Source organism: Paenibacillus humicus NBRC 102415 (assembly GCF_004000905.1).
GTDB lineage: Bacteria > Bacillota > Bacilli > Paenibacillales > Paenibacillaceae > Paenibacillus_O > Paenibacillus_O humicus.
The window spans coordinates 1-57,081 of the sequence record NZ_BIMD01000017.1; the positions used below are offsets into that span (position 1 = coordinate 1).

At 57.8% G+C, this 57,081-nt stretch carries 59 protein-coding genes (1 of these 59 only partly in view); all 59 read right to left on the reverse strand.

The features are described 5' to 3' along the window. Positions 1-705, reverse strand: a 705-nt coding sequence (locus PHU01S_RS12230; protein ID WP_174806363.1) for a translation initiation factor IF-2 N-terminal domain-containing protein, incomplete at its 3' end; no start/stop codon positions are given. Further along, complete coding sequence (locus PHU01S_RS12235; RefSeq protein ID WP_021879640.1) at positions 698-1,024, reverse strand: YlxQ family RNA-binding protein; 327 nt, start codon at positions 1,022-1,024, stop codon at positions 698-700. The genes PHU01S_RS12230 and PHU01S_RS12235, both read right to left, overlap by 8 nt. Next, positions 1,014-1,331: an RNase P modulator RnpM gene (gene rnpM, locus PHU01S_RS12240; RefSeq protein ID WP_021879641.1), complete on the reverse strand. Its 318-nt coding sequence runs from the start codon at positions 1,329-1,331 to the stop codon at positions 1,014-1,016. The genes PHU01S_RS12235 and rnpM overlap by 11 nt, the downstream gene beginning before the upstream one ends. Positions 1,332-1,396: 65 nt before the next feature. Next, a complete protein-coding gene (nusA, locus tag PHU01S_RS12245; protein WP_048747551.1) occupies positions 1,397-2,494 on the reverse strand; it encodes a transcription termination factor NusA in 1,098 nt (365 codons plus the stop codon). Between the two features lie 27 nt (positions 2,495-2,521). Next, positions 2,522-2,983, reverse strand: a complete 462-nt coding sequence (rimP, locus tag PHU01S_RS12250) for a ribosome maturation factor RimP (protein WP_048747549.1) — start codon at positions 2,981-2,983, stop codon at positions 2,522-2,524. Positions 2,984-3,169: 186 nt separating this feature from the next. Beyond that, entirely contained in the window at positions 3,170-7,471 is a 4,302-nt protein-coding gene (locus tag PHU01S_RS12255; protein ID WP_127507815.1) for a PolC-type DNA polymerase III, read from the reverse strand. Positions 7,472-7,835: 364 nt separating this feature from the next. Beyond that, positions 7,836-9,284: a proline--tRNA ligase gene (gene proS / locus PHU01S_RS12260; protein WP_021879646.1), complete on the reverse strand. Its 1,449-nt coding sequence runs from the start codon at positions 9,282-9,284 to the stop codon at positions 7,836-7,838. 12 nt (positions 9,285-9,296) lie between these two features. Beyond that, a complete protein-coding gene (gene rseP, locus PHU01S_RS12265) occupies positions 9,297-10,571 on the reverse strand; it encodes an RIP metalloprotease RseP (protein ID WP_127507817.1) in 1,275 nt (424 codons plus the stop codon). Positions 10,572-10,873: 302 nt separating this feature from the next. Then, positions 10,874-12,016: a 1-deoxy-D-xylulose-5-phosphate reductoisomerase gene (locus tag PHU01S_RS12270; RefSeq protein WP_021879648.1), complete on the reverse strand. Its 1,143-nt coding sequence runs from the start codon at positions 12,014-12,016 to the stop codon at positions 10,874-10,876. A 37-nt stretch (positions 12,017-12,053) separates the two neighbouring features. After that, the gene (locus PHU01S_RS12275; RefSeq protein WP_021879649.1) at positions 12,054-12,848 is read right to left on the reverse strand and encodes a phosphatidate cytidylyltransferase; all 795 of its coding nucleotides are present in this window, start codon (positions 12,846-12,848) and stop codon (positions 12,054-12,056) included. 29 nt (positions 12,849-12,877) lie between these two features. Continuing rightward, positions 12,878-13,642, reverse strand: coding sequence for an undecaprenyl pyrophosphate synthase (gene uppS / locus PHU01S_RS12280; RefSeq protein WP_049867534.1), 765 nt, complete (start codon positions 13,640-13,642; stop codon positions 12,878-12,880). Positions 13,643-13,760: 118 nt separating this feature from the next. Further along, positions 13,761-14,315 (reverse strand): ribosome recycling factor, encoded by a 555-nt coding sequence (gene frr, locus PHU01S_RS12285; protein ID WP_048747542.1) that lies wholly within the window; start codon positions 14,313-14,315, stop codon positions 13,761-13,763. Between the two features lies 1 nt (position 14,316). After that, a complete protein-coding gene (gene pyrH, locus PHU01S_RS12290) occupies positions 14,317-15,045 on the reverse strand; it encodes a UMP kinase (RefSeq protein WP_048747540.1) in 729 nt (242 codons plus the stop codon). Between the two features lie 146 nt (positions 15,046-15,191). Continuing rightward, positions 15,192-15,842, reverse strand: a complete 651-nt coding sequence (gene tsf / locus PHU01S_RS12295; RefSeq protein WP_048747537.1) for a translation elongation factor Ts — start codon at positions 15,840-15,842, stop codon at positions 15,192-15,194. 142 nt (positions 15,843-15,984) lie between these two features. Continuing rightward, the gene (rpsB, locus tag PHU01S_RS12300; protein WP_048747535.1) at positions 15,985-16,683 is read right to left on the reverse strand and encodes a 30S ribosomal protein S2; all 699 of its coding nucleotides are present in this window, start codon (positions 16,681-16,683) and stop codon (positions 15,985-15,987) included. A gap of 191 nt (positions 16,684-16,874) precedes the next feature. Beyond that, positions 16,875-17,540, reverse strand: coding sequence for an MltG/YceG/YrrL family protein (locus tag PHU01S_RS12305; RefSeq protein WP_127507819.1), 666 nt, complete (start codon positions 17,538-17,540; stop codon positions 16,875-16,877). After that, positions 17,530-18,069, reverse strand: coding sequence for a hypothetical protein (locus tag PHU01S_RS12310; RefSeq protein WP_048747531.1), 540 nt, complete (start codon positions 18,067-18,069; stop codon positions 17,530-17,532). Before PHU01S_RS12310 ends, PHU01S_RS12305 begins: the two co-directional genes overlap by 11 nt. Positions 18,070-18,102: 33 nt before the next feature. Further along, positions 18,103-18,420, reverse strand: coding sequence for a hypothetical protein (locus PHU01S_RS12315; RefSeq protein ID WP_021879147.1), 318 nt, complete (start codon positions 18,418-18,420; stop codon positions 18,103-18,105). A 9-nt stretch (positions 18,421-18,429) separates the two neighbouring features. Further along, positions 18,430-19,833 (reverse strand): flagellar assembly protein A, encoded by a 1,404-nt coding sequence (locus PHU01S_RS12320; RefSeq protein ID WP_048747529.1) that lies wholly within the window; start codon positions 19,831-19,833, stop codon positions 18,430-18,432. Positions 19,834-19,846: 13 nt separating this feature from the next. Continuing rightward, a complete protein-coding gene (locus tag PHU01S_RS12325) occupies positions 19,847-20,635 on the reverse strand; it encodes a FliA/WhiG family RNA polymerase sigma factor (protein ID WP_048747526.1) in 789 nt (262 codons plus the stop codon). A 72-nt stretch (positions 20,636-20,707) separates the two neighbouring features. Next, positions 20,708-21,172, reverse strand: a complete 465-nt coding sequence (locus PHU01S_RS12330) for a hypothetical protein (RefSeq protein WP_127507821.1) — start codon at positions 21,170-21,172, stop codon at positions 20,708-20,710. Between the two features lie 2 nt (positions 21,173-21,174). Next, positions 21,175-21,669, reverse strand: a complete 495-nt coding sequence (locus PHU01S_RS12335) for a chemotaxis protein CheD (RefSeq protein WP_048750056.1) — start codon at positions 21,667-21,669, stop codon at positions 21,175-21,177. Beyond that, positions 21,666-22,286 (reverse strand): chemotaxis protein CheC, encoded by a 621-nt coding sequence (locus PHU01S_RS12340; protein WP_048750058.1) that lies wholly within the window; start codon positions 22,284-22,286, stop codon positions 21,666-21,668. The genes PHU01S_RS12335 and PHU01S_RS12340 overlap by 4 nt, the downstream gene beginning before the upstream one ends. 5 nt (positions 22,287-22,291) lie before the next feature. Continuing rightward, positions 22,292-22,753 carry a chemotaxis protein CheW gene (locus PHU01S_RS12345; RefSeq protein WP_048750064.1) on the reverse strand — a complete coding sequence of 154 codons (462 nt, stop codon included), beginning with the start codon at positions 22,751-22,753 and terminating at the stop codon, positions 22,292-22,294. 23 nt (positions 22,754-22,776) lie between these two features. Beyond that, positions 22,777-24,831, reverse strand: a complete 2,055-nt coding sequence (locus PHU01S_RS12350) for a chemotaxis protein CheA (RefSeq protein WP_048750065.1) — start codon at positions 24,829-24,831, stop codon at positions 22,777-22,779. 38 nt (positions 24,832-24,869) lie between these two features. Beyond that, positions 24,870-26,192 (reverse strand): protein-glutamate methylesterase/protein-glutamine glutaminase, encoded by a 1,323-nt coding sequence (locus tag PHU01S_RS12355; RefSeq protein WP_127507823.1) that lies wholly within the window; start codon positions 26,190-26,192, stop codon positions 24,870-24,872. 29 nt (positions 26,193-26,221) lie between these two features. Continuing rightward, positions 26,222-27,091 (reverse strand): MinD/ParA family protein, encoded by an 870-nt coding sequence (locus tag PHU01S_RS12360; RefSeq protein WP_021879155.1) that lies wholly within the window; start codon positions 27,089-27,091, stop codon positions 26,222-26,224. Beyond that, positions 27,084-28,451, reverse strand: coding sequence for a flagellar biosynthesis GTPase FlhF (gene flhF, locus PHU01S_RS12365; RefSeq protein ID WP_127507825.1), 1,368 nt, complete (start codon positions 28,449-28,451; stop codon positions 27,084-27,086). Before flhF ends, PHU01S_RS12360 begins: the two co-directional genes overlap by 8 nt. Continuing rightward, positions 28,448-30,481: a flagellar biosynthesis protein FlhA gene (gene flhA, locus PHU01S_RS12370; protein WP_127507827.1), complete on the reverse strand. Its 2,034-nt coding sequence runs from the start codon at positions 30,479-30,481 to the stop codon at positions 28,448-28,450. Before flhA ends, flhF begins: the two co-directional genes overlap by 4 nt. Positions 30,482-30,504: 23 nt before the next feature. Then, positions 30,505-31,599, reverse strand: coding sequence for a flagellar biosynthesis protein FlhB (gene flhB, locus PHU01S_RS12375; RefSeq protein ID WP_048745244.1), 1,095 nt, complete (start codon positions 31,597-31,599; stop codon positions 30,505-30,507). A 14-nt stretch (positions 31,600-31,613) separates the two neighbouring features. Then, complete coding sequence (fliR, locus tag PHU01S_RS12380; RefSeq protein WP_048745245.1) at positions 31,614-32,411, reverse strand: flagellar biosynthetic protein FliR; 798 nt, start codon at positions 32,409-32,411, stop codon at positions 31,614-31,616. Between the two features lie 10 nt (positions 32,412-32,421). Beyond that, complete coding sequence (fliQ, locus tag PHU01S_RS12385; protein ID WP_021879160.1) at positions 32,422-32,691, reverse strand: flagellar biosynthesis protein FliQ; 270 nt, start codon at positions 32,689-32,691, stop codon at positions 32,422-32,424. A 24-nt stretch (positions 32,692-32,715) separates the two neighbouring features. After that, complete coding sequence (gene fliP / locus PHU01S_RS12390; RefSeq protein ID WP_373864538.1) at positions 32,716-33,441, reverse strand: flagellar type III secretion system pore protein FliP; 726 nt, start codon at positions 33,439-33,441, stop codon at positions 32,716-32,718. A 23-nt stretch (positions 33,442-33,464) separates the two neighbouring features. Beyond that, entirely contained in the window at positions 33,465-34,097 is a 633-nt protein-coding gene (locus PHU01S_RS12395) for a FliO/MopB family protein (protein ID WP_083436309.1), read from the reverse strand. 5 nt (positions 34,098-34,102) lie between these two features. Continuing rightward, complete coding sequence (locus PHU01S_RS12400) at positions 34,103-34,465, reverse strand: response regulator (RefSeq protein WP_021879164.1); 363 nt, start codon at positions 34,463-34,465, stop codon at positions 34,103-34,105. 24 nt (positions 34,466-34,489) lie between these two features. Then, entirely contained in the window at positions 34,490-35,755 is a 1,266-nt protein-coding gene (fliY, locus tag PHU01S_RS12405; protein WP_048745247.1) for a flagellar motor switch phosphatase FliY, read from the reverse strand. Then, positions 35,745-36,746 (reverse strand): flagellar motor switch protein FliM, encoded by a 1,002-nt coding sequence (fliM, locus tag PHU01S_RS12410; protein WP_048745248.1) that lies wholly within the window; start codon positions 36,744-36,746, stop codon positions 35,745-35,747. Before fliM ends, fliY begins: the two co-directional genes overlap by 11 nt. Positions 36,747-36,782: 36 nt before the next feature. Next, the gene (locus tag PHU01S_RS12415) at positions 36,783-37,265 is read right to left on the reverse strand and encodes a flagellar basal body-associated FliL family protein (RefSeq protein WP_021879167.1); all 483 of its coding nucleotides are present in this window, start codon (positions 37,263-37,265) and stop codon (positions 36,783-36,785) included. 5 nt (positions 37,266-37,270) lie between these two features. Beyond that, the gene (locus PHU01S_RS12420; protein WP_021879168.1) at positions 37,271-37,489 is read right to left on the reverse strand and encodes a flagellar FlbD family protein; all 219 of its coding nucleotides are present in this window, start codon (positions 37,487-37,489) and stop codon (positions 37,271-37,273) included. An 89-nt stretch (positions 37,490-37,578) separates the two neighbouring features. Continuing rightward, positions 37,579-38,394, reverse strand: a complete 816-nt coding sequence (flgG, locus tag PHU01S_RS12425; protein ID WP_048745249.1) for a flagellar basal body rod protein FlgG — start codon at positions 38,392-38,394, stop codon at positions 37,579-37,581. A 37-nt stretch (positions 38,395-38,431) separates the two neighbouring features. Continuing rightward, complete coding sequence (locus tag PHU01S_RS12430) at positions 38,432-38,929, reverse strand: flagellar hook capping FlgD N-terminal domain-containing protein (RefSeq protein ID WP_048745250.1); 498 nt, start codon at positions 38,927-38,929, stop codon at positions 38,432-38,434. Positions 38,930-38,952: 23 nt separating this feature from the next. Continuing rightward, a complete protein-coding gene (locus tag PHU01S_RS12435; protein ID WP_127507829.1) occupies positions 38,953-40,407 on the reverse strand; it encodes a flagellar hook-length control protein FliK in 1,455 nt (484 codons plus the stop codon). A gap of 15 nt (positions 40,408-40,422) precedes the next feature. Then, positions 40,423-41,322, reverse strand: coding sequence for a MotE family protein (locus PHU01S_RS12440; protein ID WP_048746475.1), 900 nt, complete (start codon positions 41,320-41,322; stop codon positions 40,423-40,425). Positions 41,323-41,375: 53 nt separating this feature from the next. Then, entirely contained in the window at positions 41,376-41,822 is a 447-nt protein-coding gene (gene fliJ / locus PHU01S_RS12445) for a flagellar export protein FliJ (protein ID WP_021882259.1), read from the reverse strand. Positions 41,823-41,830: 8 nt separating this feature from the next. Next, complete coding sequence (fliI, locus tag PHU01S_RS12450; RefSeq protein WP_127507831.1) at positions 41,831-43,156, reverse strand: flagellar protein export ATPase FliI; 1,326 nt, start codon at positions 43,154-43,156, stop codon at positions 41,831-41,833. Further along, positions 43,153-44,004: a FliH/SctL family protein gene (locus PHU01S_RS12455; protein ID WP_048746478.1), complete on the reverse strand. Its 852-nt coding sequence runs from the start codon at positions 44,002-44,004 to the stop codon at positions 43,153-43,155. The genes fliI and PHU01S_RS12455 overlap by 4 nt, the downstream gene beginning before the upstream one ends. Further along, entirely contained in the window at positions 43,997-45,010 is a 1,014-nt protein-coding gene (gene fliG / locus PHU01S_RS12460) for a flagellar motor switch protein FliG (protein WP_049867540.1), read from the reverse strand. The genes PHU01S_RS12455 and fliG overlap by 8 nt, the downstream gene beginning before the upstream one ends. 12 nt (positions 45,011-45,022) lie before the next feature. Next, positions 45,023-46,588 carry a flagellar basal-body MS-ring/collar protein FliF gene (gene fliF, locus PHU01S_RS12465; RefSeq protein WP_049867541.1) on the reverse strand — a complete coding sequence of 522 codons (1,566 nt, stop codon included), beginning with the start codon at positions 46,586-46,588 and terminating at the stop codon, positions 45,023-45,025. A 39-nt stretch (positions 46,589-46,627) separates the two neighbouring features. After that, the gene (fliE, locus tag PHU01S_RS12470; RefSeq protein ID WP_021881387.1) at positions 46,628-46,936 is read right to left on the reverse strand and encodes a flagellar hook-basal body complex protein FliE; all 309 of its coding nucleotides are present in this window, start codon (positions 46,934-46,936) and stop codon (positions 46,628-46,630) included. 21 nt (positions 46,937-46,957) lie between these two features. Then, the gene (gene flgC, locus PHU01S_RS12475; protein WP_021881388.1) at positions 46,958-47,404 is read right to left on the reverse strand and encodes a flagellar basal body rod protein FlgC; all 447 of its coding nucleotides are present in this window, start codon (positions 47,402-47,404) and stop codon (positions 46,958-46,960) included. 3 nt (positions 47,405-47,407) lie between these two features. After that, a complete protein-coding gene (gene flgB, locus PHU01S_RS12480) occupies positions 47,408-47,776 on the reverse strand; it encodes a flagellar basal body rod protein FlgB (RefSeq protein ID WP_127507871.1) in 369 nt (122 codons plus the stop codon). A gap of 262 nt (positions 47,777-48,038) precedes the next feature. After that, positions 48,039-48,812 (reverse strand): GTP-sensing pleiotropic transcriptional regulator CodY, encoded by a 774-nt coding sequence (gene codY / locus PHU01S_RS12485; RefSeq protein WP_127507833.1) that lies wholly within the window; start codon positions 48,810-48,812, stop codon positions 48,039-48,041. 25 nt (positions 48,813-48,837) lie between these two features. Next, the gene (gene hslU / locus PHU01S_RS12490; RefSeq protein WP_021881391.1) at positions 48,838-50,232 is read right to left on the reverse strand and encodes an ATP-dependent protease ATPase subunit HslU; all 1,395 of its coding nucleotides are present in this window, start codon (positions 50,230-50,232) and stop codon (positions 48,838-48,840) included. A 54-nt stretch (positions 50,233-50,286) separates the two neighbouring features. Beyond that, entirely contained in the window at positions 50,287-50,829 is a 543-nt protein-coding gene (gene hslV / locus PHU01S_RS12495; protein ID WP_048746485.1) for an ATP-dependent protease subunit HslV, read from the reverse strand. 27 nt (positions 50,830-50,856) lie between these two features. Continuing rightward, positions 50,857-52,191 carry an FADH(2)-oxidizing methylenetetrahydrofolate--tRNA-(uracil(54)-C(5))-methyltransferase TrmFO gene (gene trmFO / locus PHU01S_RS12500; RefSeq protein WP_021879145.1) on the reverse strand — a complete coding sequence of 445 codons (1,335 nt, stop codon included), beginning with the start codon at positions 52,189-52,191 and terminating at the stop codon, positions 50,857-50,859. Positions 52,192-52,287: 96 nt separating this feature from the next. Next, the gene (gene topA / locus PHU01S_RS12505) at positions 52,288-54,387 is read right to left on the reverse strand and encodes a type I DNA topoisomerase (protein WP_021879144.1); all 2,100 of its coding nucleotides are present in this window, start codon (positions 54,385-54,387) and stop codon (positions 52,288-52,290) included. 27 nt (positions 54,388-54,414) lie between these two features. Continuing rightward, on the reverse strand, positions 54,415-55,524 hold the full coding sequence (gene dprA / locus PHU01S_RS12510) for a DNA-processing protein DprA (RefSeq protein WP_127507835.1): 1,110 nt from the start codon (positions 55,522-55,524) through the stop codon (positions 54,415-54,417). A 176-nt stretch (positions 55,525-55,700) separates the two neighbouring features. Further along, complete coding sequence (sucD, locus tag PHU01S_RS12515; protein ID WP_048746489.1) at positions 55,701-56,630, reverse strand: succinate--CoA ligase subunit alpha; 930 nt, start codon at positions 56,628-56,630, stop codon at positions 55,701-55,703. Between the two features lie 49 nt (positions 56,631-56,679). Continuing rightward, on the reverse strand, positions 56,680-57,081 hold the 3' end of the coding sequence (gene sucC / locus PHU01S_RS12520) for an ADP-forming succinate--CoA ligase subunit beta (RefSeq protein WP_127507838.1). Its footprint extends 759 nt past the window's final position; the window shows 402 of its 1,161 coding nt (coding positions 760-1,161); the start codon falls outside the window, past its right edge — the gene reads right to left on this strand; it ends in the stop codon at positions 56,680-56,682.

The following is a 57,081-nucleotide window of genomic DNA, read 5'->3' on the forward strand; positions in this document are numbered from 1 at the left end:
CTGCGGCCTGCTGCCGCCGTAACCGCCGCCTTGACCCGGAGGCCGTCCTTGGCCGCCGCCTTGTCCTTGCGGACGTCCTTGGCCGCCTTGGCCCGGAGGCCGTCCCTGGCCGCCGCCCTGTCCTTGCGGACGTCCTTGGCCGCCTTGGCCCGAAGGCCGCCCTTGGCCGCCGCCCTGTCCTTGCGGACGTCCTTGGCCGCCTTGACCTGGAGGCCGCCCTTGGCCGCCGCCCTGTCCTTGCGGACGTCCTTGGCCCGGTCCGCGTCCTTGGCCGCCGCCTTGTCCTTGAGATGCCGGACGCTGCTGAGTTCCAGCGGACGAACCGCTGCCTTGTGTATTCGAAGTCGTATTCATAGTCACCTGTCGTTCCTGCTGATTTTGGTTTGTAGACTGCTCTTGACGTTGAATAGTATGCACTCCTTGTTGCTCCGGCCGCTTGTCGGCGGGGCGCTTGGAAGGGGCCGAGGCGGATACCTGCGGGTTGCCCTGCGCGCGCTTCGCTGCGGCGTTCGCTTTGATGTCGCGGAAGAAACCTTCCACTTTGTTGACCATGTCGTTTTCCATCACGCTCATGTGGTTGTTGACCGGCGTGTCCAGACGCTTAAGAATCGTTATGATTTCCTTGCTGCTCATGTTGAGGGACTTCGCGTATTCATATACGCGCAGCTTCTCTTTGGTGTCTTTGCCATCCTGTGGTTTAGTCAATATACTCCACCTCCGTATTCTGGCTCAGTTGCCCCCGAATCATGTTCGCGAACCCGGAATCGGTTATGGCCACGATGACCCGCTCTTCCTTGCCGAGAGCCTGCCCGAGGCTGTCCCGGGTGAATGCTTCGGCCAACGGCACGCCGTAGGACGAGCATTTATCGCGATATTTCTTCTTCGTATTATCGGAAGCGTCGGCAGCGACTAGCACAAGCCGGGCTTTGCCTTGGCGTACGGCTTTGAGAACCGTCTCGTCGCCGGTTATGACTTTGCCGGCACGCATCGCCATGCCCAGATTGGAAAGAGCTTTATTCGTCATCCTCATCCGCCTCCTGCTCTTTGGCGGCAAGAAACTGTTCTTCGACGGAGATGAATTCCCGCTCGAGCTGATCGTAGATCTCCGGAGGAACCGCCTGCTTGAGCGCGCGGTCGAGCGCGCGGCTCTTCTTGGCGAGGCGGAAGCATTCCGCTGTCCCCCGCAAGTAGGCGCCTCTTCCGGATTTTTTGCCCGTCAGGTCGATGACGATATTTCCTTCCGGAGTCCGGACGACCCGGATGAGCTCCTTCTTGGGCAGCATTTCCTGGCTTGCCACGCATTTGCGCATCGGTATCTTTCTAGGTTTCAAGCGTAGTCCCCCCTTGCGGCAGACAGCCGTGCTTCAAGCGAATCCAGACGTCGATCGGCTGGAACTCAGTCGATCGTTATGGAGTCCTGGTGCATCGCGGCGCCCTGTGTCCGTTCACGGCCGTATTCCTGCTCCGCCTGCGTCTCGCTCTTGATATCGATCTTCCAGCCGGTCAGCTTGGCGGCAAGGCGGGCGTTCTGGCCCTTGATGCCGATCGCCAGCGACAGCTGGTAATCCGGCACGATGACCCGAGCCATTTTCTCCTGCTCGAAGACGATGACTTCCAGCACCTTGGAAGGGCTGAGAGCATTCGCTACGTATTCCTCGACGCTGTCGGACCAGCGGACAATATCGATCTTCTCGCCCTTCAGCTCCGTCACGATCGTCTGCACGCGCATGCCCTTCTGGCCTACGCAGGAGCCGACGGGATCCACTTCCGCGTTGCGGGAATGGACGGCGATCTTGGAGCGGAAACCCGCTTCCCTCGCTACCGAACGGATCTCGACGACGCCGTCGTAGATTTCCGGAACCTCAAGCTCGAACAGCCGCTTCAGCAGCCCGGGATGGGTGCGGGAGAGGATGATCTGCGGCCCTTTGGTCGTATTCTCCACCTTGGTGATAAACGACTTCACGCGGTCGCCATGCCTGAATTTGTCCGTCGGCATCAGCTCGGTCAGCGGCAGCACCGCTTCGACTTTGCCGAGATCGATGAACAAATGGCGGGTATCCTGGCGCTGGACGATGCCGTTGACGATATCCTCTTCCTTGTCGATGTACGCATTATAAATGAGGCCGCGCTCCGCTTCGCGGATCCGCTGCGTAACGACCTGCTTGGCCGTCTGGGCGGCGATCCGTCCAAAGTCGCGAGGCGTGACTTCGATTTCGGCGACATCGTCGAGCTGGTAATGAGGATTGATCTCCCGTGATGCCTCTACCGATATCTCGAGGCGCGGATCAAGCACTTCCTCCACCACGTTCTTGCGCGCGTACACCTTGATGACGCCGGTATGGCGGTTGATGTCCACACGCACGTTCTGAGCGGTGTTGAAGTTGCGCTTGTAGCTGGAGATGAGAGCGGCCTCGATCGCTTCAAGGAGAATATCCTTGGCGATCCCCTTCTCTCTCTCTATCTCGTTTAAGGCTTCAATAAAATCCATGCTCATTGGAACCACGGATCCCCCTTTCAATGATTAGAAAACGATAGCCAGCCTGGCGCTGGCCACCTTCGCATATGGAATGGCATGACTCTTGCGCCCGGTGCTGACGACGACGGTCTCCCCGTCGAACGAGACCAGCGGTCCTTCGAACTCCTTGAGTCCGTCGATCGGCTCGTACGTCGTGACGAATACCTGCTTGCCGACCGCCTTGCTTACATCTTCCGGCTTCTTCAGCGGGCGCTCGGCGCCCGGCGACGAAACTTCCAGAAAGTAAGCGTCCGACACCGGATCGTTCTGATCCAGCTGCTCGCTCAGAAACTCGCTGATGCGTCCGCATTCGTCGATGTCAATACCGCCTTCTTTATCAACAAATACGCGAAGGAACCAGTTGCTGCCTTCCTTCACGTATTCGATGTCCACAAGCTCGAATCCGTTGTCGCTGAGAAATGGGCCGACCATCTCTTCCACGACGGCTTTGATTCTGGATGTGCTCAAATCCAATTGACCTCCCGATCAGTCCGAAAAAGTAGTGGACAAAACGTGAAGAGTGGGTTTCCCCACTCTTCAGAAGTACCTCTATCCTCATGATTACCAAAAAAATTATATCATAACCCGTGTACACTGACAAGATTTGTTTTCCCTAGCAGACTTTCCATAGACGGCTGCAAACCCTTGCGGGGCTTAGAAAAGCGAGAGCTGGTTGGACTCCGGCAGACCGCGGAAGCAGCCCATTCCGGTCAACACTTCGATAATCGTCTTGGTCGCCTTCGACCGCTGCTGGAAATCCTCGATCGAGAGAAACTCGCTGCCGTCCCTCGATGCTCCGATGTTGCGCGCCGCGTTTTCGCCGATGCCGGCGATCGCCGCGAACGGGGGAATCAGGCTGTCCCCTTCGATCGTCCACTTCGTCGCATCCGAGCGGTACAGATCGATCGGCTTGAACGAGAAGCCTCGTGCAGTCATCTCCAGAGCCATTTCCAGCATGGAGACGGAAGCCTTCTCCTTCGGAGTCGCCGCGAAGCCCTTCTGCTCGATTTCCACCAGCCTTTTCAGAATCGGCTCGTAGCCTTGGCACAGCAGCTCCAGATCGAAGTCTTCCGCCCGGACCGTAAAGTAGGTGGCATAGAATTCGATCGGATGATAGAGCTTGAAAAAGGCCGTGCGCACAGCGGAAATGACATAGGCCGCGGCATGCGCTTTCGGGAACATGTACTCGATGCGGAGGCAGGAATCGATATACCACTGCGGCACCTTGCAGCGCTTCATTTCCTCGATCCATTCCGGCGTCAGCCCTCTGCCTTTCCGGACGCTCTCGGTGATCTTGAAGGCAAGGCCCGCATCCATGCCCGCCTTGTAGATCAGATAGAGCATGATCTCGTCGCGGCAGCCGATGACGGTCTTGATCGAGCAGGTTCCGTTCTTGATCAGCTCCTGGGCATTGCCCAGCCATACCCCCGTGCCGTGCGACAAGCCGGAAATCTGAAGCAGATCGGCAAATGAAGTCGGCTGCGTCTCTTCGAGCATCTGCCGGACGAACTTGGTTCCCATCTCCGGAACGCCATAGGTGGCGACGCTGGAGCGGATCTTCTCCGGAGCTACTCCAAGCGCCGTCGTGGAGTTGAACATGCTCATCACCTTGGGATCGTTCATCGGAATCGTCGTGGGATCGACGCCCGTCAAATCCTGAAGCATCCGCATCATCGTCGGATCGTCATGGCCGAGAATATCAAGCTTGAGCAGGTTCATTTCGAAGGCGTGATAATCGAAATGGGTCGTTTTCCATTCGGCTCCCGTATCGTCGGCAGGATACTGGACCGGCGTGATGTCCTCGACGTCGATGTAGTCCGGGACGACGACAATGCCGCCCGGATGCTGGCCGGTGCTCCGCTTGACGCCGGTGCAGCCCGACGCCAGCCGGCTGAGCTCCGCTCCGCGCCATTTCCGGCCTTTTTCCTCTTCATATTTCTTCGCGAAGCCGTATGCCGTCTTTTCGGCCACCGTTCCGATCGTCCCGGCGCGGAACACGCATTTCTCGCCGAAGATCTCCTTCGTAAAATTATGCGCGATCGGCTGGTACTCGCCGGAGAAGTTGAGATCGATATCGGGAACCTTGTCGCCCTTGAAGCCGAGGAACGTCTCGAACGGAATGTCCTGGCCTTCGCCTTTCATTTTGTTGCCGCAATGCGGGCAGTCCTTGTCCGCCAGGTTGAAGCCGGAGGATACGCTGCCGTCCAGAATCCATTCGCTGTGCCGGCAGTCTGCATTCAGGCACAGATAATGCGGAGGAAGCGGGTTGACCTCGGATATGCCGAGGAACGTCGCGACGACGGAAGAGCCTACCGAGCCCCGCGATCCGACCAGATAGCCGTCTGCATTGGACTTCTTCACGAGACGCTCGGAGATGAGATAGTTGGCCGAGAAGCCGAACTTGATGATCGGCACGAGCTCCTTCTCCAGACGGTCGATGACGACCTGCGGCAGCTCTTCTCCGTACATGCTGCGGGCAGTGGAGTAACAGGTATCCCTGATCTCCTCGTCCGCCCCTTCCATGATCGGCGTGAACAGCTTGTCCGGAAACATCTCGAACGGCTCGAACCTTCCTGCCAGCTCCACCGTGTTCGTAACGACGACCTGATAGGCGAGCTCTTCGCCGAGGAAGCGGAATTCCTGCAGCATCTCGTCGGTCGTCCGCAGATGGGCATCGGGCAGACGCTGGCTCTTCAGCGGGCTGAAGCCCGTAATGCCCATGATCGTGATGTCGCGGTACATTTTGTCGCGGGGGTTCAAATAATGAACGTTGCCCGTGGCAATGACGGGTTTGCCGAGCTTCTCGCCGATCCGGCAAACCTTGCGCATCGCGTCCTCGATCTCGGCACGGCTGCCGACAAGCCCTTTGTCCACCAGATGCATGTAGAAGTCGACGGGCTGAATTTCCAGCACATCGTAGAAGTCGGCGACGTCCTCCGCCTCCTCCACCGTCTTGTTCAGGACGGCTTCGAAAAACTCGCCCTTCTCGCAGCCGGAAATGATGAGCAGCCCGTCCCTCATGTCCTTGAGCTTGCTCTTCGGAATGCAGGCGACACGCTTGAAATGCTCGGTATGCGAAAGCGAAATGAGCTTGAACAGATTTTTTTTGCCCGCCGCATTGAGAGCGTAGATCATGCAGTGGAACGGACGGCTGTTGGACAGGTCCATGCCTACATAATCGTTGAGCTGATGGAGTCCGGTCACGCTGCGCTGGGCGGCGTCCCCGATCAGGCCGTACAGCACGCCGGCCAGCGCAACGGAGTCGTCCACCGCGCGGTGATGGCTCTCGAGTCCGACCTTGTATTTGTCGGCCAGCGTGTTGAGCCGATGGTTCTTCATGGCCGGATGCAGGAAGCGGGCCAGCTCCAGCGTGTCGAGAACCGGGTTTTTCAGCTCCGGAATGCCGATCATCTTGCATGACGCTTGAATGAAGCCCATATCGAAACGCGCGTTATGGGCGACAAGCACGCAGTCCCCGACGAAATCAACGAATTCGCGAAGCTTGGGCTCCAGCTCGGGCGCTCCCCGCACCATATCGTCCGTAATGTTGGTCAGCTGCTCGATATGGTATGGAATGCGCTCATGTGGATTGATGAAGGTGGCGAAGCGGCCGATCTCCTGCCCATTTTTGTATTTGACCCCGGCAAGCTCGATGATCTTGCAGTTGGTGATGGAGAGGCCGGTGGTCTCGATGTCGAAAACGACATATTCAGCATCCTTCAGCGATTCCTGACGCGGATTCAATACCATCGGAACGGCGTCGTTCACGACGTTGGCCTCTACGCCGAACAGCACCTTGATGCCGTTTTTCTTTCCGTGCTTGAACGCTTCGGGATAACATTGCACGTTGCCGTGATCGGTGACCGCAATCGCTTCATGTCCCCATTTCGCCGCCGTCTTGATGTACGTATCCACCGAGGTGACGGCGTCCATCGTACTCATCGTCGTGTGGAGATGGAACTCGACCCGCTTCACTTCGGCGGTATCGGTGCGGTCCTTGGGCGCAACGACCTCATGCAGATCGTTAGGCATCATGACGAGCTCGGGCTCCTGCATGAAGCGGTCATACTCCACGCGGCCCCTGGCCTTGATCCATTTGCCGTTCGACAGCTTGGAGAGCACCTTCACGTCTTCCTTGGTCTTCGCGAACATCTTCATCGCGATGGAATCGGTAAAGTCCGTCACGTTGAACGTGAACAGGGTGCTGCCGTTGCGAAGCTCCTTGACCTCAAGGCCAAATACCGTGCCCTGTACGGCAATTTTCTTCTCTTCCTCCACGATGTTCATCATCGGCACGGCTTCCTCGCGGATATCGTAGCCGACAGCCAGACGGACTTCGCCTTCCTCCGGCTCCGGCACCTCGCTCGCCACGCTTGTCATGATCTGCATGACCGCGTCGTTGTTCTCCTGCACGACGCGCTGGGCGAATTCTTCATACAGCTCGCGGGCCGCTTCTCCTGCCGTCAGCTTCACGCGCAGCGTGCGAGAGAAGCGCTCTTCATAGAAGCGGACGATCGCCTCGTCCAGCTTCTTGCGCTTTGCCAGCTCCAGCCCTGCCTTGTCCATGAGCTGCAGCAGCAGCACGCCGTTCTCGGCCGAAGCAAGTCCTTTGGCGAGCCAGCCGTTGACCGAAGCCATTTCCTGCTGCGCCCATTCCACGAACAGAGGCCAATACTCCAAGCCTAGGCTGTCGCTTGGAATATGGTCCTCATACGTGAAGCAGAACGATACTTCGGCGATATGCCGGAACTTCTCCCGGACCGTCTTGCAAAAAATACTATAGTAATCGCGCTGGACGAGCGAGCTCACGCGGATGCAGAACGTCCACTCGCGGTTGCTTTCGCTTACCAGCACCTTCTCGATGATCGCGTCCTGGAAATGGGTTCCGATCAGCTCCGGCGGAAGCTCGGCCTGCTTCGTCAGCAGCTCGAAGCGTTGTCTTTTGTCGGCGCTCATGTAGTCCCTCCTGGAAATGCAGCTTTGAACCGTCAATGGAATCTATTATACCGTCGAATAAAGGGGAAGAACATAGAAACATGGCGATTGCCCAGAAGAACGTGAGAACCGCCTCCCGGCGGATAGCCCTTCCGATCGCTGTTGATGCCGGATTTCTTGAATGAATATGTACTCTAGTAGAAATCCGGCATCAAAGGCGAACACTTCGTTTCTGCAGGGCTATTCCGCTCGCTAGGCTCCAACGTTCTTTAAGCAGCCTAGTTTCTCAGAGATGAGAAAAATAGAAAGACAAGAAAGAGAGAAAAAAACAAAGCCCCATGCCGGGGCTTTGTTGAATGCTGCGGAAAACGAGGCCTCAAAAAGATTAGTAGGCTCTGGCGAAGACGACCGTATGCTCGGCCTTCTCGCCGCAGACGAGGCAAGTCGCCTTGCGCTCGGCCGGCTCGAACGGAATGTTCCGGCTCGTCGCGCTGGTCTCTTCCTTGACCTGCTTCTCGCAGGCGGCCGAACCGCACCAGCCTGCCGTGACGAAGCCGCGCTTCTGGTCGAGCAGCGCCTTCATTTCATCCAGCGTGTCGACCGCATGCGTGTTCTCTTCGCGGAAGCTTTTCGCCTTCTCGAACATGTCGCGGTGGATTTCCTCCAGCATGGACTGGATTTCGTCCGTCAGATCGCTCTGGTTCACGACGCGCTTCTCGCCGCTCACGCGGGAGACGAGCACGCAGACGCCGTTCTCCATGTCGCGAGGTCCAAGCTCGAGACGAATCGGCACGCCGCGCATTTCGTACTCGTTGAATTTCCAGCCCGGGCTCATGTCGGAGCGGTCGTCCACTCTTACGCGGACACCGGCTTTCTTGAGCTCGCCGTACAGCTCGTCCACTCTCGCAATGACGGCATCGCGCGTTTTGGGAGGACCGATGGGGATCATGATGACCTGGGTCGGGGCTACCTTCGGCGGCAGCACGAGCCCGCGGTCGTCGCCATGCACCATGATCAGCGATCCGATCAGGCGGGTGCTGACGCCCCACGAAGTCGTATGCGCGAACTGCAGCTGGTTGTCGCGGTCCAGAAACTTGATGTCAAAGGCGACGGCAAACTTGTTGCCGAGGTAGTGGGAAGTGCCTGCCTGCACGGCACGGCCGTCCTTCATCATCGCTTCGATGGAATACGTGTCGACCGCGCCGGCGAATCGCTCGCTTGGCGTCTTCTCGCCGCTGATGACCGGAATCGCGAGGTAGTCCTCGACGAACGAACGGTACGTTTCCAGCATGCGCATCGTCTCCTCGCGCGCTTCACCCTCGTTCTCATGCGCCGTATGCCCTTCCTGCCAGAGGAATTCACTCGTGCGGAGGAACGGCAGCGTGCGCTTCTCCCAGCGGACAACGTTCGCCCACTGGTTGATGAGCACCGGCAGATCGCGGTAGGAATGGATCCACTTGCTGTACATATGTCCGATCATCGTCTCCGAGGTCGGGCGGATCGCCAGCCTCTCCTCGAGAATCTCGCCTCCGGCTTCGGTAACCCAAGGAAGCTCCGGATTGAAGCCCTCGACATGCTCCTTTTCCTTCTGGAAGAAGCTCTCGGGAATGAACAGCGGGAAGTAGGCGTTGCGGTGTCCGGTCTCCTTGAAGCGGCGATCCAGCTCATCCTTGATATGCTCCCAGATCTCATAACCGTCGGGGCGGAATACGATGCATCCGCGCACAGGCGAGTAGTCCATCAGCTCCGCTTTTTTGATGACGTCTATATACCAACGGGAAAAGTCTTCCCCCTGAGGTGTGATTTCCGATACGAATTGCTTATCCTTCGACATAAAGGCTCCCCTCTACCCTCGTACTAAACGTAAAATATCGTTGTAAGTCACGGCAAGCATGAGCAGCATGAGCATCATGAAGCCGATGACATGGACCATGCTCTCCCTCGCGGGATCGACCGGACGTCCCCGCAGTCCCTCCAGCCCGATGAAGACGAGCCGGCTGCCGTCCAGCGCCGGAATCGGAAGCAGGTTGAAGATGCCGAGATAGAGACTGAGCACGGCCGCCCAATTCGTCAGCGACGGAAGGCCTTGCCGGGCGATCTGTCCGGTAACCTCAGCCGTCCGTACAGGACCTCCAAGATCGTCGAGCTTGAAGTTGCCCGTGATGAGCTGGCCGAAGCTTTTGAAAATCTGCACCGTCACTTCCTTCATCGTGACGGCCGATTGCGTGACCGTCTCTCCAAGCGTCGCGGAACGCATCGGATATCCGGCCGTGATTCCGACCTTGCCGGCCTTGCTCTCCTTGTCGGGCACCGGGGTCAGCGTGAGCGAGAGAGGCTCTCCGCTGCGGATGATGTTCAACTCAAGAGGCTTGTTGGCCGACTTGCCGATGATCTCGATCATCTTGGCATAATCGGTTCCGACGTCGATGCCTCCCACCGTATCGATGACATCGCCCTTCTGCAAGCCCGCCTTCTCGGCCGGCATGCCTGTCACGACGCTGTTGATCAGCAGATGCTTGGGATTGTCTTGCACGACGCCTGCCATCTGGATGTAGACAGCGAACAGGACAAACGCCAGGATGAAGTTCATGAAAGGACCGGCTGCGATGGCCAGAGCCCTCTGTCCGACCGTCTTGCTGCCGAACTGCCGGTCGATGGGGGCAATCTGGGTTTCCCTGCTCTTCGCGATCATAAGCGCCTGCGGATGGACGTCGTAACGTTCCGCTTCGCCTTCCACATGCAGCTGAATGAACAATTTGCGCTCAAGGTCGATCTGTTCCACTTCGCCTCGGATGACTCCGCTGCGCTCATCCAGCCGATCGAGATATATCCGCGTCACGCGTCCATCCTTCACACGGACCGCGACGGTCTGCCCGGGCTGGACTTCCGAGATTTCGGGATCTTCGCCTGCCATGCGGACGAATCCGCCGGCGGGGACTAGACGGAGCGTATAACGGGTTTCCCCGCGCTTGATGGAAAACAGCTTGGGTCCGAATCCGATCGCGAACTCACGGACCAGAATGCCTGCGCGCTTGGCAAAAAAATAATGTCCCCATTCGTGGATGGTGACAATGACGAAAAACACGAGAACGGTCATGAAAATGACCTGAATTGTACCCATAGTTGTCAGTGCCTCCAGTCGGTTAACGGCCTGTACCTAGATTATCATTATTCTCCCGGCAGACACAAGAGAACCGCCCTCGCCGCCAAACCACCGCCCTCCCGATTCGGACCTACTCAGCCGACCGAAAAAACAGCTCCCGGAGACCTCGTCAGCGACGAAAAAACAGCTCCGGCGGAAAATGCCGGGCTGAAGCTTCTGCAAGAAGACCCCGAACCGGACAGATGAGGCCTGTCTCCCCAGCGGTACAGTTCTGATGCGGCCGCGGGAGAAAAAATGAATATGGGAGCAATGGAGGGATTCTAAACCGCTGAAGACGCTTCGCGCCGAGCCCAGGCATCGGCCTCGGCGATCTCTTCCAACCCAGGGAAAGCAATGACGCCATGCCTTGCAAGGACGTTCTCGAGAATGCTCTCGATATGGAGGAATTCGATCTCGCCTTTCAGGAAACGGTCGACCGCCACCTCGTTGGCCGCATTGAACACCGTCGTTGCCGTGCCGCCCGCTCGTCCGCAGTCAAACGCCATGCGCAGGCAGCGGAAGCGGTCGTAGTCCATCTCCCGAAAGGTGAGGCTGCCGGCCTGCACCAGATCCAGCCTCTTCGACGGGCTCGGCAGACGCGCCGGATAGGAGAGGGCATACTGGATCGGCACCCTCATGTCCGGCATGCCAAGCTGCGCGATCATGCTATGATCCTTGAACTCGACATACGAGTGGATGATGCTCTCCGGATGGATCAGCACGGAAATGTCGTCGTAGGACAGGTCGAACAGCCAGCGGGCTTCGATGACTTCAAGGCCTTTGTTGACCATCGTAGCGGAATCGATCGTAATCTTGGCGCCCATCGACCAGTTGGGATGGTTCAGAGCTTCCGCCACCGTCACTCCGCCGAGCTGCTCCCGCGTACGGTCCCGGAACGAGCCGCCGGATGCGGTCAGCGTGATGCCGAGAACATCCTCCCGCCGCTCTCCGTTCAAGCATTGGAACAAGGCCGAATGCTCGCTGTCGACGGGAAGGATGCTCACTCCGCGCCGCTTTGCGGCATCCATGACCAAATGCCCGGCCGTAACGAGCGTTTCCTTGTTGGCCAGCGCGATCGTACGTCCCGCTTCAATGGCCGCAAGCGTCGCCGGGAGGCCGCGGCTTCCCATAATGGCCGTCACGACGATATCGGAGCTGCCTCCGCCCGCCATTTCAACCAAGCCCTCTTCGCCAAACAGCACCTCTACGCTTGGAGGCAGAGCTTCCCTGGCGTAGCGCACTCCTTCCTCCGTGGCGAGACAGACCCGCTTGGGCTTGAATTTAAATGCCTGCTCGACGAGCAGCCGGGCATTGGAACCGGCCGCAAGGCCCTCCAGCTCGTATTCATCCGGATGGGTTTCAATCACATCGAGCGTCTGGGTGCCGATCGAGCCGGTCGATCCGAGAAGCGTCACTTTTTTCACCGAACCATCTCTTTCTACTTATGTAATGGCGCCGCTGTCAGACGGGAACGAGGCCCGTAAGCACAAGAAGCGGGAACACGATAATCCAGCTGTCGCAGCGGTCGAGCACCCCGCCGTGGCCCGGCAGCAGGCGCCCGCTGTCCTTCACGCCGCGAAGACGCTTGTATGCCGACTGGATCAGGTCTCCGAACTGCCCGGCCACTGCCGCCACCAGGCCGATCGAGACCGCATGGCCGAGTCCGATCCATTCCGGAGCGGCGAAGTGGAACACCGCTGCGACGGCGATGGAGGCCAGTACGCCGCCAAGCGACCCTTCGATCGTTTTGTTGGGGCTGATTGCCGGCCACAGCTTCGTCCTTCCGATCGCTTTGCCGATGAAGTAGGCTCCGATATCGGAAGCCCATATGCAGCCGAAACAGAGGAAGGACAAGAAAAGGCCGTGTTCATGGAACGCCCGGACTTGAAGCATGGAACCGAAACCATAACCGACATAGAGAGCTCCGAGCAGCAGCAAGGCGGCTCCGTCAAGCGTCGTCTCGTTCTTGCTCACGACGGTCACCGCGAGCAGCAGGAACATCAGAATCCATACGGCATACCCGTCCATCGGCATGTCGAGTCCCATCTTCTCCCAAGGAAGCAGAAAAAAAAGCATCCCGGCATAGCCGACCAGCCCGGCCGGGTGCAGGGGACGAAATCCGTTCAAGCGAACATATTCGTAAAAGCCGATGAGGGCAAGAAGCAGCAGCAGCACGTTATAACTTTGGCCCCCAACGACCAGCAGAAGCAGGAACAAGGCTCCCGCCAAAGCTCCGGTAACGATGCGTTGTTTCATGGGTAAGGTCCTCTTTCAAAAGCGGATCGTTAAATGCCGCCGAATCGCCTTGCTCGCCGCTGATATTCCGCAATGGCTTCCTGGAACAATTCTTCCGTGAACGCCGGCCAATAAACATCGGTGAACCACAGTTCGCTGTAAGCCATCTGCCAGAGCATGAAGTTGCTTAGACGAAGCTCTCCGCTCGTTCGGATGAGCAGGTCAGGATCCGGCAAGCCGCTGCTGAGAAGGCGCTTCGCCATCATCTCTTCCGTGATGTCTCCCGGCTCCAGACCGCCGTTTCTCACATCCTCCGCCAACGATTTGACCGCATCCAGCATTTCGGAGCGGCTTCCGTAATTCAAGGCAAAGTTGAGAACCAATCCGGTATTGGCTTTTGTTTTTTCAATCGCTTCGTCGAGCGCCGCCAAAGTGAAGTCCGGCAAATTGCCCCGGTAGCCCATCATTCGGACCTGAACATTGTTCTCGATGAGCTCTTCAAGCTCAAGCGCAAGAAACTCCTGCGGAAGCCGCATCAAAAAATCGACCTCTGTCTTGGGCCTCTTCCAGTTCTCGGTCGAAAAAGCATACAAGGTCAAATATTTGACTCCGGCCCGGTCGGCGGCCATCGTCACCTTCTTGACCGCTTTCATGCCCGAGTGATGGCCGGCAATCCGCGGCAATCCCCGGTTTTGGGCCCATCTTCCGTTGCCGTCCATTATGATGGCCACATGTTCCGGAATATTGTCCAGGCTCGTGGGGTCCGCCACCTGCGGAGATGCCTTGCCGCGCTTCGACCATAACCGCTCAATCATCCTGATTCCTCCCCGCCGGCAATGACTTTAGGCTGGCAGGCTCCTCGTAGGAGCCATGATGCAGGCAAACCCCACCTGTCGGAGGGGCTTGGATCTGATCTGTGCCGGCATTCCCGGCCTAAACTTCCATGATGTCTTTTTCTTTAACCGCAAGCACCTTGTCGACTTCAGCGACGAACTTGTCCGTCGTTTTCTGAATATCTTCCTGATGGCGCTTGGACTCGTCTTCGGAAATTTCCGTTTTTTCCAGCTTCTTGATCGCATCGTTGGCATCGCGGCGGATGTTGCGGATGGCGATTTTCGCTTCCTCGCCGAATTTTTTCGTCATTTTGACGAGCTCCGAGCGACGCTCTTCGGTCAGCATCGGCACGACGATCCGAATCGAAGACCCGTCGTTGGACGGAGTCATGCCGATATCCGATTTCATGATCGCTCTCTCGATATCGCTGAGCGACGATTTGTCCCAAGGCTGAATGAACAGCGTGCGGGAATCCGGCGTATTGATGTTCGCCAATTGGTTGAGGGGAGTCAATGCCCCGTAATACTCGACTTGAATGCGGTCCAGCAGAGCCGGGTTCGCACGGCCGGCACGAAGCGTGCCGAGATCGCGTTTCAAGGCTCCGATGGCCTTTTCCATTCTTTCGGATGCGTCTGCTTTGATTCCTTGCGGCATCTTATTGTGCACTTCCTTTCACGATCGTTCCGATTTTCTCTCCCAGGATGACCCGCTTAATATTGCCTGGAATCGTTATGGCGAATACGACGAGCGGAATATTGTTGTCCATGCAGAGCGAAGTGGATGTAGAATCCATGACGCCAAGATTGCGGTTGAGCACATCGAGGTAAGACAGCTGATCGAACTTCTCTGCGGTTTCGTCCTTGAACGGATCGGCGGAATAAACCCCGTCCACTTTGTTCTTGGCCATCAGAATGACCTCGGCTTCGATTTCAGCCGCGCGGAGCGCAGCCGTCGTATCCGTAGAGAAGAATGGATTGCCGGTTCCGGCCGCGAAGATGACGACGCGCCCCTTCTCGAGATGGCGAATCGCGCGGCGGCGGATATACGGCTCCGCGATTTGCTGCATGGCGATCGAGGTCTGGACACGGGTCGGCACATCGATGGATTCGAGCGCATCCTGCAGAGCCAGCGAATTCATCACTGTAGCCAGCATGCCCATGTAATCCGCTGTCGCGCGGTCGATTCCTTTGGCGGTGCCTGCGATACCGCGCCAGATATTCCCTCCTCCGACTACGATAGCCACTTCGACGCCAAGCTCCACGACTTCCTTGATTTGCTGCGCGATGGACGAAATGATCTCTGCCTCGATGCCATAGCCAGCCTGCCCCGACAGCGATTCACCGCTGACCTTCAGGACGATCCGTTTGTAGACGGGATTCTCCAACGTCAATACCCCCATGTAATACCCAGATTTGCTTTCCTTCAGCCTTGTCCGCGGACAAAGCAAGAGGCGGGGCGGACGCCCCGCCCCGCCTGCTGCGTTCGGTTGATCAAAGCGTTCCGTGCGGACACGGAACGCCTGGAGACGACTTACAGTTTGGCTTGCGCCATGACTTCTTCAACGAAGTTGTCGACTTTTTTCTCCAGACCTTCGCCGAGCTCGAAACGAGCGAAGCGGCGGATGGAGATGTTCTCGCCGATCGTGCTGATTTTTTCGTTCAGCAGCGTTGTGATCGTCTTGTCCGGATCTTTGATGAAAGCTTGCTCCATGAGGCAGAACTCCTCATAATATTTGCTCAGGCGGCCTTCAACCATTTTCTCGACGATATGGGCAGGCTTGCCTTCGTTGAGGGCTTGGGCTTTAAGGATTTCGCGCTCTTTTTCCAGTTCAGCCGGATCGACTTCTTCACGGCGAACATATTTGGCGCCTACAGCTGCGATTTGCATCGCGATGTCCCTGCAGAATTCGCGGAATTGATCCGTTTTGGCAACAAAGTCCGTCTCGCAGTTGATTTCAACGAGAACGCCGATACGGCCGCCGGCGTGGATGTAGGATTCAACGACGCCTTCCGTAGCTACGCGGCCGGCTTTGTTGGCAGCGGCTGCGAGGCCTTTTTCACGAAGCAGCTCGGCTGCTTTCGTCAGATCGCCGTTTGCTTCTTCCAATGCTTTTTTGCAATCGAGCATTCCTGCACCCGTTTTTTCACGGAGTTCTTTGACTGCGCTTGCGTTGACCGCCATGATTTATTCCTCCTGATTGCCTTTGTCAGGCGTTATGTTCGTGTATACTCTCAAAAAAAGGGCGGCGAGGAGGCTTTCACCTTCTAACCACCCTTTGTTGTCTTCATCCTGATAACCTGCTCAGAACAGCTTAAGCCGTTCCTTACGCGGTTGTTTGCTCGCCTTGGTTGGCTTCTACGATCGCATCAGCCATTTTGCCCGTAAGCAGCTTGACAGCGCGGATAGCGTCGTCGTTGCCCGGAATGACATAGTCGATCTCGTCCGGATCGCAGTTGGTGTCTACGATGCCGACGATTGGAATGCCCAGCTTGCGGGCTTCAGCCACGGCGATGCGTTCTTTGCGCGGATCGATGATGAACAGCGCGCTAGGCAGCTTGCGCATGCCTTTGATGCCGCCGAGGAACTTTTGAAGACGGTCTTTTTCTTTGCGAAGAATGATGACTTCTTTTTTAGGCAGGACTTCGAACGTGCCGTCCTCTTCCCATTTCTCCAGTTGACGGAGACGGTCGATCCGTTTTTGGATCGTGGAGAAGTTGGTCAGCGTGCCGCCGAGCCAGCGTTGGTTGATGTAGTAGTTGCCGCAACGCTCTGCTTCTTCCTTCACAGAGTCCTGGGCTTGTTTCTTGGTACCTACGAACAGAATCGTACCGCCGTCTTCAGCCACGGAGCGGACGAAGTTATAAGCCTCTTCCACTTTCTTGACTGTTTTTTGCAGGTCGATAATGTAGATTCCGTTACGTTCCGTGAAGATATAGCGATCCATTTTAGGGTTCCAGCGGCGAGTTTGGTGACCGAAGTGCACACCAGCCTCGAGCAGCTGTTTCATGGAGATCACTGCCATCCTCAACACCTCCTGATTGGTTTTTATTTGTGTCCTCCGCCGATGTCATCTTCCGGCAAGACTCCCCATTGGGAAGCACCCTTGTCAAAATTAACCGGCGTGTGTTTTTAACACCGTCAATTACTATAGCATACTGCCTGCCCTCTTGCAACCTTCCATGCTTGCTTTTGCAGGCGGGCCGTCATGGCCTGCTAGCCGCCGGAGCCGATTCTCTTTTTCGCCTCGTCAGGGTCCATAGGCTGGCCCGTCACGATTTTTTTCACGGCGGCGAGATCCTGCGATCCCTTGAACGAAAAATAGCCGGCCCGGACCGTGCCCGGTGAGCCGCCCTTCTGCATGTAGGCTACGAAATCTTCGCCTTGTTCGACGACTCCGCTGCTTTCCAGCAGCTTTCCGACCGAGGTCAAATCCGAATTCGGCGGAATTCTCACGATGACCGCTTTCCCGTTCGCGCCGCTTTTCGCTGCCTTCGTTGACGAGGAGTCCTGCTTGGCGGGAGAAGGCTTAGCCGCCGGACTCGGAGACGGGCCTGGGCTCGAAGAAGCGCCGGCAGTACCCGATGCAGGCTTGGACGGGGACGCGGCCGGCTGATTGCCGCTTTCCGGAGAAGCGCCTTCGGGGCCGCCCTCTGTTTCCCGTTCCCGCAGAGCTTTCTCGACGGCGGCTTTTACGAGCAGATCGGCTTCCTCTTGCGTATAAACCGCGCGCTCCTCGCCGCTGCCCGAATCCGATGCGCCGGATTCGACGCCCGCCCAAGTCGCCGACTGCGCTTGGCCGGCATTCATCAATTGAAGCAAAAGAGCCCCGGCCATCATGCCGACGCCCAGTCCGATCCAAAACGACCTCTTACCTCGCATTTACCGATTCCTCCTGCCTTGCAAGCTGCTGGATAAGCAGCACCTCTCCTTTATGGATGCCGAGCTCCTTGGCGATCTGGTCCACGGATCTCCCCTGCTGCTCCAAGTCGAACAGCTGCTTGAAGCGAGCCCGGATGGATTCCGGCGCTTGCAGAGGCCGGCCTGCTTCCTCCCCTTGCATAGGCGCAGCTCCGGCAGCCTCCTCCTGTCGTGCCGCCTGAGCGGAGCCGGCGCCGGCTGAGATCGCTTCCTGAAGCAGCCTGCACTGCTTCTCCAGCTCCTCGATGCGCTGCTCCCTCAGCCTCGCCTCGGCCTGTTCCTGCTCTCTGGAGGACTTGACCAGCTCGCCGAGGCTCCGATTGCTTTCTTCCATATTTTCCATGAACTGCTCCAGCGCGTTCTCCATCTGCTCAAGCCCGCTGTCGCGGGATACGCTCTCCGCTGAAGGCTTCTTTCCTCGGCGGGGCGCCGCAAACGCCCATACGAGGACGACCGCCCCCAGCAAAACGATATACTGCCATGGCTGCATCTACGATCTGTCCTCCTTGCTGCCGGGCTTCAGCTACAAGCTGAAGTCCACATGCTTTCCCTTGAACGGATGGACCCCTTCCGCCTGCGCTCCATCCTCTTTGCCGCCAGCCGGATTCCTTGCCGCCTTGTCACGGCCGGCTCTGTTCCCGGAGCTGTCCTTGCCCGTGCGCAGATTTCCCTTCGTTTCCACTTCTGTCGGACTGCTGCGGTTCTTTTCGCTCCGCTTGGCCGTGTCCTGCTCCTGAGAGCGGGCCTCTGCGGCAAGACGGCTCTGGTAATAGCCTTGCTGGGTTCCTGCCTCATGAACTTTCGGAACGGAAACCTGCAGGTCGACCGGTCGATACGTCATCAGCGCCGCCTACACGATGGAGCCCATCGTGATTTCCCCGTCGATGTAGCGGAAGCTGACACGAGAGGCGGGATCCTTGATGAAACGGGTATACCTTCCGATTACGATCCGCGTCCCTCCATATACGGTTCCGGACACCTCGACCCGTGCCGTGCTGGAATCCTCCAGCGAACGCTCGATCTCCAGCACCCGGTCGCGGACTTCGTCCAGCTCGGCCGATGTCTGCTTTTTGGTCGCTCCGAGCTTGATTCGCAGCGCGAGCTTATCCGGAGAAATCTGGCCGGTAGCAGCCAGCTGGTCGAGAAGAGCGAGTGCCTTCTCCGTTTTATCGAGCGCTTCTCCGTGCGTTTTCATTAGTTTGCGGAGATGGAGCAGTTCCTGCCGCAGTTCCGGCCTGACGCCGACTTCTATGGAAGTCGCCGTCGACATCCCGTTGCCGATCGTCCGGGCCTTGACCGCTTCGCCGGCTTGAACGGATCCGCCGACGATCAGCCCCTTCGCTCCAAGGCAAATGACATTCTCGCCCGCTTTCACCTGGGAGTGCATGATGCTCTGGCTGACCTGGACATCCTCGCCCGCCGATACGGTTCCATCCTGAACAAATGAGCAGCGGAGCGACTTGCCGCACTTGATGCTTCCTTTGTTGCCGGCCATGATGCCGCCCGTAATCTCGATCGATCCGTCCGACTCAAGCTCAGCGCCTTCCACGCCCCCGACGACCCGGATATCGCCGGCAGCCCTTACTTTGAAGCCGTTCAGCACGTTGCCGCGAATGACGACGGTGCCGACGAAGTCGATATTGCCCGTTCGATAATCCACGTCTCCATTGACCTCGTAGACCGGGAACACGTTGATGGTTTCGCTGCCGGTCAGCGTGAACACCCCGTCGAGCGCGGCATACACCATCGTGCGCTCCGGATTGCACACCACATTTTTGCCGACCTTAAGGCGCATATCGCGGCCCCGCTTGCCCGCAACCGGCTCGCCGGCAACATTTATGCCGGCTTCTCCGTCGCCCGGCTCTATTTTGCGCGCGACCAGCTGCCCGCGCTGCACGTTGCGGATGCGGTTGACTTCCTTGAAATCCACCTTGCCGCTATCGTTCTCCTCCGGCTTGAAGCCGTCGCTCAAGTCGATTGCAAACATGACGCGGGCATCTGTGCCCTGCCTGGCAGGCAGCCCCTTGGCCACGACCGTTTCCTTGACGCTGCATGCCGCGGGATCGCCGGCGATCGCTTGCAGGGCTTCCGGCAGGATGCCATAGGAGATTCCGGCCTGCCGGACAAGCCGCTCCAGTTCTTGAGCCGTAACGGAAAAGTCGTCGTCGCAGCGTTGAAAATGAATGTAACCGGTCATTCGGTCAGGCGACAGGCTTACTTTGAGATAAGATTCCAAATCAAGCTGCTGGTTCATCGCTTTTCCTCCTTCAGGAGTTCTGCATCAGTTGATCTTTCTGCTTGGAAAGCGCTCCTCTCAGGCGAAGGATCGCCTTGGAATGAAGCTGAGAGATGCGAGAGGGGGACAGGGACATGACTTCGGCGATCTCGCTCAAGGAAAGCTCTTCATAATAGAAGAGAGAGACGACGATCCGTTCTTTTTCCGTCAATCGCTCGATTCCTTTCACGAGGGATTCCTTGAGAAAAAATTCATGCACTTTATGGTCCGGATTTTTCGCTTTCTCGTCCACCAGCAAGGACATTCTTGTCTCGCTCTCCTCCTCGCGGATCGGATCCTCAAGGGAACAGACCGTCGTGACGGCGATTTCCTGCAGCATCGTCGTGAACTCCCTTTCCGATACTTGAAGATAAGTGCTGATTTCAGCATCGGACACGGACCGCAAATACTGCTGCTCCAGATGCTGATAGGCTTCCTCTATTCGCTTGGCCTTTTCGCGGACCGAACGGGGGACCCAGTCGCCTTGCCGGAGGCCGTCGATGATGGCCCCCCTGATGCGCCAGGAAGCGTAGGTTTCGAATTGAAGGCCTCGTTTGTAATCGAATTTATCGATCGCGTCAATCAGCCCCATCGCGCCGTTGCTCGCAAGATCGTCTTTGGATACATTTTTGGGCAGGCCGATCGCCATTCGGTTCGTCACGTAATCGACCAGCGGCAAATACTGCTCAATCAGAGCCTTCTTCGCGTCTATATCCTGCTCTTCCTTCCATTTCTCCCACATCGCCATGTTGGACAAATGAGGCGCTTTCGGCTCTGTCATGGCTTCCAAGCCTCCTTCAGGATTCACCTCGCGGTTATTCCAGCCGTTAGGATGCATGCCTGCAGCCTAATGCTACTGCTCTTCTTCTCTGCTAATATGACGGACAGCCTGTGCAAGCTCGTCCGGCTCCATGCCGGAAGGAACCGATTTCAGCCGGGCCGGCTGCAGCGGCTGGAAGCCGCTGTTCTGCTGCTCCGGAGCCAAGGAGGCGTCCACGCCTCCGGAGCCGTCCGGCTGCCTCGATCCTCCGGCAGGCGGCCGCAGGCCTTGAAGGAGCAGCTCGTTCAAATCCTCCCCATTCGCGGAAAGGTCCAGATGCTGCCCGGCTGCCGCTTCCTCCCCGACTTCCCGGTCGGGCTGAGGGACGGTCTGCTTCAGCAGAACCCGCAATGCGTAACCGATCGCCCAGAAGGCCGCGGCAGCCGCCAGAGCCCGGGTCGCCGCGGCGTCGATCGGATTGCGTCCCAGGTTGATCGCCGCCGTCAGGACCGCTCCGAGCGCCGCCGACCATGCATTGATGCGCCATGTACCTATCACGCCTACAACTCCTTTGTGCCCTGCTGGACGGAGCGAACATGCAGGATGCCCGTGCCCGAATCCAGCTCGATCGTTCTGCCGTAGCTGCCGCCCGTATCCTCGGCGAGGATGGGAATGCCGTAGCTGGCAAGGACGGCCGTGCAGCTTTCCACATTGCGGGGGCCGATCCGCAGCGAATCATTGGCCGACAAGGCCGCGAACATTTGGGCGCCGCCGGCCATCTTGGCCGACAGACGGCCAAGGCGGGCACCCGCCTTCTGCATTTCTTCAATCAACAAGGGAAGAGCGGTGTCGGCGTATTTGGCCCGGTTGAAATCCGCTTCCCTGGCGATCGAGGAATTCGGGAGCATGACATGGGCCATTCCGCCGATCCTCTTCTCTGCATCGTACAACGTCAGCCCGACGCAGGAGCCGAGTCCCGTCGTACGGATGGCGCTGCCGTCGAGAGCGATATTGAGATCGGCCATTCCGACTTTCACGACTTGCTGCTGGATCATTCGAGCGGCACTCCTAGCGAGCGGAAGATAGTGGAGAACGATTCCGGGTCCGGAATCAGGAAGAACTGGCCATCCAGAACTTCCCCTCCGTCAAGAAATTTGGTCTCGATCAGCAGCGCTGTGTCGCCCATTTCTCCGTATTGCATAAGCCCGTACACGAGAACGGCTCCCGCCATGTCCATCGCTACGGCAGGTACGCTGGGCGCCAGGCTCAGCTTGGTGAGATCGGCCAGCGAAGATAAATAGGAGCCTGCGAGAATATTGCCGATCTCTCCGATGGCGGACAATTCCATATCCGAGTATTCGAGATCCTCTTCGACCTCCATCGCCGCAAGCCTGCGGAGCATCTTCTTGGCCGCGACCGGATTCATCAGAAAGAACAGATTGCCGGGAGCCTCCCCTTCCACGCGGAGAAACACCGCCATGACCAGCTCCTCGGCGCCTCCGGCCCGTTCCGCGACTTCCTCGAACGGCACCAGGCTCACCTTCGGCACGGCCATGTCGACCGGCTTGTTCAGCAAAGTGGACAGAGCCGTTGCCGCGTTGCCGGAGCCGATGTTGCCGACTTCCTTCAGGACATCCAGTTCGAAGTCGGCCAGCTTGTCGAGTGTGCTCAAATCGGTCAAGCCTCCATTTGCTCCAGCTGCACGATTTCGTTCTTGTTCAGCACTTCCGACAGGTTGAGCATGACGAGAAGCCTGCCCTGAGGCGTCTTGGCGATTCCGCGCAAATACTTGGCCTGGATGCCGCCGACGACTTCAGGCGGAAGGTCGATGTTGTCGGTGTTGATGTCCGTCACGTCGTTGGCGCGATCGACGACGAATCCGACCTCCAGCTCTCCGGAGCGCACGATGATGATGCGGGTCTGGTCCGTCGATTCCGTCTCCTCCAGCCCGAAGCGGCCCCGAAGATCGATGACCGGAACGACGACGCCGCGCAGGTTGACGACTCCCTTCACGAAGGCAGGCGTCTTGGGCACGCGAGTGACCGGCATGAGCCTTTCCACCGTCTTCACTTTATCGACCTCGATGCCGTATTCTTCTTCTCCCAGCGCAAACACGATTACTTTCAGTTCTTCTCCCATATCCGTTTGCCTCCTCCGATAGATTATTTGAACAGGGCGTTCGGATCGATGATGAGGGCGACCTGGCCATCGCCGAGAATGGTCGCTCCGGATACGGCCGGAATCTGGCCGAGATAACCGCCCATCGACTTCAGCACGATCTCGCTCTGGCCGATGAAGTCGTCCACGATGACTGCCGCCCATTTGTCGCCTTTGCGGATGACAAGATACTCGCTCTCCAGCTCTTCTTCTTCGTTGAAGTCGGCTGTTTCGAGCACACTGCCGAGAGATACGAGCGGAATGACCGCATTGCGGTATGTAATCATCCGGCTGCCATGCACGTTCAGGATGCTGTCCCGGCTGAGAATGCCGGTCTCCACGATGGAAGAAAGCGGAATGGCGTATTTCTCCGAGCCGAGCTTGATCAGCATCGCGGTGATGATCGACAACGTGAGCGGAAGCTGGATGCTGAATTTGGAGCCGATGCCGGCCTTGGATTCGACCGATACGTTGCCGCCCAAGGAAAGGATTTTCGAGCGGACGACGTCGAGTCCGACCCCGCGTCCCGAAATGTCCGAAATCGTATCCGCCGTGCTGAAGCCGGGCGCGAAGATCAGGTTGTTGATTTCGTCCTGTGTCATCCGCGCCGCTTCCTGCGCGCTGAGCACCCCGTTCTCGACAGCCTTGGCCTTGACCTTCTCGGAGTTGATGCCCCTTCCGTCTTCCTCCACCTCGATAAAGACGTGGTTGCCGCTATGATAAGCCCGCAGGAATATCGTGCCGGTCTCCGGCTTGCCTGCTTCCAGGCGGCCATCCGTCGTTTCCAGGCCATGGTCGAGGGAGTTGCGGAGCAGATGGACGAGAGGATCGCCGATCTCGTCGATGACCGTCCGGTCCAGCTCGGTGTCGGCGCCGACGATGACGAGATCAACCTTTTTATTCAGGTTTTTGGCCAGATCCCGCACCATGCGGGGGAACCGGTTGAAGACGGAATCGATCGGAACCATGCGGAGCTTGAGCACGATGTTCTGCAGATCGCCGCTGATGCGGGATAGATGCTCGACCGTTTCGCTCAGCTCCGTGCGCCCGATCTCGGAAGCGAGCTGCTCCAGCCGGACCCGGTCGATCAGCAGCTCGCTGAACAGGTTCATCAGCGAATCCAGCCGGTCGATGTCCACCCGAATCGTCCGCGATGCGGCCGGAGCAGCCGGAGCCGATGCAGCCGCCGTCTGCCGCTTGGCTTCCGCGGCTGCGGAAGACGCGGCTTGAACGTCCGCCGTCCTTGCTTCCGCCGCTTTTACGGCTTCAGGAATTTCAGGATGGGCCAGCGCTTCCAGAGCGGCTTCGTCCAGAAGGCTGGCGGCGGCTGCGGCAATTTCGGAAATGTTGCCGGCTCCTTCCGCAATGGCCTGCTCGTCGGAGGCTGTTACGAGAATGACGGTGAAGGACTTGTCGAACTTTTCCTGCTCGAGATCCGTCACCGAAGGAATCGATTTGATGACTTCGCCGTGCTGTTCCAAGAAATTGAAGACCATATAGGATCGCGCTGCCTTGAGCACGCAGGAATCCTCCAGCTCGATATCGAGCCGCACGGCTTTAAGCCCGCTTTCGACCGACTGCTTGAGCACCGACAGCTGGAATTCGTCCAGATCGGCGGAGGCTCCGTTCTCATTCTTGGCAGCGGCTTGAGTTCCCGCCGCCGCGTCCTTGGCCAGATAACTGCCGTCGACGATGGATTTCAGGGAGGACAGCAGCTCCGCGACATCGGCTTTGCCGGCCCCTCCAGCCGTAATGTCGGCAACCATCGTCTCCAGAGCGTCCAACCCTTTGAAGAGCACATCGAAGATGAAAGCGTCCATCGTCAGCTTGCCGTTGCGGACAAGATCGAGGACATTCTCCATCTCGTGGGTGAGGGAAGCGAGATCCTCGAATCCCATCGTCGCCGACATTCCTTTCAGCGTATGGGCCGAGCGGAAGATGATCTGGACAATGCCGATGTCGGCCGGATCGCTTTCGAGCTTCAGGAGATTTTCATTGAGTGCTTGAAGATGATCATTGGATTCATCGATAAACATAGACAGATAAGCGTTCATATCCATTACAGGTCCACCTCCTGAACTAAGTTTGCTGTCCTGCCCTACCGGCAGCGCCGGGCAAGCTCTCCTGCAATTTGGAAAAGCGGCAGCACCGTCTGCGAGCCTCCGAGCTCAACCGCGCTGCGAGGCATTCCGTACACCACGCAGGTTTCCTCCGACTCTGTGATCGTGCTGGCCGCACCGCTCTCCCGGAGCTCCAGCATGCCTTTGGCTCCGTCGCTGCCCATTCCGGTAAGAAGAACGCAATGGCGCTCCAGCTCCGCATAGGGAACGATGGAGCGGAACAGCACGTCCACCGAAGGACGGTGCCCGCTGACTGCCGGCGATTGGGTCAGCCGGATCCGGTAGCCGGATCCGTCCTTCTCGAGCTCCATATGGCTTCCGCCGGGGGCGATGTAGACACGGCCGGCAAGGACGCGCTCGCCCTGCTCCGCTTCCGTCACCTCGATCATGCTGCCTGCTTCAAGCCGTTTGGCCAGCGATGCCGTGAAGCGGGGAGGCATATGCTGGACGACCAGCACCGGAGCCGGCAAGCTTGCCGGCAGCGAGCCGATCACTTCGCTGAGCGCTCGCGGGCCGCCGGTCGATGTGCCGATGGCGACAATCTGCGTCCACTTTTCTCTGGAAGCCAGAGATTTGTGGGCCGATTCCTCGGCTGATACAGGCGGAATGGAAGCCGGCCCCGTCTTCGCAGGCCGCGAGGCGCCTGAAGCCGGCCGTGCGGCCCGCTCCTTGGAGAGAGGAGCTTCGCTGGGACTTGCTGATCTGCGCTTGGCATCCGCAACGGGAGGAATCCGCGTCTTGCGCGTCTCGCCCGGCATCTCGCGGGCTGCGCTGCGCGGGCCTGGAGCGGATGCAGGCTTCGCCTGGCCGGCGGCTTCGCCTGCCTGCTTGCGTGCAGGCAGCTCCTTCTTCCCTGCCGCCTCCCGCGCCGGAAGGCGAGGATGGATGAGCCGGCCTCGGAATTGAAGGGCGGTATGCAGCTTCTCCCTCAGCAGGCGTCCGATCGTCTCAATCTCCCCTGGCGGCGAAGCCGGAGAAGGCTTGCGGATGAAATCGAATGCTCCCTGCTGCAGCGCGGCGATCGTGAGCGAAGTATGCTCCTCGCTGATGCCGGAGAACATGATCACCGGAAGCGGACGGCTCTCCATGACCGCCACGAGAGCTTCGAGTCCGTTCATCTCGGGCATCTCCAGATCCATTGTCATGGCATCGGGCGCGAGAAGCCTTGCGGCCTCCAGCGCTTCCTTGCCTGTCGCCGCCGTCCCGGCCACCTCAAAAGCCGGGTCCTTCAGGATCAAATCCCGAATTATGGCGCGCATGAAGGCGGAATCGTCCACGATCAAAATACGGAACTTCTCCATCTCCTCATCTCTCCCATCTAAGCCAAAGGTTAACGTTTCCGACTGAACCACTGCTGTAGAATACCTTTGACGCTGCGATGAGGAAGACTGTCTGCCGGCAAATCGAGGTATTGCCTGGCGATCTGCATGATGCTTCTTGCCGCGTCCGAATCCGGATAAGCAATGAGAAACGGCTTCTGCGTACGGACCGCTTTGCCCACCTTGCCGTCGTCCGCGACGTAGCCGCCGTAAGGAAGGCGGATGCCGAGAAAGCGGTCTGCCGCCATGTCCATCTTGGCCGCCGTATGGCGCCCTTCCTGCTCATCGAAGGCACGATTGACGACTACCCGGAACCGCGTATCCGGCATGCTTCCCGAAACCATCTTGACGAGCGCGTAAGCATCCGTGATGGATGTCGGCTCGGGAGTCGTCACGACGAAGGTTTCGTGGGCCGCCTGGATGAAACGTTCCGACTCCCGTGTCAATCCCGCTCCGGTATCGAACAGGATGAAGTCATATTCTCCCTGGAGCATGCCGAGCTGCTCGTCCGCTTCCTGAAGCTGCCGATCCGTAAGATGAAGCAGCTCCCGGAATCCGGACCCGCCGGCTACGAAATGCAGCCCGGACGGTCCCAGCTGGATGATGTCGCGGATGCTTTTGGCGCCGGTGAACAGATGATAGAGAGAGTATGGCGCCGGAATGCCCATCAGCACGTCCAGATTGGCCATGCCGATATCCGCGTCGATGACGAGCACTTTTCGGCCCAGAGACTGCAGCGCGAGTCCGAAATTCAGACTGAAGTTGGACTTACCGACTCCGCCCTTCCCGCTCGTCACCGTCAGCAGCCGCGCGTTCTTTTCCATCTGCCCGCCCGTCCGCTCCTTGATCAGGTTGCGAAGCGCCTGGGCCTGGTCACTCATTCGGCTGGTTCCCCAGAAGCAGCTTCACATAACGGTCTGACCGGAACGGCTCGAGATCGTCCGGAACCGTCTGGCCGAAGGCCAGATAAGCCGGCTTCAGCCCATGGTCCATGATCAGATTGAAGGCCGCGCCGTACACCGTCGTTTCATCCAGCTTGGTGAAAATGACCTTGTCCACCCCGTGCCGGATGAAAGGCTGCGCTACCGCTTCCATATCCGGCGTGCGGGCGGTCAGGCTGAGCACCAGCAGCGTATCCGCATCCTCGCTGCTTCTCAGCAGGCTGTTGACCTCGTGGATCTGCAGCTCGCTGCGGTAATTCCTGCCGGCCGTATCCATGAGCACGGCATCCTTCTGCTCCAGCTGCTGGAATGCCCTTGCCGCCTCCGCGGGGGAGAAGACGACTTCCAGCGGAATTCCCAATATATCCGCATAGGTCCGAAGCTGGTCGACAGCGGCGATGCGGTACGTATCCGCGGTGATCAGGCCGACAGCTTTGCGATGGCGCAAAGTAAGATCCGCCGCCAGCTTCGCGATGGTCGTCGTCTTGCCGACGCCTGTCGGTCCGACGAAATGCAGCACCCGGCTATGCTCAGCCGGTTTCTCTCCCATATATGGCTCCAGCCACATTTGCAAATGCTCTGCGGCTGCCGCCCAAAGAGCTTGGGGATCTTCGCTTAGAAGACTGTAATCCGGCTTGGCCTGCAAGTCGGCCAGAAGCCTTTCCCGCCAAGCGGCCTTGACCTCCTGCGCTTCCAGCCTTTCCATCAGGCTGGACACATGGACCGGCGCCGTTTCGGCGGCCTGGGCGCCGGACAGCTGGCGGATCCAGGTTTTGAGGTCGCGAACTTCCCGGAGCAGATCCGGCTCCATTCCTTGAGAGGCAGGCTCGCGGAAGCCGCTTGCCGGGGCGGCGGCAGCGGAGCCGTTGGAAGCGGCCGCTTCCCCGGCGGATACAGCAGGCTCAGGTGCAGCTTCGCCTGCAAATGCTGGCGGGCTGGCAGCAGGCTTAGCGACCGACTTGTACTTGGCCGCCGCCAGCGAAGCCGGAGCAGACGGGGCTGCCGTAGAAGACAGCGCAGCCGGCTGCCTGGGCGCTGCCTCTGGCTCCGGCGAAGCCGACTGCCTCGAGGCCGCTGCTGCCAACGATTGGAGGGTGTCGGCAAATGCAGGAGATGGCGCCGGCGGGCTGACGGTTTCCGCCGCCGCAACGACCTCGATGCCTTTTTTGCCGAACATGCCGAGGAACCCTCCGGTCTTGATTTCCTTCGTACTCAAGATGACGGCATCCTTGCCCAAATCTCCTCGGATAAGCGCCATAGCCTCCGGCATGGACGACACGACGTAGCGCTTCACTCTCACAAGCTCACCGTCCCTATGCTCTGAACTTCAATGGAAGGCTCCAGCTCGCTGTAGGACAGCACCGGAATGTCACCCATCACCCGTTCGATCATCTGCCGCAAATACATGCGGATCGTCGGCGAAGCAAGCACGACCGGCTGGTGCCCGGACTGGATCTGCCGATTGACTTGCTCGCTCACCTTATTGCAGATCTGCTGGGTGGCGATCGGATCCATGGCCAGATAGCTGCCATGCTCGGACTGCTGGACGGCTTCGGCGATTTTCTTCTCCAGCGCCGGGCTGACCGTAATGACCCGCATCGAGTTGCCGCCTGCACTGTACTGCTGCGTAATCTGGCGGGAGAGCGCCTGGCGGGCGTACTCCGTCAATATGTCGGTATCCTTCGAGTACAGCCCGTGGTCGGCCAAAGTCTCGAAGATGCTGACAAGGTCCCGGATCGAGATTTTCTCTTTGAGCAGCTTGGCAAGCACCTTCTGCACATCCCCGATCGTCATGACGGAAGGAATGAGTTCCTCCACGAGCGCCGGGTAGGCTTCCCGCATGTTTTCGATAAGCGCCTTGGTCTCCTGCCTGCCGAGCAGCTCATGCGCATGGCGCTTGATGATCTCGGTCAGATGGGTGGCGACGACCGATGGCGGATCGACGACGGTGTAGCCCGACATCTCGGCCCTTTCCTTGGTCGCCTCGTCGATCCATAACGCCGGCAGTCCGAAGGCCGGCTCCATCGTCTCGATGCCGATGATGGATTCGTCCTCGAAGCCCGGGCTCATCGCCAGATAATGATTCAGGAGCAGGTCGCCGCGAGCGACCGTATTGCCTTTGATCTTGATGATGTATTCGTTCGGCCGAAGCTGGATGTTGTCTCGGATGCGAATCACGGGAACGACAAGCCCGAGCTCGAGCGCGCACTGGCGGCGAATCATGATGATCCGGTCCAGAAGATCGCCGCCCTGCTGCGTATCCGCGAGCGGGATGAGGCCGTAGCCGAATTCGAATTCGATCGGATCCACATGCAGCAGGTTCACGACGCTTTCCGGACTCCGCACTTCCTCGATCTCCTTCTCCTCCACCATCTGCTCCTGCTCTGCGATCGCTCGGCTTTGCTCGCCTTGCATCTTCCACCCCAAGTAGACAAGCAGTCCCGCGATCGGGAACGTGCGGATGATTCCGATAGGGGTGAACAGACCCAGCAGGGCGATGGTGCCGGCCACGACGAACAGCAGCTGCGGATACCGCAGAATCTGGCTGGTCAGGTCATGGGCCAGATTGCCTTCCGAAGCCGCTCTCGTCACAATCAGGCCGGCAGCGGTAGAGATGAGCAGCGCCGGAACCTGACTGACGAGACCGTCGCCGATCGTCAGGATGGAATACGTGTTGAGAGCTTCGGTGAAGCCCATCCCATGCACCGCCATCCCGATGATGAAGCCGCCGAGAAGGTTGATGATGAGGATGATGATCGATGCGATCGCATCTCCCTTGACGAATTTGCTCGCGCCGTCCATCGACCCGTAGAAGTCGGCTTCCCGCTCGATCTTGGAGCGGCGGGCCCGAGCCTGCTGCTCGTTGATCAGGCCTGCGTTGAGATCCGCATCGATGCTCATCTGCTTGCCCGGCATGGCATCGAGCGTGAACCTTGCCGCAACCTCCGCGACCCTCTCGGAGCCTTTGGTGATGACGATGAACTGCACGACAACCAAGATCAGGAACACGACAAAGCCGATGGCGACCTGGCCTCCGGCAACCCAGTTTCCGAATGTCTGGACCACCTCGCCCGCGTGGGCATGGACAAGGATGTTGCGGGTTGTCGATACGTTGAGGGCGAGCCTGAACAAGGTCGTAATCAACAGGAGCGCCGGGAAGATGGAGAAATCCAGCGCTTCTTTTGTATTCATCGCTATTAAGAGAATGATAAGAGCGACCGATATGTTGATTACGAGCAGGAAGTCCATCAGAAAAGTAGGGATGGGGATGACCATCATTAGGACAATGCCGATAATCCCTACCAAGATTGCCAGGTCCCTCGGTTTCATGACGAATGCCTCCGCTTACTGAATTAAGATGATTTGCTGCGGCCTTTCAGCTTGTATACATAGGCCAGCACTTCCGCGACCGCTTGGAACAGATCCGGCGGTATGCTGTCCCCGATTTCCGTCCTGTCGTACAAGGCTCTCGCCAGCGGACGGTTCTCCATCGTGACGACTCCGTTCTCCTTCGCGACTTCCTTGATCCTCAAGGCGACGTAATCCATTCCCTTCGCCAAAATGACGGGAGCCTGCATGCGCGTGCCGTCGTAACGGATGGCGATGGCGAAGTGGGTCGGGTTCGTAATGACGACATCGGCCTTGGGCACTTCCTGCATCATGCGCTGAAGCGCCATCTTCCGCTGCCGCTCCTTGATCTTCCCTTTGATGAGCGGATTGCCCTCGCTCTTGATGTATTCATCCTTGATGTCCTGCTTGGACATTCGCAGATTTTTCTCATACTCGTATTTCTGATAGAAATAGTCCGCCGCCGCGATGACGATCATCAGCGAGGCGAATTCGAGGCCGAGCTTCAAGGTCAGGCCGGCTGTGAACGTGAAGATGTCTTCGATGGGAGAATGTCCCAGCATGAGAATGCGTCCCCATTCTCCCCAGATCGTGTAGAACACGACCACTCCGACTACGAGCAGCTTGATGATGCTCTTGAAGAATTCAGCGACCGACCGCATCGAGAAGATGTTCTTGAATCCGCTGATCGGGCTCAGTTTCTTGAAGTCGGGCTTGAGCGGCGTCCCCGTAAGCAGAAAGCCTACCTGCACGTAGTTGAATGCCGCAGCCGCCACGAAAGCGAGCAGCAGAATCGGAGCCAGCAGCATGAGCAGCTCCATCATGACGTGATAGAACAGCGACATGACGTTGCCCGAGGTCAGATCCAGAGTGAGCCAGTCGTTGAACAGGCTGCCGAAAATACGGTAGATCCGTTCCTTGTAATACCCGCCGAGAACGAGGAAGCTTCCAATGACGAACAGGATGATGAAAGCGCCGGGAAGCTCGTGGGTTTTGGCGATCTGGCCCTTGTCGCGGGCTTCGCTGCGCTTCTTCGGCGTCGCTTTTTCGGTCTTCTCGCCGTTGAACAGCTGCAGGTCGACTTTGAACCGGAGCCTCATGGCCGTGTCCCTCCTCAAGAGCCTGTCCCGCCTTTGCTGCCGACAGCGTTGAACAGCTCGCCGAGCTTCTCGAACATCAGGCTGAACAAATGCCCGAACAGAACGCCGAGAGACGGCATCAGCAGCATCAGCAGCAGGATGCCGAGCATGATTTTGAGCGGGGCGCCGATGACGAATACGTTGTATTGAGGCGCCGTCCGCGCCAGGAAGCCAAGACCGACATCCGTCAGGAACATGGCTACGACAATCGGCGCCGCGATCTGCAGGGCGAGCAGGAAAGACTGGGAGAACGCCCTGACGAGAAAGTCCGAGATCAAGCCGCTGGAGACATGCTCCATCAGCCCCAGCTTGAGAGGCATCCAGTTGTAGCTGTTCATCAGCGCCTGCAGCATATACAGATGGCCGTTCATCGTCAGAAACAGCAGCGTCAGCACCATATACTTGAGATTGCCGGTAATCGGCGCCGAGGTTCCGCTCAGCGGATCGATGATGTTCGACATGGCGAGACCCATCTGCAGATCGATGAACGCGCCGGCCGTCTGGACGACCGTGAAAAACAGGTAGACGATGAATCCAAGCAGGAGCCCGATCAGGATTTCCTGGATGATGAGCAGGATAAAGCCCGCATCGGCAGCGGCCGTCTGTTTGATTCCGTACGAGAAGTACACAAGAAGCGAAACGGCGAAACCGAGGCCAATCTTGAGCCTCGCCGGCACGGTTCGGGTGGAAAAGACAGGCGCGACTACAAAAAAAGAGGTCATTCGACAAAAAATCAGCAAAAAAATAGGGAAACCGTTAAGAAATTGTTCCATCAGCCTCTGCCTACCCGATATAGTTGTGCAGGTTGTTCAGCAGGTTGTAGGTGAAATCCACCAGCGTGTTCAATATCCACGGACCGAACAGCAGAACCGCGGCCAATACGGCGACGATCTTGGGGACGAACGCCAGCGTCTGTTCCTGGATCTGGGTCGTCGCTTGAAAAATGCTGACGGCCAGGCCGACGACAAGCCCGAGAATAAGCATGGGCGCGCTCGCTTTCAGCATGACGAACATCGCTTGGCCCGCCAGGCCGATGATGAAATTGGAACTCATCGCATTCCCCTCCTTCTTCTGCGGTCATGACGGATTAAAGCTGAGCAGCAGCGACTTGATGACCAAATACCACCCGTCTACGAGGACAAACAGCAGAATTTTGAAAGGAAGCGAGATCATGACCGGCGGCAGCATCATCATCCCCATCGCCATCAGCGTACTGGAAACAACCATGTCGATAATCAAAAAGGGAATGAAGATCATGAATCCCATCTGGAACGCTGTCTTTAGTTCGCTGATCGCGTATGCCGGCACCAGCACCGTAATCGGAATATCCTGATAGGTTTTGGGCTTTTCCGCTTTGGTGTAGTTCAGAAACAGCAGCAGGTCCTTTTCCCTCGTATGCTGGAACATGAACTTCTTCATCGGCACAGCCGCTTTTTCAAGCGCCTCCGTCTGAGTCAGCTCGCCCTTCATATAAGGCTGCAGAGCCGTATCATTCACTTGCGACAGCGTTGGAGACATGACGAACAGCGTCAGGAACAACGCCAGACCGATCAGAACCTGATTCGGAGGCATCTGCTGGGTTCCGAGCGAAGTACGCACGAAACCAAGCACGATGACGATCCGGGTAAAGCTGGTCATAAGAATAAGGAAGGAAGGAGCAACCGTCAGAACGGTCACCATCAATACGATGGATAAAGCGCTCGTTCCTCCGGCGCTATCCCCGCCAATGTTGATATCGATGCCCGGCAGAGGCTCGGCGTAAGCGGCGCTCTGCCAGGCGAGCGACATGGCCAGGACAGTCATCAGCGAAAGCATACGTTTTCTAGTCATTCGTCCCTCAACCGATCCCTGTCTCTAGATTCCTGGAACAGCTGTTCAAGCTCTTCCTGCTGCCTGGATTGCTGCTCGAGCTTTTGATGCAGCAGCTTCTGGAACCGCTTGGCCTCTTCCTTGTCTCCGTCGGCCGAAGCTTGAACAGACCGGTTCCCTTCTCCTGTCTTGCCTTGGATTCTCCGCATCCACTCCCCCAGCGGAACGCCGGTTGCGGCATTGCGCTTCTCCAGCAGCTGGCTGCGGAGGCTGTCCGCTTCTTCCCCTGCCGGGAACCGGTCCAGAAGCGTCACATTCTCGCCGACGCCGACAACATAGATGGTGCCGGCTGTTTCAATGACCTGGATCGACTTGTTCGGTCCGAGCGTCAATCCTCCAAGCTGTTCAAGAGCTCTTGCGCCCCCCATCAGCTGGCTTCGCTTGGACAGCCAGCGAATAAGGAGGGTGATCAATCCGATGACAAGAGCAAGCGAAACCAGCACCCAGACTACGCTGCCCGTCATGCCCCCGCTCGCGAAGTGCGGCACCTCGCTCCCGCCGGAAGGAAGGGCATAATCAATCGTTCCATCAGGCTTGGGCGAAGCGGAAGGAGCGGCCGCCTGAGCCGCCAATCCGGCTAACAATGGCATTTCCGTTACCCAAGCGTCTTCTTGATGGCCTCGATGACCCGGTCAGCCTGGAACGGCTTCACGATGAAATCCTTCGCGCCGGCCTGAATGGCGTCGATGACCATCGCTTGCTGGCCCATGGCCGAGCACATGATGACTTTAACGTTCGGGTCGATTTTCCTGATTTCCTTCAAGGCGGCAATGCCGTCCATCTCCGGCATCGTGATGTCCATCGTGATCAGATCCGGCTTGACTTCCTTGTATCTTTCAATCGCCTGCGATCCGTCCTGAGCCTCGCCCACGACCTCGTACCCGTTTTTAGTCAGAATATCGCGAATCATCATTCGCATGAATGCAGCGTCATCAACGATCAGAATACGGTTTGCCATTTGTCATTTCCTCCCTGGATGCACTTATTGAATTTTGGTCATGCGGTCCCACTGGCTCACGATATCCGTGACCCGGACCCCGAAATTCTCATCGATGACGACAACTTCGCCTTTTGCAATCAGCTTGTTGTTCACCAGAATGTCTACGGGCTCGCCTGCCAGCTTGTCGAGCTCGATGATGGAGCCTTGCGACAGCTCAAGAATATCCTTGATCTGTTTTTGCGTGCGTCCAAGCTCTACGGTTACTTTCAGCGGGATATCGAGGAGCAGGCCGAGATTGCTCTCGTCTCCTTGAGGATATCCCGGCTGGAAACCGGAAAATTGAACCGGCTGGACATTGACGTTGCGGCCTGCCGGAGCGCCGAAAGTCTGCGGACCTTGATTGTGGACAGCAGGCGCGGCGTGCATGTCGGCCATCGGCTGCTGATACGCCGGCTGTTCGTAAACAGGCTGCTGCTGCACAGGCTGTTGATGAACGGGCTGTTCGTGGACAGGCTGCTGCTGGACGGGCTGCTGAGCCGGCGGTTCCGAATGCGGGGCTGCTGAAGCCGCTTCAATCGATGGAGCGGCAGATGCTGCGGCGGCCTCATCCCCGCTTCCGCCCATCAGCGTGTCGACCATCTGCTTGGCGAAGTTGACCGGCAGCAGCTGCATGATTGTCGAATCGATCAAGTCTCCGATCATCAGCCGGAAGCTGACTTTGATGAAGACGTCATCCGGCGGCAGCTGGGCGAGTCCTCCGCCTTGCTCCACATCGAGGATATCGATGCCGGGAGGCGAGATGTTGACCATCCGGTTGAAGATGGTCGACATCGATGTCGCCGATGAACCCATCATTTGGTTCATCGCTTCCTGCACGGCGCTGATATGGATGTCATTGAGCTCCGTCTGGCCGACGTCGCCTTCGCCGCCAAGCATCAGATCGGCGATTACGCCCGCATCCTTTGTCCTGATGACGAGCGAATTGATGCCTTGAAAGCCTTCAACATAGCTGACCGACACCGCGACATGAGGCCGGGGGAATTCGTCGGCGAGGTCTTCCCGCTTGATGAGGGCGACCTGCGGAGTCGTGATATCCACTTTTCTTCCCAGCAGGGTGGACAGCGCGGTAGCCGCGCTTCCGAACGTGATGTTGCCGATCTCGCCCAGAGCATCCTGCTCGATGGAGCTCAGGTATTGGGAGATCTGCGCCTCGCCTGCCGTATCGGAAGGAGCGGCGGAATAACCGTCCGAGCTCTGCCGGAGCAGGGCATCGATCTCCTCCTGGGACAAATAATCCTTACTCGTCATAATCTTCGTCTGCTCCTTCGCTTACGATCTCGTCCACCTGGACGGCAAGGCGGTCGCGGACCGACCCCGGGCTGCCGATGAACTTCAGCTTTTCTCCAACCTTGATATGCAAGCCTTCGCCGACCGGCTTCTTCAAGGAAATGACATCTCCTGCGGCAAGGCTCATGAACTCTCTAACCGTAATGGAGGATTCTCCGAGCTCGGCTATGATCGGCAGCTTCGCTTTATGTACGCGCTGCTCCAGGATCTCCACTTCTTCAGGGGCACGCGACTTCTTCTGGGATACGAACCAGTGATGCACGGACAATCTCGGCATGATCGGCTCGATGACCACATGCGGAATGCACAAGTTGATCATGCCGGTCGTATCCCCGATTTTCGTGCTCAATGAAATCAAAGCGATCGTTTCGTTGGGAGAAACGATCTGCATGAACTGCGGGTTCGTTTCCAGCGAATCCAGCCTCGGCGAAATGTCGTACACCGTTTTCCAGGCTTCCTGCAGGCTTTCGAAGGCACGGCTGAAGATTTTCTCCATGATCATGGTTTCAATCTCCGTGAGCGCCCCGATCTTGGCGGGAGCGGTTCCTGTGCCTCCAAGCAGCCTGTCGACCATGGAATAGGCCACGTTGGGATGGACTTCAAGCACCATCCTTCCTTCCAGCGGCTCCGCCTCAAAGATGTTCAGAATGGTCATTTTGGGAATCGAGCGGATGAATTCGTCGTACGGCAGCTGTTCCACCTGCACGACGCTGATCTGCACAAACGTTCTCAGCTGCGCCGAGAAATAAGTCGTCAAGTATCGGGCGAAGTTTTCATGTATCCGGGTCAAGCTTCGAATATGGTCCTTGGAAAAACGGACTGCCCGTTTGAAATCGTACGCGCGGATCTTCTTCTGGCTTTCTTCCTTCTTCAGCTCCTCCGCATCCATCTCTCCTGACGACAAGGCGGCAAGCAGGGCGTCGATCTCATTCTGGGAAAGCACATCCACCATCACTCTCACCTCCTTCGCTTATCTCACTTGGCCGTCCTAGATTTCCGTCAACGTATAGTCCGTGATGGAAACCTTGATCAGCTTGCCTTTGGGAAGAACTTCATTGATTTGGTTCAGCAGCTTGGCCTCGAGCGCATCCTGCCCGGCCGAGCCTTGCAGCGCCTGGGCTTCCGTATCTGCAAGCGTACGGTTGATGATCGGCTTCACGACGATATCCTTGATCTTGTCGAAGTCTTCCTTCGTCGCCTTTTTGTCCAGCTGGAAAGCGAAGCTCACGAGCAGGAATTTGTTGCCGTCCTTCAGGTTGCGCTTGATATCCTTGAGCTCTGACGTGACCTCGACCCGTTCGTCAGCCGTAAGCGGCTTGACCTTGGCGGCTGCCGCCGTCGTCTTGGCCGCATCCCCTCCCGAAGCCGTTGCGGGCTCCTTCAGGAGCGAGTTGTACAGGATGACCGCCACAACAGCGATCAGCGAGATGGCCAGCAGCGTCGTGATCAGCCAGGGAAGCATTTTTTTCATAGCGCCTATTCCTCCGTATATCCACTCTTATGAGATGAAGCCGCGAGGCCGATGGAGCGGTAGAAATCGGTCATCCGCCCGGCCAGAACGGCAGCCGACTCCACAACGACCATTTTTTTGCCGGTGGTCATCGTCACGAGCGTATCCGGCGTTTCTTCCAGGAGCTCGATCAGCAGGGCATTGATCATCAGCTTGCTGCCGTTGAGCCTTGTTACTTCAATCATGTGAACCCTCCCGCGGCTGCCCGTTGGCGGAACCGATGCGGCCGAGCGGAGCTCGGCCGGCGGATCCAGACTCTACAGGGCTAGATCAATTATCTCTTCAGATTGACGAGCTCTTGAAGAATTTCATCCGATGTCGTAATGATTCGGGAGTTGGCCTGGAAACCGCGCTGCGCAACGATCATTTCCGTGAACTCGCTCGTAAGGTCGACGTTGGACATCTCCAGTTGGCCGGCCACGATGTTCCCTGTTCCGGTCTCCGGATCTCCGGGAGCTCCGATAGCCAGCTCCTCGGCATTGGAATTCACCGTAGAGCGGTAAAGGTTGCCGCCGATTTTTTCCAGTCCGTTCGGATTGGTCACTTTCACGACGCCTATGGTGGCAATGACATCTCCTGTCGTTCCGTCTGCATTGACACCTGTCACCGAACCGTCTTTGCCGATCGTGAAGGCGCTGACTCCAGCCAGCGAAATCGGTTCGCCGTCGGAGCTCAGCACGAGAGCGCCGTCAGCGTTGACCAGCTGTCCCGCGGCATCGACCGAGAAATTGCCGGCACGCGTCAGGTAGAAGCCGTCCTCCATTCCCGCAGGACGGACGGCGAAAAATCCGTCTCCGTCGATGCGCAGATCCGTCGGCACGTTGGTCGTCATGGCGCTGCCCGCCGTGTGCACCGTGTCGATGGAGGCCACCGTCACGCCAAGACCGATCTGCTGCGCGTTTTTGCCGCCTCGCGCTCCGTCTTCCGGCTGCGTCGCTCCTGCGACAGTCTGGCTCAGAATATCCTGGAACATGACCCGTCCCGCTTTGAAGCCGACGGTGTTCACGTTCGCAATATTGTTGCCGATGACATCAAGCTTGGTTTGGAAGCCCCGCATGCCGGAAACGCCCGAATACATAGATCTCAACATAATCTATCAACCTCCTAAATGGATGGATACTGCTCGTTCAGGCTCCTGCCGGCTGTTCTCCGGAAGACTCTTCCGGCAACTGTTCCGGAGTCTCTTCCGCCGCATCGGATCGAATGGACTTCAGCGCGTCGATCGGAACATAGTTGCCGCTGGAGACGATATACTGGATGCCGTCCTTGAGCACGACCGAATCGACGAGGCCGCTTTCGGTCGTCAGCTTGCCGGCAGCATCAAAGATGTCCCATTCCGCCTGCTTCCCGATGAGATCGGATGTAAGTCCAAGATTCTGTCCCTGGACGTTGAGCTGTCCGGAAATGTTCGACAACTGCTCGACAGAGGAGAATTGAGCGAGCTGGGCGATGTAAGTCGTGTTGTCGGACGGATTCATCGGGTCCTGATATTTCAGCTGTGCGACCAGAAGCTGCAGGAAAGCATCCTTGCCGAGCGTGGAGTTGTCCATGCTTGTCGACGCCGCCTTGGAATTCTTTTGGCTCACGAACGGATAAATGGAATTGGCGTTCACGGATGCTGCCATCGTTGATCCCCCTTGAAGCCGGCTTATGCCGTCTCGTTAATTGCCCTGCCGTATCCAAGCTCGCGAATGGCGGTTTGGATGACTTCAGCCTCCTGCACGCCCTGATCTTCAAGGCGGTCGGAGCCGTTTCGCGCAAACTGGCCGCCCTGCCCGCCTCCGCCCCGGCTCTGCTGGCCGAATGAAAGCGAGGTCTGAAGCTGGCTCGAGGCCGATACATCAAGCCGGTCAACCTGGAAGCCTTGGTTCTGCAAGGACATTCGGAGCTGGCCCAGCTGGTTCTCGATCGCTTCCCTCGCCGCCGGCGAATCCGCTGCGAACAGCGCCGTCAATTGGCCATTGTGGATTTGGAGCTTGACGTCCACCTGTCCCAAGTTTTCCGGAGTCAGCGTCAGTCTTGCTTCGGTCATGCCGGATGAAGACGAGACATCAAGCTTTTTCAAGACAAGCCCGGCCACCTCCTGGGCAAACCGATGAACGGGCACCTTCACGACCGTTTCCGCACTGTCCGGAACCGCAGCTCCCGGCTGGACATTTCCTGTTGAGACCGCAGCGGCTGACGACGGCTGTTCATTGCTTTCCGCCATGAGCATGGCCGGCTGCACGGCATCGTCCGCCTGAGCGCTTCCGGCAGAGGCGCTTACCGCCGCTCGGATGTGGGCTGAAGAAGCTTCAAGCTTCGCCAGCAGCGTTGTGCCGGAAGCCGGAATTCCTGTCAAAGGAGTCCCTTCAGGCCGGCCGGCCGGGATCGTTCCGCCTGGAGCGGATTTGGCTGATTGCGGCGCTTCGAGCAGGCTTTGCAGCTTGGTCAGCTGCGCCTGGGTCAGCGACTGGGAATCGACCTTTCCGGATGGCTTGGCGAGAATGTCGGGCAATTGCTGCCTCAGCGCCAGCAGCAGCTCTCCTACTTCCCCTTTGGCGGCTGTCGCTGCGGAAGCGGCTGCGGGCTCATCCCGCTCCTGCTGGCCGCCGCCTGCAAGCTTCCCTGCAGGAGGCGGCTGAATGCCGAGCAGCGCAAGCAGCGCTCCCAGCTCGGAGGCCGCTTGCTGCCAATCCTCGAGCGGAATGGAGCCATCCTCTTCCTTGCCTTCGTATAGCTGATCCAGCAGCTCCTCCAATTTGGCAAGCAGCGGCTCGGCTGCCTGCTCCTCGGAGGAAGCAGCGGCAGGATCGGCTTCTGCTGGCTGCAGAGCTTCCGGGAGCGCTCCGTCTGCCAGAGCAGGGACGCTCGGCTCCGCGCCGTCAAGCTGGGCGGCGGCTGCGCTCAGCGCCATAGCGGCTGCCAATGCCGCAGCAGCCGCTACGGCGTCCTGCGGAGCCGCCGTTCCCGCGTTCGGGGACGCTTGACCCTGAACGCCCGTCTGCAAGGCTCCAGCCATGGCTTGGCTGAACGGAGCCGCCCCGGCCGCCTTGCCTCCGGCCGCTTGGACAGATGTCCCCGAGCCGGTCGCAGCAGCCGGTTGAGTCGTCGTGATCTCCATGGTTCACCTCCTATTCTATTTTCCCGCCATGAGCTTGCTCACGAGCTGAGACGTCAGCTTTTTGTCCAGTCCCGACATCTCCTGAACGATGGACGAGCGTTTGGAATCGCTGACCGAGCCAAGAATCCGAAGCACTTTGCTCGGGCTCACATCCGACATCGACAGCAGCAGCTGCGCCGCCTTCGCCGGATCCATCGATTCAAACGTTTTGCTGAGCTGATCTTCGCTGAGCAGTGCGGAGCCGGATGCAGGAGCTGCGCTTGAAGCCTGCTGGATTCTCGATTGCAGGGCAGCAATCTGCTGATCCTGGACCGGAACGGAATCCTTCAGTCTCGCTGCCGTTTCGGCTGCCCGCTTTGGATCCATCTTGGCCAAGATCGCTCCTTGGGCTCGGCTGTCCATCGAGTTCAGCACGAGAACGGCTTCATCCAAGGTCATATTCTGAATGATCGGAGCCGCTTTGCTTGGCGTCATCGAGGCGAACATTCCCCCAAGCTCCGCAATTTTGGCTTGATATTCGCTGCTGCTCAGCTTTTTCTGCTCGTCGCTTTTGATCAGCTGGTCGAGCTTGTCCTGCAGGTCGTTGATTTCCTTCTCAAGGGATGCCTTCTCCGCCTCGGCGGCCTGAAGCTTCCCTTTGGCTGCCTGCAGGTCTCCCTGCAGGCCGGCGATCTGCTTGCGCTGAGCAGCCCCGTTGTCCGGAGCAGGGGCGCCGGATGCGCTCCGGCTCTCCGGAATGAGCGACCCGACTACCGGTATGCTGCGGCCGGTATCCATCAGCCGCGAGCGCAGCGACGGATTGAACACCACTAGAAGCACAAGCACAAGCACCAGCGTGAACAGCAGCGGCGTAACAAAAAACAGGAAGCGTTCCATTCCGCTGTAGCTTTGTTTCTCACGTTCTTCTGCCAACATTTCATCCCTCCCGGGGGCATGAGTCGTCCCCGACTGCTTCATCTTGCCTTCTGCTAAAGCGCTGCGCGCGAATGGCGTTGGACCGCGATTTCATCGAGTTCCGCCTGCTCTCCGGCAAGCTGTGCAGCCTTGAATCGGTTCAAGGCTTTTTCTTTGGATTTCAGCCAGATCTTCTCCTGGATCTTGCGTTCGGCCAGACGATGCCTGGAGGATTCGACTTCGTTCTCTGCCGCCTGTACGACTTGCTGCTTGCTTCCGATGCAGGCATCCAGATGGGAGAGGAACCGCTGGATCGCTTGCAGCTCCATGAGCGGACTGCCTAGCATGCCGAGCTCTTCAAGCTTCCCTTCCCAGCGCAGACGCTCCGCGTTCAGCTCGGACAGGGACATCTCCTCCGCATGCAGCAGATCAAGCGCGGCCGTGAGTCCCCATTTGGCTTGCGTCGTCTCGCTTTGCTTCAAGTTGACAATGCTTTGATAGGCATAGCGGAATGAAGTCACGTCTCTGTTCAGCTCCCGTTGAATTGCCGGATCAGATGGTCCAGCGTCTCGTCAAAATGGGCTTTTTCATTCGTTCGTTGCTGCGTGAAATCCAGAATTCCGTCCATTTGGCTCATCGCCTGGTCGATTTCCTTGTTCGATCCGGGCTGATACGCCCCGATATTGATCAAGTCCTCCGAATCTTTATAGACAGCGAGCATCTTTTTGAGAGCGGAAGCCGCCTCCTGATGCTCGGGCTCTATGATCTCCTTCATGACCCGGCTCACCGAGGCGAGCACGTCGATCGCCGGAAAATGGCCTTTCTGAGCCAAGTCCCGGCTTAAGACGATATGTCCGTCGAGGATGCCTCTCACGGCATCCGCCACCGGCTCATTCATGTCGTCCCCATCCACGAGAACGGTATAAAAAGCCGTTATGGACCCCGTCGGCCCCGTTCCCGCTCTTTCAAGCAGCTTGGGAAGGCCGGCGAACACCGACGGCGTATACCCTCTCGTCGCCGGAGGCTCTCCGACCGCCAGCCCGACTTCCCGCTGCGCCATCGCATACCGGGTGACGGAATCCATCATCAGCATGACGTTCATCCCCCGGTCCCGGAAGTACTCCGCTATCGTCGTTGCGATTACCGCGCCCTTGATGCGGATCAAAGCCGGCTGATCGGATGTTGCCACGATTACGACGGAACGGGCCAGTCCTTCCGGTCCCAGATCCTTCTCGATGAACTCGAGCACCTCGCGTCCCCGTTCGCCGATGAGAGCAATGACGTTGACGTCGGCTGCCGTATTGCGGGCGATCATGCCCAGCAGCGTGCTCTTTCCGACCCCCGATCCGGCAAAAATGCCGACGCGCTGGCCCTGTCCTACGGTAAGCAGACTGTCGATCGCGCGAACCCCGATGCCCAGCGGCTGCTGGACGCGCGGTCTGAAGAGCGGATTGCTCGGAGGAGCGGTCGTCGGATAGCGGATCATACGGCTGGGAATGAAGCTGCCGTCAAGAGGCCGCCCCAGGCCGTCCAGCACTTTACCGAGCAGCTCCGCCCCGACCTGGACCGTAAGCGGCTTGCCTGTGCCAACAACGTCGCATCCGGGCGCGATCGCATTGAGATCTCCGAGCGGCATGAGAATCAGTCTGTTGTCCCGGAAACCGACGACTTCGGCAAGGAGCGGGGGCGCCCCTTTTCCGGGATAGATCTGGCAGACATCCCCGATGCCGGCATCGGGTCCTTCGCTTTCGACGGTAAGTCCGATGACCTGGGTTACTTTGCCGTTGATGCGCACGGGATCGATGCCGGCGAGCTGCTCCGTATATCTCGAAGCCTTGGGAACCCGTGAGCTCATGAAGCAGGCGCCTCCTGACCTTCGCGCTGGGAAGCGATTCCCATCAGCTCACGCTTGATTTCGGACAGCTGCGTGTCGATGCGGGCGTCGATGCTGCCGAATGCCGTCCGGATCACGCAGCCGTGATCCTTGACCGATGCGTCGGGCAGGATCTGCAGCTCGGCCTGAGAATCGATCGACAGCTCCAGCTCGTCCCTGGCGGCGAGAACCGATGAGAGCTGCGCGGGACTGACGCACAGAACGATGCTTCCATTCTCTCTTCGCCGGGAAAGCATGCTGCGGATAAGCTCGATGGCGATTTCGGGCTCAAGATCCAGCTGCTTGCCGACCAGCTTCTCTGCAATGGCGCAGCTCAGCTCCACGAGGAACGGCTCCGCCTCCTGGATGATCTGCTCCTTCATTCGGAAGGAGGATTCAAGAATGGAGGAGGATTCCTCGATTCTTTGCTCCCATTCCTTCCGCAGCGCGGCTTCGGCATCCCGGCTGCCTTGGCTGAAGCCCTCGCCATATCCGGCCTGGCGGGCTTCTTCTGCGATTCGTTCATCGTCCGCCCGTCTGGCATGCCACCAATCCTCGGCTTCCTGACGGGCCTGTTCCAGCAGCTCCTGGGCCTGCCTGGCCGCATCCGCCAACGTATCCTCGGCGACGCTCTGGGCGTCGCCGAGAATCTGGCTGCGCAGAGCTTCCGTAGCGGCATCCGGGCGGATCTCGCCGCGGTAGGCCAGCTCGCCGAAGCCGTCCGAAGCGGTGTCGGCACCGCTGGCTGCGGCAGGTTTCCGGTAAAATCTTTCCAGCCGCTGAAGCTGTTCCTGAGGGACTACCTGCGAGGATTTGAACAGATTAGACAATGATGTCATCTCCTCCGCCGCGGGCGATGATGATGTCGCCGGATTCCTCCAGCCTGCGGATCGTTCCTACGATGCGAGTCTGGGCTTCCTCGACGTCACGCAGCCGCACGGGACCCATGAATTCCATTTCTTCCTTGAACGTCTCGGCCATCCGCTTGGACATGTTCCGGAAGATCGCCTCGCGCACTTCCTCGCTTGCCACCTTGAGCGCAAGCTGAAGGTCGGCGCTCTCGATATCGCGGATGATGCGCTGGATGGAACGGTTGTCGATGCTGACGATGTCTTCGAAGACGAACATCCGCTTCTTGATCTCTTCCGCCAGCTCCGGGTCCTGAATTTCCAGGGAATCCAGAATCGTCCGCTCGGTGCCGCGATCGACGCCGTTCAGAATCTGAACGATGGAGTCGATGCCTCCCGCGTTCGTGTAGTCCTGGGTCACCGTAGCGCTCAGCTTCTGTTCCAGCACCCTCTCCACCTGGGAGATGACCTCAGGAGAGGTGCTGTCCATAAGCGCGACCCTGCGGGCGACTTCCGCCTGCTTCTCTTGAGGAAGCGAGGACAGAATATGAGAAGCCTGCTCCGGCTGGAGGTAAGAGAGCACGAGAGCAATCGTCTGGGTATTTTCGTTCTGGATGAAGTTCAGGATCTGGGTCGGCTCCGCCTTGCGGGCAAAATCGAAAGGCCTCACCTGCAGCGTCGCCGTAAGCCTGCTGATGACTTCCAATGCCTTTTGCGAGCCGAGCGCCTTCTCGAGGATATCCTTCGCGTACGCGATGCCGCCCTGGGAGATATACTCTTGGGCAAGGCAGATCTGATAGAATTCGCTCATGATTGTGTCCCGCTCCGAGCTGTCGACCTTCCTCACGTTGGCGATTTCCAGAGTCAGCTGCTCGATTTCCTCTTCCCTCAGATGCTTGAAGATCTGGGCCGATACATCCGGGCCGAGCGTAATCAGCAGAATGGCAGCCTTTTGGCGCCCGCTCAAGCTTTGCAGCGCTTTAACCATGAGTTGCCACCTCTATTCCTCTACTAGCCAGGTGCGAAGAAGGTTGACGAAATCATCCGGCTTCCGCTTGGCGAGTGTTTCCAAATTCTTGCGCACTTGATTCTCATTCGTGACGCTCTCCAGGTTGATCGAAGGATATTCGACTCTCGGCGCCATTTCCTCAATGATTTCCTCTTCCTTGGCGCGGCGGCGGCGAACGGCGAGCACGATTCCGCCGATAAGCGCGGCAGCTGCGACAGCGATGGCGGCGATCCATCCGGCGGTAAGGCCTTTGCCGGAAGCGGATGCTCCTGCTGCGGCAAAATTTTGACCGATGACAGAAACCTTTTTGGCTATGAGCGCGTCATTACTAACATCCTGTCCGGATTCCACCAGCTGGGAACGGACGAAAGAAGTTAGATATTGGGTGATTTGATCCTTTGTTTCCTGGTTTAATAATGAAGTAGGAATGCCGACGCTGATGCTGAGGTCTTTGACGGAGTAAGGGCCGCCAATGATCGTATTTTTGTAGCGGTTCGGCTCATAGTTGGTCGTGCTGGAGGTTTTTTCCGCCGTGCTGCTGCCCCCGCTCGATGTCGAGGAATACCCGGGTACATCGGTTTCTCCAGTGCCGGCAACGCCGCCGGCGTTCCCTTCCGTTCCTTCCGAGCTTTCGCTCGATTGCTGCTGGCTGATCACGAGACCGTTGTTGTTGTTGTTGTCGAGAGGCTTGACCAGGCTTTCCTCGCGGCTGACCTGATCGAAGTTCAGGCTGCTCAGCACGCTGACGGCAAGATTATCGCCGCCTACCATCGTTCCAAGGAACTGCTCGATATTTCTCTTCAAATCGCTCTCGTATTTCTTTTGGATCTGGAATTGAGAGTTCGCGCTGCCCGAGTTGTTCAGCGTCCCGCCGATTTTGGAGGAGGCTGTCAGCTCGCCTTGAGGGCTCGTAATCGTGATATCCGCGATTTTAAGATTCGGCACCGAAGTTTTGACGAGATTGAAGTAACCGTCGATCTCATCCTGGCTGGGCCGGAATCCCGGCTTGAATTTCATGACGATGGAAGCCGACGCGCCGCTGGCTTCTTCCGTTTGGGCAAATACGCTTTCCTTCGGAAGATTGACGACGACTTTGCTGGAAGCGACTCCCTGCATCCCGTTGAGCAGCTGCTGGATCTCTCCGTTCAGGGCGCTGCGGTATTTGACGTTGAATTCGTTGTCGGTCATGCCGAACTGTGAAGAACCCGTATTGAACGCGGCGAAGCCGATCGATCCATTCTGGACCAGACCTTGCGATCCCGCTGCGACCCGCACGCGATCTGCTTCGCTGCTCGGAACGGAAATTGAATTGCCGCCGTCTCCAAGCCGGTAAGAAATGCTGCTGCTGTCCAGATAATTCATGATTGCCTGGGCATCGGTGCTGTCGAGATCCTTGAACACCGTTTCGTATTGCGTTTTGGTCAGGATCGAAGTAAGCAGAATGATCGTCAGCAGCAATACCCCGATCGTCGCTCCCAGCCAAATCTTTTGCTTCTTGCCCATCGCTCCCCAGTAATTTTTGGCGGAATCGCGCAGGCGGGCCATCTTTTCGTTCACATCTTCACCCCGCAGAATGCTATTGCAATGCAGTCAGCTTTAAATTTGCATGCGCATGATGTCCTGATAGGCCTCTACCGCCTTGTTCCGGACCTGCGTCACCAGCTGAAGGCTGAGCTCAGCCTGCTGCGAGACAATCATGACTTGTGAAATATCCGCTTGGCCAACCAAGTACTGGTTGTTGACCTGATGCACGGTTTTTTCTTGCGCGCTGACACTGTCCAGGGCGTTTTTGAGCATAGTCCCGAAGCTTTCGGTCACTTCGCTCGGCGATGCGGCTTGCGTCTTGGCCGTAATAGCCGGTGTGTTCAGAGGAGAGACCTGTGCAAGCGTTATAGGCTGGATCATTGTGGACTATCCTTTCGGCTTTTATTTTCCGATTTCAAGAGCTTTGACGAACATCGTCTTCGTTGCATTCAATGCGGTCACGTTCGCCTCGTAGGAACGGGACGCCGAGATCATATCCACCATTTCCTTCGTAACGTCCACGTTCGGCATCTTCACATACCCGTTCTTGTCCGCATCGGGATGAGACGGATTGTAGACCAGCTTGTCCGGAGTGCGATCCTCCTGGATCCGGCTTACTTTAACCCCTTTGGACGCCTCTCCCATCTCATTTTGAAGCATCGATGCGAAGCTGCCTTCCTTCATGGGCTCCAACACGACCATTTTGCGCTTATAGGGCTGGAACTCGCCATTTACATAGGAGGCTCGAGTCGTCTCGGCATTCGCGATATTGGATGAGATCACATCCATTCGGAGCCGCTGGGCGGTCAATGCGGAAGCACTGATGTCAAATCCGTTGGTCAGCTTCATTTCTTACCCTCTCCCGTCGATGGCAGTCCGCATCATCTTGATCTCGTGATTGATCTGTTGAATGTAGGAATTGTAGCGGAGCTGATTTTTGGCAAGCAATGCCATTTCGCGATCAGGATCCACGTTGTTTCCATTATTATTCATGACAGATTTTTCATCCGTGACAAGCTGCATGGTTGGAATCTGGTCATTTCGACCTATGTCCATATGCATTTTTTGGGTCTTTATACCTGCTAAATCGTGGTTTTTCTGGCCGTTCAGCTGGTCATTCAGCAGCTCCTCGAATACCAGTTCCGAACGTTTGAAGTGCGGCGTGTCAGCATTGGAAATATTATCCGAGATTACCTGCTGCCTTGCTTCAGCGGCTCTCATTGCCCCTACAAGTCTGCTGAAATCCGCGCCGTTCAAGACATTCAATGCTGTTTCACCACTTTCTTCCTTAATGGTTTATCACTTATTCAACAAATCTTCAGGCATTCCTGCATCTTCGACATAAAATAATTAAAAAAATGAGAGATCGATGTCGAGATTTGCCGAGTACGATAATCTTCCTAAATTTTCATATTTATTACAATGAGAAAAAAGCCCTATCTTTATATAAAGATAGGGCTTTCCTGGGTATAAAGAACCTCTTTTACTTCTTCATCTTGCCTAATTCTTCCAAAAGTTGATGGTTCAGGATGCGGATGTAAGTGCCTTTCATTCCTAAAGATCGCGTTTCGATAACTCCAGCGCTCTCGAGTTTGCGGAGCGCGTTCACAATCACGGATCTGGTTATACCGACCCGGTCGGCGATCTTCGACGCAACGAGCAACCCTTCCTTGCCTTCCAGCTCCTCGAAAATATGCTCGACAGCTTCCAGCTCGCTGAAGGACAGCGAGCCGATCGCGACTGCGACGACAGCTCTGCTGCGCGCCTCAAGCGCGATCTCTTCCGCTCTCTCCCGCAGGATTTCCATGCCTACGATTGTGGACCCGTATTCGGCGAGGATGAGATCCTCATCGTCGAATACTCCGCTCAGACGCGTGAGGACGACGGTACCGAGCCGGTCTCCGCCGCCGGTGATCGGAACGACGCACATCATCTCCTGGGCGTTCATGAAGCGGAATACATCCGCGATGCCGGGATCGGGAACGACATTGGTCTCCGGCTCCCTCATCTGCAGGAATCGGGCGTTTGTCTCCTGAGGAAAGCGGAGCTCGGCTTCAGCTGCCAAGCTCCGGAACTGATCATGGTCGAAACGGTCGACTGCGGCGCAGCCCAAAATCTTGCCTCTGCGGCTGACAACGAAAATGTTGGCTTGAATGACGGAGCTGAGAACTTCCGCCATCTCCCTGAAGCTGAGTGCCTTGCCCGCCGCTTTTTGCAGCAGCCGGTTCAGCGATCTTGTTTTGGTCAATAATGTCATCTTTCTGCTTGCCCCCCGAACTACCCTACAATATATATTGGCTCAAATCCCGGTCTTGCGCAATGGAGGATAGCTTTTCCTTCACATACTCCGGCGTGATGAGCAGACTTTCCAGCGTTAGGTCCGGCGCCTCGAAAGACAAGTCCTCGAGCAGCTTCTCCAGAATCGTATGGAGCCTGCGCGCGCCTATGTTTTCTGTATTGCGGTTGACGTCAGCCGCGATGGACGCAAGCTCCGCAATCGCCTCATCCGAAAATTCGATTGCGATTCCTTCCGTCGCCAACAGCGCGGTGTATTGTTTGGTCAGAGCGTTTTTGGGCTCCTTGAGAATCTGCACGAAGTCCTCCAGCGTCAGCGATGTCAATTCCACCCGAATCGGGAATCTTCCCTGAAGCTCAGGGATGAGATCGGACGGTTTGGAAACGTGGAACGCTCCTGCGGCGATGAACAGGATGTAGTCGGTTTTGACCGCTCCATATTTCGTCATGATGGTAGAGCCTTCGACGATCGGCAGAATGTCGCGCTGTACGCCTTCACGAGACACGTCAGGACCCGACCCCTTGGAAGGACTCGCGATCTTGTCGATCTCGTCCAGGAAGACGATTCCGGACTGCTCCGCCCTTCTCACCGATTCGCCGATGACCTCGTCCATATCAATCAGCTTGGCCGCCTCTTCCTGCGTCAATACCTTGCGGGCTTCCTTGACCGTAAGCTTGCGGCGCTTGGTCCGCTTCGGCATGAACTGTCCCAGCATCTCCTGCATGTTCATGCCCATCATTTCATTGCCCTGCCCCGACATCATATCCATCATCGTCGGCGAAGTATCCTCGACATCAAGCTCCAGCAGATCGTTTTCCAGCTCTCCGGCTTTAAGCTTTGCGCGGACAGCCTGCCTTTTGCCCAGAATATCGGGATCGTTCACCTTCTCTTCCTCATCGTCCTTGGACCCTTGATTGCCGAAGAGCATTTCAAGAGGATTTTTGCCGCCCTTGGACTTGACCGGAGACGGAACAAGAAGCTCGACGAGCCGTTCGTTGGCCTGCTCTTCCGCCCTGTCCTTCACCCGTTCGGTCCGTTCGGCCTTGACCATGCGGATCGACACTTCCACGAGATCGCGGATCATCGATTCCACGTCCCGGCCGACATAACCGACCTCGGTGAATTTCGTCGCCTCGATCTTGACGAACGGCGCTCCCACAAGCTTGGCCAGACGCCTGGCAATTTCCGTTTTGCCGACGCCGGTCGGACCGATCATCAGCATGTTTTTCGGAACGATTTCGTCCCTCAAGGCTTCGTCGAGCTTGCTGCGGCGGTAACGGTTGCGCAAGGCGACCGCGACCGAGCGCTTGGCCTGCTTCTGGCCTACGATATATTTGTCCAGTTCAGCAACGATTTGCCTTGGCGTCAAATCTTCCTTCACAGGCTCACTCCCTCTGCATACTAATAATCGCTATCGCGTTAAGGGCAGGAATCTTCAGACTTCTTCCACGATGATGCTGTGATTGGTGAATACGCAAATCTCCGCTGCCGTCTCAAGTGCTGCCTGAGCCATTTCCCTGGCGCTGAGATTAGGCGCGTGCCGCTTCAATGCCCTCGCGGCAGCAAGGGCGAAGCTGCCACCGGAGCCGATGGCCAAAATGCCGTCATCCGGCTCAATGACTTCCCCGTTGCCCGAAATCAGCAGCAGTCCGGTGGTGTCCATGACGAGAAGCATCGCCTCGAGCCGGCGAAGCACCCGGTCCGATCTCCACTCCTTGGCGAGTTCGACGGCGGCGCGCTGCAAGTTCCCGTGATGCTCCTCGAGCTTGCTTTCGAACTTCTCGAACAAGGTGATTGCATCCGCAACCGAGCCGGCAAAGCCCGCGGCTACTTGGCCGCGGTACAGACGCCGGACTTTTTTGGCGGAGCCTTTCATGATCATGCTGTTGCCGAAGGTCACTTGACCGTCGCCCGCTATGGCGCCTTTTCCATTATGGCGGACGGCGCATATCGTCGTCGCGTGGAACTGCATTTCCATGAACATGTCTCCCTTCGTGTCTGGCTCCTAAACGGACGGAACCGCTCCTAGAACATCGCGCTTGAAGGATTCAACCGCTTCGATCGCTCTTGCCGCGATCATCTCGTTCTTTTCCTTCTTGTTGCGGATCCGCTTCTCCAGCGGAGGGAATAGGCCGAAATTGGCGTTCATCGGCTGGAAGTGGCGGAAGTCGGCCGTCGTTATATATCCCGCCATGCTGCCGAGAGCCGTCTCTGCAGGCAGGACGAGCGGCTCCAGCCCTTTGGCCAGCCGTCCGGCGTTGAGGCCCGCCAGCAGGCCGGAGGCGGCCGATTCCACATAGCCCTCGACCCCGGTCATCTGGCCGGCGAAGAAGAGGTTCTCGCGGCCCTTGAACTGGTACGTCGACTCCAGCAGCTTCGGCGAGTTGATGAACGTATTGCGGTGCATGACTCCGTAACGGACGAATTCCGCATTTTCAAGCCCCGGGATGAGAGAGAATACCCGCTTCTGCTCTCCCCACTTCAGATGCGTCTGGAAGCCGACCAGATTGTAGAGCGTGCCGGCGGCGTTGTCCTGGCGCAGCTGGATGACCGCATGCGGCAGCTTGCCCGTACGGGGATCGATGAGCCCGACCGGCTTCATCGGACCGAACAGCACCGTCTGCTTGCCGCGCTGGGCCATGACCTCGATCGGCATGCAGCCTTCGAAATAGACTTCCTTCTCGAATTCCTTTAAGGCGGCCGTCTCTGCGGTAATCAAGGCTTCATGGAAGATGTTGAATTCCTCTTCCGTCATCGGGCAGTTCAGGTAGGCCGCTTCGCCTTTGTCATAACGCGAAGCCAGATAAACCTTCTCCATGTCGATGGAGTCCTTCTCCACAATCGGAGCGGCGGCGTCGTAGAAGTAGAAATACTCCTCTCCCATCAGGTCCTTGATCGCTCCGGAGAGCGCTGGCGCCGTCAGAGGGCCGGTAGCGATGACCGTAATTCCGTCCTCCGGAATCGAGGTGATCTCTTCGTTGCTTACCGTAATCAAAGGATGATTGCGCAGCGTTTGCGTAATATCTCCCGAGAATCCGTCGCGGTCAACGGCTAGCGCGCCGCCGGCAGGCACCGCATTGCGATCGGCCGATTCGAGAACGAGAGAGCCGAGCCTTCTCATTTCTTCCTTCAAGACGCCGACGGCATTGGTGAGGCCGTTGGCGCGCAAGCTGTTGCTGCATACAAGCTCGGCGAATTTGTCGGTATGATGCGCAGGCGTGCGGGTAACCGGACGCATTTCGTACAGATGGACCGGAACTCCCTGGGAAGCGATCTGCCAGGCGGCTTCGCTGCCGGCCAGACCGGCTCCAATGACGGTAACGTGCTGTGGTGTGGACACTTGCTATTCCTCGCTTTCTTTCATTCAAAGGACTTCATAACCGCAGGGAAGCGGAAAGCATGTCGAGACGGCTTTCCGCTTCCACGTGGGTATAGGTTACAGCTGATCGAGATCCTGGTCTTCGGGAAGCTCTTCCGTATAATCGCAGGAAGGGCATTGGAGACGGGCTCCGGTCTTGTTCCGCTTCACGACGAGCATGCTGTCGCACTGGGGACATGGCTTGCCGGACGGCCGGTCCCAGGAGACATAGTCACATTCAGGATATTGATCGCAGCCGAAAAAGATTCTTCCTTTTTTGCTGCGGCGTTCAATGATGTGGCCTTTCTCGCATTTCGGGCACACGACTCCGATGCTTTTGACGATCGGCTTCGTATTCCGGCAGTCCGGGAATCCCGAGCAGGCCAGGAATTTGCCGAAGCGGCCCATTTTGTAGACCATCGGCATGCCGCATTTCTCGCAGGTTTCATCCGAAACCTCGTCTTGGAGCTCGACTTCCTTCATCTCTTCCTCGGCTACTTCCAGACGCTTCTCGAAGGAATCGTAGAACTGGGCGAGCACCTTGACCCAGTCCTCCTTGCCTTCCTCGACATGGTCAAGGTCGCCTTCCATATGGGCGGTGAACTCCGCATCCAGAATTTCGGGGAAGAACTCTTCCATGAGCTGGATGACGAGGTCGCCAAGCTCGGTCGGCATGAATTTCTTCTCTTCGATCGCGACGTAACCGCGCTTCTGGATCGTCTCCAGCGTCGGAGCGTAGGTGGACGGACGGCCGATGCCGAGCTCTTCCAGCGTTTTTACGAGACGCGCTTCCGTGTAGCGGGGAGGCGGCTGCGTGAAATGCTGCTTGGGAACCATGGAATCCGTCTTCACCGCGTCTCCGACCGACAGTGCGGGGAGGAATTTGTCCTCTTCCGTCGTGCCATCGTCGTTGCCTTCGACGTACACCTTCATGAATCCCGGGAATTTCACCTTGGAGCCCGCCGCCCGGAAGACGACTTCTCCTGCAGCGAGATCCACCGTCATCGTATCCAGCACGGCCGAGCTCATCTGGCTGGCAACGAAGCGCTCCCAGACAAGCTTGTACAGGCGATACTGATCCCGGCTCAAAAACTCTTTGACCGCATCCGGCTCCCAGGCCATCGAAGTCGGGCGGATCGCTTCATGCGCATCCTGCGCATTGCTGTTCTTTTTGAGATAAACCCTGGGCTGCTCGGGATAATACTCCGCGCCGTATTTCGATGTGATATATTCCTTGGCTTCCTCTTGGGCTATCGGGGAAATCCGGGTCGAATCGGTTCTCATATACGTGATAAGACCCGCTGTGCCTTCCTTGCCGAGATCGACGCCCTCGTACAGCTGCTGGGCGACGCTCATCGTCTTGGAGGCGCGGAAGTTCAGCTTGCGCGCGGCTTCCTGCTGGAGCGAGCTTGTAATGAACGGCGGAGCCGGATTGCGCTGGCGCTCCTTCTCTTTCACTTCGGCTACCGTGAAGGACTTGCTGCCGATGGCATCCAGAACGCGCTGCATTTCTGCTTCGCTCCGCAGCTCTCCTTTTTCGCCGGCAAGGCTGTGGAACTTCGCTTCGAATTCGGATTTGCCCTTGGCGAGGCCCGCTGTAATCGACCAGTACTCTTCGGGAATGAAGGCATCGATCTCATGCTCCCGGTCGATGATCAGCTTCACCGCTACCGATTGGACGCGGCCTGCGGAAAGTCCTTTTTTGACTTTCTTCCATAATAGGGGGCTGATCTTGTAGCCGACGAGACGGTCGAGAATACGGCGCGCCTGCTGCGCGTTGACCAGATCCATATCGATTTTGCGCGGAGTCTTGAAGGCGTCCTTGACGGCCTGCTTCGTAATCTCGTTGAAAACGACGCGGCAGGTGTCCGTCTCGCTGATGTCCAGATAATGCGCCAAATGCCAGGCGATCGCTTCCCCTTCGCGATCGGGGTCAGCCGCCAGATAAACTTTTTTGACTTTTTTGCTCGCGTCCTTGAGTTCCTTGAGGACGGAGCCTTTGCCGCGAATCGTAATATATTTGGGGTTGAAATCGTTCTCGACTTCGACGCCGATCTGGCTTTTCGGCAAATCGCGGATGTGGCCCATGGAGGCTTTCACAATGAATTTGCTTCCCAAATATTTGCCAATCGTCTTTGCTTTTGCCGGTGATTCGACAATGACAAGTGAATCGGCCATTCTGGCGTCCTCCTTTCACAGCTGTAATTACAATGCCATATATATGGAACCGCTTTGCTGTTCAATCTTATGTTTTAAAGATAAATTTATCAGAACTGCCTGCAAAAGTCCAAAAGGCATGTTCAAGGCTTCCAGCAACCCGTCTGCAGATCGCGGTCCATCCTGCAGGAGGCGGAGAACCGCCTCCTCTTCAGCCGTCAACGCGGCGCCGTCCCGCTCCGGTTCGGGCATGCGTCTGCAGCTGTCCGGATATTCCTCGCCGATCTGGCGCGCATCGCTGAGCAGACGGGCATAACCGCAGCGGATGAGCTCGTTGCAGCCCTCGCTGCGTGTCGAGCCGAGCGGGCCCGGAACCGCGAATACATCCCGGTTCATCTCGAGCGCCTGCTCCGCCGTAATCAGGGAACCGCTCCGCGAAGCGGCCTCCACAACGACGGTTCCGAGACTCAGTCCGGCAATGATGCGGTTGCGCTGCGGGAACATGCCGGGATGAACCGGAGTTCCGATCGGGTATTCCGAGAGCAGCAGGCCGTCGCGGGCGATCCGTCTGTACAGCGGCCGGTTCTCCGGCGGATATGCCGTATCGACCGGCGTCCCCAGGACGGCGATCGTGCCGCAGCCGGCATCAAGGGCGGCCTGATGGACGATGCCGTCAATGCCCTTGGCCATGCCGCTGACGACGGTAAAGCCCTGCCGCGCGATTCCTCCGGCAAGCGCTGAAGCGGCCTGCCTGCCGTAGACGCTCGGGTTGCGGGTGCCGACAACCGATAGGCAAGGAGTGCTCAGCAGACGTCGATCTCCGATTCCGTACAACACCCATGGCGGCTGCGGGGTCTGTCTCAGCAGCTCCGGATATTCCGAATCGAGCGGCGTCAGCCTCCAGCCTCCTTGGCCGGCCAGGGCGTCTTCCCAAGCCGGCTTGATATTTCCGGTCCAGCGCCGGCAAAATTCCTCGGCCGGCTGCGCCCTGATGCCAAGCCGGATCAGCTTGTCGGCCGTTATCGTCTCCTTCAAGCTCATGCCGGACATCAGAACCTTGTTGACCGACGCCCAGCCGATGCCTGGAGTCTCGCTCAGCGTTACGATGAATATTCGGATAACCTGTTCGTTGTCATGATTAGGGAGCCAAGTCACCATCTGGCGGATTCGTCCTCTCGCGATAAGGATCGGCCGGCTCCGCGCTCCTTCCTATTGTGGGGCACAAGAATGGAGATTGCAAGCGCAGCCGGGCCGGCAAAACAAAAGGCAGCCTTCCCCAACCCCTGACGGGTCGAAGAAGGCTGCCTGCCTTCAGCTAACTAGTTTGATTGGATTCAGTGGGTTTTGCATTTCTCCAGAAGGCCTTGCTCTTCCAGAACGCCGACGAGAGTCGAACCCATGTCGGACGGAGTCGGAGCAACCTTGATGCCGCAAGCTTCCAGCGTCGCGATTTTTTCCGCAGCCGTTCCTTTGCCGCCGGAAATGATGGCGCCTGCATGGCCCATGCGTTTTCCCGGAGGAGCCGTAGCGCCGCCGATGAAGCCGACTACCGGCTTCTTCATGTTGGCTTTGACCCACTCGGCCGCTTCTTCCTCAGCCGTGCCGCCGATCTCGCCGATCATGATGACCGCATAGGTGTCCGGATCTTCATTGAACAGGTTCAGGATGTCGATGAACTCGGATCCTTTGACCGGGTCGCCGCCGATGCCTACAGCCGTCGATTGGCCGATGCCGCGGGTCGTCAGCTGATGAACCGCTTCGTAAGTCAGCGTCCCCGAACGGGAAACGACGCCTACATGGCCTTTTCTGTGGATATATCCAGGCATGATGCCGATTTTGATCTCGTCCGGCGTAATGACGCCTGGGCAGTTAGGTCCGATCAGGCGGGTTTTCTTGCCTTCCATGTAACGCTTCACGCGCACCATGTCCAGAACCGGAATGCCTTCCGTGATGCAGATGACGAGATCCAGCTCCGCTTCTACCGCCTCCAGGATGGAGTCGGCCGCGAATGCCGGCGGCACGTAGATGACGGATACCGTCGCGCCCGTGTCGGCAACCGCTTCGCGAACCGAATTGTAGACCGGCAGCGATTTCGTCTCGCCGTTTTCAAGCGTGATGTCGACGGTCGTGCCGCCTTTGCCAGGAGTTACCCCGCCAACCATCTGGGTGCCGTATTCAAGAGCGCCCTTCGTATGGAACAGACCGGTTTGGCCGGTAATGCCCTGGGTGATCACTTTGGTGTCTTTGTTGATCAAAATGCTCATCGCAAATTCACATCCCCTAACAGAATTCGTATCTGCAGCCCCAAGGGCATTATTTTACGAGCGCAACGATTTTTTGAGCGCCGTCGGACATGCTGTCCGCCGCGACCAGATTCAGGCCCGATTCGTTCAGAATCTTCTTGCCGAGCTCTACGTTCGTACCTTCCAGGCGTACGACAAGCGGACGCTCCAGACCGAGCTCGCGCGCAGCCGCGACAACGCCTTCGGCGATGACGTCGCAGCGCATGATGCCGCCAAAGATATTGACGAAGATGCCTTTGACGTTGGCGTCGGAAAGCAGGATTTTGAAGGCTTCCGTTACTTTCTCCTTCGTCGCGCCGCCGCCTACGTCCAGGAAGTTCGCAGGGTCGCCGCCGTAGTGCTTGATGATGTCCATCGTCGCCATGGCAAGGCCTGCGCCGTTGACCATGCAGCCGATGTTGCCGTCCAGAGC

Bases quoted from the DNA above. Each gene is read 5' to 3' on its own strand.
- rseP (WP_127507817.1), bottom strand. From the start codon at position 10,571: ATGGGTACAATTCAGGTCATTTTCATGACCGTTCTCGTGTTTTTCGTC.
- PHU01S_RS12395 (WP_083436309.1), bottom strand. From the start codon at position 34,097: ATGCCATTGTTAGCCGGATTGGCGGCTCAGGCGGCCGCTCCTTCCGCT.
- nusA (WP_048747551.1), bottom strand. From the start codon at position 2,494: ATGAGCATGGATTTTATTGAAGCCTTAAACGAGATAGAGAGAGAGAAG.
- proS (WP_021879646.1), bottom strand. From the start codon at position 9,284: ATGTCGAAGGATAAGCAATTCGTATCGGAAATCACACCTCAGGGGGAA.
- hslV (WP_048746485.1), bottom strand. From the start codon at position 50,829: ATGGAAATGCAGTTCCACGCGACGACGATATGCGCCGTCCGCCATAAT.
- dprA (WP_127507835.1), bottom strand. From the start codon at position 55,524: ATGGTGACTTGGCTCCCTAATCATGACAACGAACAGGTTATCCGAATA.
- fliI (WP_127507831.1), bottom strand. From the start codon at position 43,156: ATGAGCTCACGGGTTCCCAAGGCTTCGAGATATACGGAGCAGCTCGCC.
- PHU01S_RS12430 (WP_048745250.1), bottom strand. From the start codon at position 38,929: ATGGCAGCATCCGTGAACGCCAATTCCATTTATCCGTTCGTGAGCCAA.
- tsf (WP_048747537.1), bottom strand. From the start codon at position 15,842: ATGGCGGTCAACGCAAGCGCAGTCAAAGAACTCCGTGAAAAAACGGGT.
- fliP (WP_373864538.1), bottom strand. From the start codon at position 33,441: ATGACTGTCCTGGCCATGTCGCTCGCCTGGCAGAGCGCCGCTTACGCC.
- PHU01S_RS12440 (WP_048746475.1), bottom strand. From the start codon at position 41,322: ATGTTGGCAGAAGAACGTGAGAAACAAAGCTACAGCGGAATGGAACGC.
- PHU01S_RS12325 (WP_048747526.1), bottom strand. From the start codon at position 20,635: ATGACAGAGCCGAAAGCGCCTCATTTGTCCAACATGGCGATGTGGGAG.
- PHU01S_RS12435 (WP_127507829.1), bottom strand. From the start codon at position 40,407: ATGGAGATCACGACGACTCAACCGGCTGCTGCGACCGGCTCGGGGACA.
- flhB (WP_048745244.1), bottom strand. From the start codon at position 31,599: ATGAGGCTCCGGTTCAAAGTCGACCTGCAGCTGTTCAACGGCGAGAAG.
- fliM (WP_048745248.1), bottom strand. From the start codon at position 36,746: ATGGTGGATGTGCTTTCCCAGAATGAGATCGACGCCCTGCTTGCCGCC.
- PHU01S_RS12400 (WP_021879164.1), bottom strand. From the start codon at position 34,465: ATGGCAAACCGTATTCTGATCGTTGATGACGCTGCATTCATGCGAATG.
- sucD (WP_048746489.1), bottom strand. From the start codon at position 56,630: ATGAGCATTTTGATCAACAAAGACACCAAAGTGATCACCCAGGGCATT.
- PHU01S_RS12415 (WP_021879167.1), bottom strand. From the start codon at position 37,265: ATGAAAAAAATGCTTCCCTGGCTGATCACGACGCTGCTGGCCATCTCG.
- flgC (WP_021881388.1), bottom strand. From the start codon at position 47,404: ATGAAGCTGACCAACGGATTTGACATCAGTGCTTCCGCATTGACCGCC.
- flhA (WP_127507827.1), bottom strand. From the start codon at position 30,481: ATGAAACCGAGGGACCTGGCAATCTTGGTAGGGATTATCGGCATTGTC.
- frr (WP_048747542.1), bottom strand. From the start codon at position 14,315: ATGCCGCAAGGAATCAAAGCAGACGCATCCGAAAGAATGGAAAAGGCC.
- fliQ (WP_021879160.1), bottom strand. From the start codon at position 32,691: ATGAGTTCCAATTTCATCATCGGCCTGGCGGGCCAAGCGATGTTCGTC.
- PHU01S_RS12315 (WP_021879147.1), bottom strand. From the start codon at position 18,420: ATGACGTATCGACCGGTCGACCTGCAGGTTTCCGTTCCGAAAGTTCAT.
- PHU01S_RS12335 (WP_048750056.1), bottom strand. From the start codon at position 21,669: ATGATCCAGCAGCAAGTCGTGAAAGTCGGAATGGCCGATCTCAATATC.
- PHU01S_RS12345 (WP_048750064.1), bottom strand. From the start codon at position 22,753: ATGGGAGAAGAACTGAAAGTAATCGTGTTTGCGCTGGGAGAAGAAGAA.
- PHU01S_RS12320 (WP_048747529.1), bottom strand. From the start codon at position 19,833: ATGAACCAGCAGCTTGATTTGGAATCTTATCTCAAAGTAAGCCTGTCG.
- fliE (WP_021881387.1), bottom strand. From the start codon at position 46,936: ATGATCCAGCCTATAACGCTTGCACAGGTCTCTCCTCTGAACACACCG.
- fliG (WP_049867540.1), bottom strand. From the start codon at position 45,010: ATGGTTAAAGCGCTGCAAAGCTTGAGCGGGCGCCAAAAGGCTGCCATT.
- PHU01S_RS12275 (WP_021879649.1), bottom strand. From the start codon at position 12,848: ATGAAACAACGCATCGTTACCGGAGCTTTGGCGGGAGCCTTGTTCCTG.
- PHU01S_RS12310 (WP_048747531.1), bottom strand. From the start codon at position 18,069: ATGCAGCCATGGCAGTATATCGTTTTGCTGGGGGCGGTCGTCCTCGTA.
- flgG (WP_048745249.1), bottom strand. From the start codon at position 38,394: ATGTTGAGATCTATGTATTCGGGCGTTTCCGGCATGCGGGGCTTCCAA.
- PHU01S_RS12360 (WP_021879155.1), bottom strand. From the start codon at position 27,091: ATGAGTGACCAGGCCCAGGCGCTTCGCAACCTGATCAAGGAGCGGACG.
- fliY (WP_048745247.1), bottom strand. From the start codon at position 35,755: ATGACGAGTAAGGATTATTTGTCCCAGGAGGAGATCGATGCCCTGCTC.
- PHU01S_RS12420 (WP_021879168.1), bottom strand. From the start codon at position 37,489: ATGATTGAAGTAACAAGGCTCAACGGCAGCAAGCTGATGATCAATGCC.
- PHU01S_RS12235 (WP_021879640.1), bottom strand. From the start codon at position 1,024: ATGACGAATAAAGCTCTTTCCAATCTGGGCATGGCGATGCGTGCCGGC.
- topA (WP_021879144.1), bottom strand. From the start codon at position 54,387: ATGGCCGATTCACTTGTCATTGTCGAATCACCGGCAAAAGCAAAGACG.
- codY (WP_127507833.1), bottom strand. From the start codon at position 48,812: ATGACATTATTGACCAAAACAAGATCGCTGAACCGGCTGCTGCAAAAA.
- PHU01S_RS12355 (WP_127507823.1), bottom strand. From the start codon at position 26,192: ATGGAGAAGTTCCGTATTTTGATCGTGGACGATTCCGCCTTCATGCGC.
- PHU01S_RS12350 (WP_048750065.1), bottom strand. From the start codon at position 24,831: ATGGATATGAACGCTTATCTGTCTATGTTTATCGATGAATCCAATGAT.
- PHU01S_RS12305 (WP_127507819.1), bottom strand. From the start codon at position 17,540: ATGCGAGGTAAGAGGTCGTTTTGGATCGGACTGGGCGTCGGCATGATG.
- rpsB (WP_048747535.1), bottom strand. From the start codon at position 16,683: ATGGCAGTGATCTCCATGAAACAGCTGCTCGAGGCTGGTGTGCACTTC.
- uppS (WP_049867534.1), bottom strand. From the start codon at position 13,642: ATGATTGAGCGGTTATGGTCGAAGCGCGGCAAGGCATCTCCGCAGGTG.
- flgB (WP_127507871.1), bottom strand. From the start codon at position 47,776: ATGAGAGCCGCTGAAGCAAGGCAGCAGGTAATCTCGGATAATATTTCC.
- PHU01S_RS12255 (WP_127507815.1), bottom strand. From the start codon at position 7,471: ATGAGCGCCGACAAAAGACAACGCTTCGAGCTGCTGACGAAGCAGGCC.
- fliR (WP_048745245.1), bottom strand. From the start codon at position 32,411: ATGGAACAATTTCTTAACGGTTTCCCTATTTTTTTGCTGATTTTTTGT.